Source organism: Rouxiella chamberiensis, assembly GCF_026967475.1.
GTDB classification, from domain to species: domain Bacteria; phylum Pseudomonadota; class Gammaproteobacteria; order Enterobacterales; family Enterobacteriaceae; genus Rouxiella; species Rouxiella chamberiensis.
In genome coordinates this window covers 2,361,099-2,418,769 of record NZ_CP114058.1, presented here as the reverse complement: position 1 = coordinate 2,418,769, position 57,671 = coordinate 2,361,099, and the positions used below count along the sequence as shown (strand labels likewise).

The window sequence follows — 57,671 nt, the reverse complement described above, 5'->3', positions numbered from 1 at the left end:
CCGAAAAAGTGCTGCAATTGCTGAACCTGCCGTATCGCAAAATGTTGCTGTGTACCGGCGACATGGGCGCGGGTTCGTGCAAGACCTATGATCTCGAAGTGTGGCTGCCGGCGCAGAACACGTACCGCGAAATCTCTTCCTGTTCAAACATGTGGGATTTCCAGGCGCGTCGCATGCAGGCGCGTACCCGTGCCAAAAACGAGAAGAAACCGCGTCTGGTGCATACCCTGAACGGTTCCGGTCTGGCAGTAGGTCGTACGCTGGTTGCCGTGCTGGAAAACTACCAGCTGGCCGACGGCCGTATCGAAGTACCTGAGGTGCTGCGCCCTTATATGCGCGGACTTGAAGTTATCGGTTAATACCGATACAAAAGGGAATAATAGATTGAGGCCGATTGTTCACGCAGTCGGCCTTTTTTATGCCTTGTCAGCGAATTTTAGCCTTTTTTGTCCCGCCTTTTTTATCAGCGATATTTTTTAATCGACTGCCGCGTAAAACATTTATTTTTAATGAATTAATCGTCGATTTAAAAACGATAAACTATTGAATATCAATCAGTTGAGAAATGGTCATTTTGAGCCATTGCGACCCTTGATTGACGATTGATTAGTTATTTAAATCATGAGAATACAGTTTGTGCGCATGCCCAATTTTGCCCAATTGACTTTTTTTGGCCGAATGGCATGATGCGCGCAATTTCCTACTCTCTTTGGTCGCTCATTCCCTATGTCCGCTTATTCTCGCCCGGTGCTATTGCTGCTCTGTGGCCTTTTACTGTTGACCGTTTCCATTGCGGTTTTGAGCACCCTGGTTCCCTTGTGGTTGACCCACGAAACGCTGCCAACCTGGAAAGTAGGACTGGTAAGTTCTTCATATTATACGGGTAACCTGCTTGGCACGCTGATTGCCGGTCGCCTTATCAAACGTCTCGGCTTTAATCTCAGCTATCAGCTTTCCTGTATTCTGTTTGCCGTTGCCACCGCCGGTTTAACGTTCTCGATGAACTTCTTCGGCTGGGTCGGCTGGCGCTTTATGGCCGGTATCGGCTGCGCGCTTATCTGGGTCGTGGTCGAAAGCGCGTTGCTGCGCAGCGGCACGGTCAAAAATCGTGGTCAACTGCTCGCCGCCTACATGATGGTGTATTACATCGGCACCGTCGCGGGGCAGCTCCTGCTCGGCAAGGTTTCTACCGAGATTTACAATGTTATTCCGTGGGTTACCGGGTTAATCGTGGTCGCCATGCTGCCGCTGTTGTTTGCGCACATTGCCAATCAGGACAGCGAACTGCCTACGCCTGCCATCTGGCCGATGCTCAAGCGCCGCAATGCGCGGCTTGGCATCAACGGCTGTGTGATTTCGGGTATCGTTCTGGGTTCGCTGTATGGCCTGATGCCGTTGTTCCTGTCACACCGCGGTCTGAGCGATGCCGACGTCGGTTACTGGATGGCGCTGCTGATAAGCTCCGGCATTATCGGTCAGTGGCCGGTCGGACGTCTCGCCGATCGTTACGGTCGTCTGATGGTGCTGCGTGTGCAGGTCTTTGTGGTCATCCTGGGGTGTCTGGCGATGCTCGGTGGTTACGCGATGGCACCGGCCCTGTTTGTGCTCGGCTGTGCAGGCTTTACACTGTATCCGGTGGCCATGTCCTGGGCCTGTGAAAAGGTGAGTGCGGATGAACTGGTCGGCATGAATCAGGCGTTGCTGATGAGTTACACGATTGGCAGTCTTGCGGGTCCGTCGATGACCGCGATGCTGATGCAGAACTACTCTGACGGCGTATTGTTTGTGATGATTGCCGGTGTCGCGCTGGTCTATCTGCTGATGCTGCTGCGCAAGACCGATCAGCAGACCACGCCTTTCGCGGCCGTTTGACGTTACGCCTTCCCGAAGCCGCCGCTGCGTGGGGCGCGCATCAACGCCTGTCACCTTATTGAGTTAAGGGGCAGGCGTGTCGGCTCGCCTTCGGCCTTGTCGCACGCGCCATTCCCGGGATCACGCGCACGCCACAGGTTAGTAAACGACCTGATGCCCGTACTGTTCCAGAATCTTTTTGACCCTCTCCATGATCTCTTTGCTCGGCGGACTCACGCCCTCCAGCCCGTACGCTTCGCCCATCGCCGTCCATTTATGTTTGCCCAGTTCGTGATAGGGCAGCAGTTCTATCTTCTCGATATTTTTCATCTCGCGGGTAAATTCGCCGAGACGCTGAACGGAGTCGTCATCGTCTGACCAGCCGGGCACCACCACATAGCGGATCCAGGTGCGTGTGCCGCGTTCGGCAAGATAATGGGCGAAATCCAGCGTGCGATGATTCGATACGCCCACCAGCTTCTGGTGGATCTCGTCGTTCATCTGTTTCAAATCGAGCATCACGAGATCGGTGACATCAATCAGTTCGTCGATCACCGAATCGTAGCGACGAACGAAACCGTTGGTGTCGAGACAGGTATGGATGCCTTCGGCGTGGCAGGCGCGGAACCAGTCGCGCACAAATTCGGCCTGTAATACGGCCTCACCGCCGGAAGCCGTGACGCCGCCGCCCGATGCGTTCATGAAATGGCGATAGCTCACCACCTCTTTCATCAAGTCTTCTACGTAAATCTCTTTACCGCCGTGGGTGTCCCACGTATCGCGGTTGTGGCAATACATGCAGCGCATCAGGCAACCCTGAAAGAAGGCGATAAAGCGTATGCCGGGACCGTCGACGGTCCCGCAGGATTCGTAGGAGTGAATGCGACCTTGGATTGACATGGCAGGTGTTCTCCACAGTCCAGTGACTTCGTTAATTGAAGTCTTGATTATCAGGGTCAAAAGGCCCCAGCTGAGTGGGGCCTTCACTTTTGATAACGTTTAACGCGGCGACTCTTTACAGCGTTTTGGTAAAGGTTCGGGTGATAACGTCCTGCTGCTGCTCTTTGGTCAGCGAGTTGAATCGCACGGCATAGCCCGAAACACGAATAGTCAGTTGCGGGTATTTCTGCGGATCTTCCATGGCATCCAGCAGCATCTCGCGGTTCATCACGTTCACGTTCAGATGCTGACCGCCTTCAACGGCCGCTTCGTGGTGGAAATAGCCGTCCATCAGCCCCGCCAGATTGGATTTACGCACCTCGTCATCTTTACCCAACGCATTCGGCACGATGGAGAAGGTGTAGGAGATGCCATCTTTCGCATAGGCGAACGGCAGTTTGGCGACGGAGGTCAGAGAGGCAACCGCGCCTTTCTGATCGCGTCCGTGCATCGGGTTGGCGCCCGGACCAAACGGGGCACCGGCGCGACGTCCGTCGGGTGTATTGCCGGTTTTCTTGCCGTAAACCACGTTCGAGGTGATAGTAAGCACTGACTGGGTGGCGACGGCATTGCGGTAGGTCGGCAACTTCTGAATTTTCTTCATAAAGCGCTCGACCAGGTCGCAGGCGATATCATCGACGCGCGGATCGTTGTTCCCAAACTGCGGATATTCGCCCTCGATTTTGAAATCTACCGCCAGCCCATCTTCATCACGAATCGTGCTGACTTTGGCATATTTAATCGCAGAGAGTGAATCGGCGGCGACGGAAAGTCCGGCAATACCGCAGGCCATGGTGCGATAAACGTCGCGGTCGTGCAGCGCCATCAGCGAAGCTTCGTAGCTGTATTTATCGTGCATGTAGTGAATGCAGTTCAGCGCGGTCACATATTGCGTCGCCAGCCAGTCCATAAAGTGGTCCATGCGGGCCAGCACTTTGTCGTAATCCAGCACCTCGTCCATCATCGGTGCCTCTTTCGGCCCGACCTGAATTTTCATTTTTTCATCCACGCCGCCGTTGATGGCATAGAGCATGGTTTTCGCCAGATTGGCGCGCGCGCCGAAGAACTGCATCTGTTTACCAACAATCATCGGGCTGACGCAGCAGGCAATGGCGTAATCGTCATTGTCGAAGTCAGGGCGCATCAGGTCATCGTTTTCATACTGAATCGAGGAGGTGTCGATTGAGACTTTGGCGGCGTATTTCTTGAAGTTGACCGGCAGTTTTTCAGACCACAGGATAGTCATGTTGGGTTCCGGCGAAGGCCCCATAGTGTAGAGCGTATTCAGGAAACGGTAGCTGTTTCGGGTGACCAGCGTGCGGCCATCGACGCCCATACCGGCCAGCGATTCGGTGGCCCAGATAGGGTCGCCGGAGAACAGTTCGTCATACTCGGGCGTGCGCAGGAAACGCACCATGCGCAGCTTCATGACCAGATGGTCGATAAGCTCCTGCGCCTGCTCTTCGCCCAGTTTGCCAGCCTTGATGTCGCGTTCGATAAAGATATCAAGGAAGGTCGAGACGCGACCAAAGGACATGGCGGCCCCGTTTTGCGATTTGACTGCGGCCAGATAGCCGAAGTAGGTCCACTGCACCGCTTCCTGTGCCGTGGTGGCCGGGCCTGCGATGTCGAAGCCGTATTTTGCCGCCATCTCCTTGATTTGACCCAGCGCGCGATACTGTTCGGAAATCTCTTCGCGCAATTGAATCGTCATTGCCAAGTCTTCGCCGTTTTCAAGACGCGATTGCAGCGACTGGAACTGGCTGTATTTGTCGGCCATCAGGAAATCGATGCCATAGAGTGCTACGCGGCGATAGTCGCCGATGATACGGCCACGGCCATAGGCATCGGGTAAACCGGTCAGCACGCCGGATTTACGGCAGTTGAGAATGTCTTTGGTATAAACGTCGAACACACCCTGGTTGTGCGTTTTGCGGTAGTCGGTAAAGACCTTTTTCAGTTGCGGGTCGAGTTCACGGCCATAGACTTTGCAGGAGCCTTCAACCATCTTGATGCCGCCAAACGGGATGATGGCGCGTTTCAGCGGCGCATCGGTTTGCAGGCCGACGATGGTTTCCAGCGATTTGTTGATGTATCCGGCATCATGCGAGGTAATGGTCGAGGCGAGATCGGTATCAAAATCGACAGGGGCCTTGGTGGCGTTCTCCTGCTTGATACCTTCCATCACGCTTTCCCACAAGGTGGTCGTTGCCTGCGTTGCGCCTGCCAGGAAAGACTCGTTGCCCTCGTAAGGGGTGTAGTTTTTCTGGATGAAATCGCGCACGTTGACTTCGGTCTGCCATTCACCCGCGCTGAAACCTTGCCATGCGGTGGTCAATTTCTCATTGAGCTTGGACATGTTACACCTACCTTCTGATGTTGAAATTCTTGGATAAAAGCGTTGTCGGGATAACCCGTAAACTGTTGCGAAGGGCAGCGCCTGTGCTTATGCGGGCTGCTTGTCGCGTAGATAGATGACCCAGTAGGTCAGGCCGACCAGCAGACCGCCGCCGATGATGTTGCCGAGCGTAACGGGGATCAGGTTGTCGGTGATAAAGTGTGTGACGTCGAGCGCGGCGAATTTGTCGGGCGCGCTGCCCACGGCCTGCCAGAATTCGGGCGCGGCAAAATTCCTGATGACAATCCCGAGCGGGATCATGAACATGTTGGCGATACTGTGCTCGAATCCGCAGGCGACAAACATGGCGACCGGCAGGATCATGGCAAACATTTTGTCCATCAGGCTGCGGCCGGAATAACTCATCCATACCGCGAGACAGACCATCAGATTGGCTAAAATGCCAAGACATACCGCCTCGATAAAGGTGTGATGCATTTTATGGTCGGCGGTTTGCAGAACGTTCAGCCCCCATTGGCCGTTGTCGGTCATCGCCATGCCGGAAAACCAGATAAGGCCGACGAAAAACAGCGCGCCAAACAGGTTGCCGACATAAACATTGACCCAGTTGCGGGCCAGTTGCCCCCAGGTGATTCTGCCGCTCGCCTTGGCGATGACGGTTAATACGGTCGAGGTGAAGAGATCGGCGCCACAGACCACGACTAACATTAATCCGAGTGAAAAACAGATCCCGCCTACCAGTTTTGACCAGCCAAACGGAACGCCTGCTGTGCCGGTGGTCGAGGTAATGTAGAAAACAAAGGCAATGGAAATAAATACACCGGCGGTGATCGCCAGGAAAAAGGTTTTTATGGGTTGTTTTGTCGCTTTATACACGCCGGCATCTTCGGCGACTTTTGCCGTAGCAGCGGGTAATAATAAATTGAAGGGGTTGTCAGCGTTCACATTAACTCACTCTTAAGGGTTATGTACTGCATGACAGATACTAACAACCTGATGTTGTCGAGATATTGATGTGGATCATAGCGGGGAGTAATAAGGCGTGAGTTACGGAGTATTGATGGCTATTTTAGCGTTAGTCGTTTGATTAATAAGAGGTAAATTATTTTTATTTATTACGGTTAAATTTTAATTAAAAATTATCAATCGACTGACTCGTTGATATTTATGGAATTAAGATCAGGCTCAGGGCGGCTCGCTATTTATTTTTAGCAATTATTTAACAAATGAAATTTTGAAATCCTGTGGGGCCAGATTTGAGTTGTCATTATTCCCCTCGCGCTTTTGTGAGGATACATTTCTTTTGCTTCACTATTAAATAATCATCCTGTTTCTAAAATATTAAACATTATCCGACACCGGCGCTCGGCAATAAAAAAAGCCGACCTCGAAAGGCCGGCTTTTTATGCATTAATCATTAATAACGCTGATAAAAAAATCCGAGTGATGATTTCTTTTATTTTGCCCAATGACGACGCTTGGCAACCTGCAATTTCTCATACGCCGCCAGCAGGCCCTGATGGGCAGGCAGCGCCTTGAGTTCGGCATCTACCGCAAACAGGCCGTGGAAGCGCTCTTCGCCGCTGATGGCCGCAGAAGCGCGATCGACGGCGTCCTGACCATACATTTTGACGAAGGCGGAATAGTATTGTGACGCCTCGCGCTCTGGCTCCAGCGCCAGTTGCAGCAGAGTTTGCAGACAACGGTAATAGTTGTTGCGCTCGGCGCTGTAAACGGAGGCGTTGAACTCGTGCGCCCATTCGGCCCAGGTCAGCGCCTGATCCATGTCGCCACCGGCCAGCGCCAGCATGGATTTCAGCTCGCCCACGCGCAGCGTATACCAGCCGTTGTCTTTACCGCTCGCGATGCCCAGCAGTTTCGCGCACACGGGTAAAGTCGTCCAGACCTTCGTCATCCAGTTGCGTGATCATCTGCAAATACTCTTCGGGCGCGAAATCGCTGTCCGGCAGGGCCAGAATCTGTTCACGCACGTTCGCGCCCATGCTGTTGTTGGCCAGCAGCAGGTCTTCGGCTGGGTAGATATCGGACATGCCCGGCACGATGATACGGCAGGCGTAAACATCCAGATGTTCGTAGTCGGCGATATACACTTCGGCGTCTTCTTTGTCGAAGATAGCCATCAGGGTCGCGAACTCTTCTTCGGTGCTGCCGCTGAAGCTCCAGTCGGCGAAGTCGTAGTCGGCGTCCTGCTTGAACAGATCCCAGCAGATAAGACCGCTTGAATCGATAAAATGCGTTTCAAGGTTGGCGTGTTCGGCGACTTCTTCGTCGTCGAAGGTCGGCGCGGTAAACACGTCGAGATCCTTCAGGCCACGGCCTTGCAGCAACTCGGTCACGGTACGCTCGAGAGCAACGCCAAAGTCGGGGTGCGCGCCGAAAGAGGCGAAACAGGTGCCGTTGGCCGGGTTGAACAACACCACGCAAATGACTGGATAGTTACCGCCAAGCGAGGCGTCATAGGAAAGGATAGGGAAACCTTCCTCTTCGAGTTTGGCGATGGCTTCGACCACACTCGGATAACGCGCCAGCACGTCGGCCGGGATTTCCGGCAGGCTGATGGATTCCGCAATGATGCGGTTTTTCACGTAACGCTCGAAGACTTCGGAAAGCCCCTGTACGCGCGCTTCGTTGGCGGTATTCCCCGCAGACATGCCGTTGGACACATAGAGATTGCCGATGATGTTCATCGGAATATAGACGGTCTGCTGGTCGGATTGACGAGTGAAAGGCAGGGCGCAGATGCCGCGTTCGGCGTTGCCGGACTGCAAATCGACCAGGTCGCTGCCGGTCAGCTCGTTTTCTTCGTCGTAGAACGCGTGCAGACGCGCGTCCAGAATGCCCGCAGGCAGGCTGTTGTCCGCCGGGATCGGGAACCATTTTTCATTCGGATAATGTACGAAATCGCCGTTGGCGATCTCTTTGCCCAGATAGAAATCGGCGAAGAAATAGTTGGTGGACAGGCGTTCGAAGTATTCGCCCAGCGCCGAAGCCAATGCCGCTTTCTTACTGGCTCCCTTGCCGTTGGTAAAGCACAGCGGGCAATCGCGGTCGCGAATATGGACAGACCAGACATTGGGGACCGGATTCAGCCACGAGGCCTCTTCGATATTGAAGCCGAGGTCGGTGAGTTTCTGCTGAAAACGGGAGATGGAGTCTTCCAGCGCCGCGTCTTTGCCAGGGATAAAAGTTTGCGTCATTGAGTTCACTTTTGTGCGTTCTAAAAACGCGCAATGATACGGGGTTTTTGACCCAACCTCCACGTATTCATGCCGCTAAGAAAAAGAATACTCGCGCGGCCGATATGAATTTTATTACTGATTATTACTCCGGGGCGAATAACAATTGCAGCGGGAGGAGACCAGTGATAAAACCGGTAAACTGGTTGTTGGTGCAGGCAAGCATTCCAATATTGCTATCAATCAATGACTCAACTGGCTTTCAAGTAGCTATCAAAGAGAAGTGGTGAGGGGAAATGACTCAGGTTTATAATTTTAGCTCAGGCCCGGCGATGATTCCGGCTGAAGTCTTACGTCGTGCTGAACAGGAACTCTGCAACTGGCGCGGTCTCGGTACCTCGGTGATGGAAATCAGTCACCGCAGCAAAGAATTCATCGAAGTGGCCGAAGAGTCCGAAAAGGATATTCGCGACCTGATGAATATCCCCTCGAACTATAAAGTCCTGTTCTGCCACGGCGGCGCGCGTGCGCAGTTCGCGGCCATCCCGATGAACCTGCTGGGTGACAAATCCACGGCCGACTATATCGACGGCGGTTACTGGGCGCACAGCGCGGTTAAAGAAGCGCAGAAATACTGCACCCCGAACGTCATCGATATCACCACCACTTTCGGCGACAAGCGCGGCCTGCTGCCAATGAGCGAGTGGAAGCTGAGCGCCGACTCTGCCTATGTTCACTACTGCCCGAACGAAACCATCGACGGTCTGGCAATCGACGAAATGCCTGACTTCGGCGACAAGGTCGTTATCGCCGACTACTCCTCGACGATTCTTTCCCGTCCTATCGATGTCAGCCGCTTTGGCGTGATTTACGCCGGCGCGCAGAAGAATATCGGTCCTGCCGGTCTGACGCTGGTTATCGTGCGCGAAGATCTGCTGGGCAAGGCGCGTACCGAGCTGCCTTCTATCCTTGATTACACTGTGCTTGCCGAAAACGATTCAATGTTCAACACCCCGCCGACCTTTGCCTGGTATCTGTCGGGCATGGTCTTCAAATGGCTGAAAGAGCAGGGCGGCCTGAACGAAATCGAAAAACGCAACAAGGCCAAAGCCGAACTGCTGTACAGCACCATCGATCGCAGCGATTTCTACCGCAATCAGGTAGCCGATGCCAACCGTTCGCGCATGAATGTGCCGTTCCAGCTGGCCGATGCCTCGCTGGACGCCGTATTCCTGAAAGAATCACTGGAAGCGGGTTTGCACGCGCTTAAAGGTCACCGTGTGGTTGGCGGCATGCGTGCTTCCATCTACAATGCAATGCCGCTGGAAGGCGTGCAGGCGCTGACTTCGTTTATGAACGACTTTGAAAAACGTCACGGTTAATCCGGCGTTAAGTTAACTGTTTGATTCCTAGATTTATTATTAGACAAGTTGCTGATTGATCCAGACCCCGGCCACGATCCGGGGTTTGGTTTTTTATTTATTTTGCTATTTTCCGATCCGAGAGAACACTGTGGAAGCGTTAACACTCCAACCTATTGCAAAAGTTGATGGCACCATCAACCTCCCTGGCTCCAAGAGCGTCTCCAACCGCGCGCTGTTGCTGGCCGCGTTTGCCGAAGGCACCACGCAGCTGACCAATCTGCTCGACAGCGACGACGTGCGCCACATGCTCAACGCGCTGACCCAGCTTGGCGTAACGCACCGTCTCTCCGCAGACAGAACGCGCTGCGAAATCGACGGCCTTGGCGGTATCTTCCCGAAAGCCGACGATCTGGAACTGTTTCTCGGCAATGCGGGCACCGCGATGCGCCCCCTGGCTGCCGCGCTGTGTCTGGGCGAGCAGAATGTCGTGCTGACCGGCGAGCCGCGCATGAAGGAACGTCCGATTGGCCATCTGGTCGATGCCCTGAGAATGGGCGGCGCGCACGTCGATTATCTCGAAAATGAACACTATCCGCCTCTGCGTCTGCACGGTGGGTTCAAGGGTGGTGAAATCAGCGTTGACGGCAGCGTCTCCAGCCAGTTCCTCACCGCGCTGCTCATGACCGCGCCGCTGGCCGAAAACGACACGCTTATCCGCATCAAGGGCGATCTGGTGTCCAAGCCTTATATCGACATCACGCTGAACCTGATGAAAACCTTCGGCGTGACCGTGGTGAACGAGAACTACCAGCAGTTCCGCGTTACCGCCAAACAGCGCTATGTTTCTCCGGGCACCTATCTGGTGGAAGGCGATGCCTCTTCGGCCTCCTATTTCCTCGCGGCAGCGGCTATCAAGGGCGGCACCGTGCGCGTAACCGGCATCGGTAAAAACAGCATGCAGGGCGATATCCGCTTTGCCGACGTGCTGGAAAAAATGGGCGCGACGGTTAACTGGTCCGACGATTATATCGAATGTACCCGCGGCGAACTGCGCGGCATCGACATGGACATGAACCACATTCCCGATGCGGCAATGACCATTGCCACGGCGGCGCTGTTTGCCGAAGGGCCGACCACGCTTCGCAATATCTATAACTGGCGTGTCAAAGAGACGGATCGCCTGTTCGCGATGGCGACCGAACTGCGCAAGGTCGGGGCGACCGTGGAAGAAGGTGAAGATTACATCCGCATCGAACCGCCTGCTGCGCTGACCTTTGCCGAAATCGGCACCTATGACGATCACCGCATGGCGATGTGCTTCTCGCTGGTGGCGTTGTCGGATACGCCTGTGACCATTCTCGACCCGAAATGTACGGCGAAAACCTTCCCTGACTATTTCGAGCGTTTGGCGTCACTCAGCACGCCTGCCTAAATTTCCTCTTATTTATCCTCAACGGACGTCTTCGGATGTCCGTTTTTTTTAGCCTCGTCGCCTTCATTTTTTTCTGCCTGTGCTTAACTGTGGGAGGTTTTGCACATTTATTGACTGTTTTGCTGCTTATTTGAATCGTTGCGCACCGTTATCAGGCTTATTTGCTGCAACTTGGCCCTGCGGGGTAACAGTTCGGTCAAAGGCAGCGTATAATGCTGCACCTGAATTAGCCCCATTGGGTTAACGATGAGGGGTTTTCCCCACCGAAAGGAGAGAGAAATGACGGCGATGACCTCGTCTATAACCCCAGTGATTACCGTTGACGGGCCAAGCGGCGCGGGCAAGGGGACGCTTTGCAAGGCGCTTGCCGAAGCCTTTGGCTGGCATCTGCTGGATTCCGGGGCCATTTATCGCGTTCTGGCGCTGGCTGCGCTGCATCATCAGGTCGATATCGTCTCCGAAGAGGCTTTGGTGCCGCTGGCTGCCCACCTCGACGTGCGCTTTGTCGCCAATAACGGTCATTTGAGCGTGATACTTGAAGGTGAGGACGTCACGCACGAGATCCGCACCGAGACTGTCGGCAATACCGCCTCGCAGGCCGCCGCTTTCCCGCGCGTTCGCGAAGCGCTGCTGCGCCGTCAGCGTGCCTTCAAAGAGATGCCGGGCCTGATTGCGGATGGCCGGGACATGGGTACCGTGGTGTTTCCGGAAGCCCAGGTGAAGATATTTCTCGACGCCAGTCCCGAAGAACGTGCAAACAGAAGAATGCTACAGTTGCAGGAAAAGGGCTTTAGTGTTAACTTTGAACGTCTTTTAGCCGAGATAAAAGAGCGGGATGACCGCGATCGTAATCGGTCGATAGCGCCTTTGGTTCCTGCGCAGGATGCGTTAATGCTGGATTCCACCAGCATGTCCATCGAGGCAGTGATTGAAAAGGCGTTGGCTCACGCCACTGAAATTTTAGGATTACCGGTCAGGCAAAGCCGTTAATTCACGCGACTCTCTGGTGCTGCTCCGTTCTTTTTTGTAAAGAACAGGGAGTCAGTGCCAGTTTTTGCTACAGTTTTTTTTAACCTCGCAGCCAGGACGGTAGCGGGGCATTTGAAACAACCCCATCCAGCATGAAGCCAGATGGACGTTAAACTTAAGAAACTAAAGATTATCAATATGACTGAATCTTTTGCTCAACTCTTTGAAGAATCCTTACAAACAATCGAAACTCGTCCGGGTTCAATCGTTCGTGGTGTTGTTGTGTCTATCGACAAAGACGTCGTACTGGTTGACGCCGGTCTGAAGTCTGAGTCTGCTATTCCGGCAGAGCAGTTCAAAAACGCACAGGGCGAACTGGAAATCCAGGTTGGCGACGAAGTTGACGTTGCACTTGACGCTGTTGAAGACGGCTTCGGTGAAACTCTGCTGTCCCGTGAGAAAGCCAAGCGTCATGAAGCATGGCTGATGCTGGAAAAAGCTTACGAAGAAGCTGCAACTGTTACCGGTGTTATCAACGGTAAAGTTAAAGGCGGTTTCACTGTTGAGCTGAACGGTATTCGTGCGTTCCTGCCAGGTTCACTGGTAGACGTGCGTCCTGTTCGCGACACTCTGCACCTCGAAGGCAAAGATCTTGAGTTCAAAGTCATCAAGCTGGACCAGAAGCGCAACAACGTTGTTGTTTCTCGTCGTGCAGTAATTGAGTCCGAGAACAGCGCAGAGCGCGATCAGCTGCTGGAAAACCTGCAGGAAGGCATGGAAGTCAAAGGTATCGTCAAGAACCTCACTGACTACGGCGCCTTCGTTGATCTGGGCGGTGTTGACGGCCTGCTGCACATCACAGACATGGCTTGGAAGCGCGTTAAGCACCCAAGCGAGATCGTGAATGTTGGCGACGAAATCACTGTTAAAGTTCTGAAATTCGACCGTGAGCGTACTCGTGTTTCCCTTGGCTTGAAACAGCTGGGCGAAGATCCATGGGTTGCTATCGCTAAACGTTACCCAGAAAGCACCAAGCTGACTGGTCGTGTAACCAACCTGACTGATTACGGCTGCTTCGTAGAAATCGAAGAAGGCGTTGAAGGCCTGGTACACGTGTCCGAAATGGACTGGACCAACAAAAACATCCACCCATCCAAAGTTGTTAACGTTGGTGACGTAGTGGAAGTTATGGTTCTGGACATCGACGAAGAACGTCGTCGTATCTCCCTGGGTCTGAAGCAGTGTAAAGCTAACCCATGGCAGCAGTTCGCAGAAACTCACAACAAGAACGACCGTGTTGAAGGTAAAATCAAGTCAATCACTGACTTCGGTATCTTCATTGGTCTGGACGGCGGCATCGACGGCCTGGTTCACCTGTCTGACATCTCCTGGAACGTTGCAGGCGAAGAAGCAGTACGTGAATACAAAAAAGGCGACGAAATCGCAGCTGTTGTTCTGCAGGTTGACGCAGAACGTGAGCGTATCTCCCTGGGCGTTAAGCAACTTGCAGAAGACCCGTTCAATAACTACCTGTCTGTAAACAAGAAAGGTACTATTGTTACTGGTAAAGTAACTGCAGTTGACGCTAAAGGTGCTACAGTTGAATTAGCAGGCGGCGTAGAAGGTTACCTGCGTGCTTCTGAAGCTTCTCGCGACCGTATTGAAGACGCAACTCTGGTTCTGAACGTTGGTGATGAAGTAGAAGCTAAATTCACTGGTGTTGACCGTAAGAACCGCGTTGTAAGCCTGTCTGTCCGTGCCAAGGACGAAGCAGACGAGAAAGATGCAATCGCTGTGGTTAACAACAAGCCAGACGAAAGCAACTTCTCCAACGCAATGGCTGAAGCTTTCAAAGCGGCAAAAGGCGAGTAATAAACGGGTAGCGGTGGCCAATTTATTGGTGACCGCGCCTATAACGGTAGTTTAGCTGCAAAGCTTGGAGGTTATATGACCAAGTCTGAACTCATTGAAAGACTTGCTGGCCAGCACTCTCATGTTCCGGCGAAAGCCGTTGAGGATGCCGTGAAAGAGATGCTAGAACATATGGCTGCAACCTTAGCTGATGGAGAACGCATCGAAATCCGCGGGTTTGGCAGTTTTTCTCTTCACTACCGTGCTCCGCGCGTGGGACGTAACCCGAAAACGGGCGACAAAGTTGAGCTGGACGGCAAGTACGTTCCTCACTTCAAGCCAGGTAAAGAGTTACGCGACCGTGCGAACATTTACAGCTAAGGGGTTTCCCCTGGCGTGAATGTCTGCCTAAAGCGAACAAAACGGTGTCCTCACGGGCACCGTTTTTTTGCGCTTTGACATCCCGTCTCGGGCAAATTTGTCGCCGCACTGAAACTCTCTTTTTATTTTGCGTAATGCCTCGCAGCGCCCCGATTTGCAGATTGCCTTGTTTCCGCCTCTCCGCAACACTCCTTTTGCACCAAGATGCTCTTGATACTCACCCTGTCGGCTGAAAATTCCAAGGATAGAAATGATCACGTTGACCTTCACCCAGTTGGCACTGGCGCTGATCGCGGGCATCCTGCCACTGACGGTACTGCCGGATTTGCCTGGCTTCTATCAAAAGATCGGACTTTTTCTGCTGGCCTGTATCGCGGGGGCTTTACCTTTCAGAGTGAGCAAATTGCTGTGCGTGAGTGTGCTGGCCCTGCTTTGGGCCACGAGTCATGCAGGCCAGATTTTGCAGCAAACGGCCCATTTTTCGGGCGCAAGGCAGCAGGTGGTGGCAGAAATAAAAAGCGCCAGCCTTCAGCGCGAGGGCAGTCATAGTCTGGTGATTGCATTAAAGGAGATCAACGGAGAACGGGTTTTTCCGCCGCTTTCTGCCAGAATCTCCAGTGAAGGAATAGGCCCTTACTGTGCCGGCCAGCGCTGGTTGTTGAGCATGAGTTTACGGCCGGTGCACAGTCAGCTTAATCTCGGCGGCTTTGACGGCCAGCGGTGGGCGGTAGCGAATCGGCAGACACTGACCGGACGCGTCAATGCGGCGCAGCGGTTATCCGAAGACTGTTCGCTTCGCCAAAAGCGGCTGACCGAGGTGCAGAGTCAGACCACAACCCTGAGCACCCAGCCCATTCTGCTGGCGCTGGCCTTTGGCGAGAGGGGGCTTATCGACCAGCAGGTTAATCAGTTGTTCAAGGTCACCGGTACGGCTCACCTGATGGCGATTTCCGGTCTGCACATCGGCGTGGCGGCAATGATGGGCTGGCTGATTGCCCGCGCACTGCAATTTTTGCTGCCGATGCGATTCATCGATTATCGCTTTCCGCTATTACTCGGCGGGGCGGCGATGCTCTATTACACCTGGTTGTCAGGAGTTAATCCGCCCGCCATGCGTGCGGCGCTGGCAATCACGCTGTGGCTAATTTTGCGGTTGGGCAGAATGCGCTGTCATCCCTGGCAGGTCTGGAGCTGGGGTGTTGCCTTGTTGATGTTCGGCGATCCTTTAGGGATGCTTTCCGACAGTTTCTGGCTGTCCTGTTTCGCGGTAGCCGGACTTATCTTCTGGTATCAATGGGCACCGCTTCCTGCGCGCTTTTCCCGCCGCTGGCAATGGGCGTGGATGCGCTGGTTACATCTGCAACTGGGCATGACCCTTTTACTGCTGCCGATGCAGATTGGGCTTTTTCACGGCCTGAGCGCCGCCTCGCTGTTTGCCAATCTCTGGGCGGTACCTATCGTGTCGCTGTTTACCGTCCCCTTGGTGTTGACCGCGTTGTTTCTCGACCATTTTCCGACTGATGGGGTGCAACCGCTCAGCCAGCTGCTGTGGTCACTTGCCGACACCAGCCTCAAGGGGGTTATTTACGGGCTGGAACACGCGGAGCGCTTCTGGTTACCGTTGGGGGAGGGCGCAATGGCGTTTTGCCTGGCGGGCTGGTTTGGGGTGATTGTCTGGCGTATGGGATGGTATCGCACACATCTAGCCTCGTTGCTGGCGCTGTGCGGGGCCCTTTTTTCTGGCGGCCCTCGGGCGGTAAAGAGAATTGGCGAGTCGATATGCTCGACGTCGGTCACGGGTTGTCGCTACTGATTGAAAAGAACGGCCGAGGCGTATTGTTTGATACCGGAAACCGCTGGGAGGGTGGGTCAATGGCGCAGAGGCAGATTCTGCCTTACCTTCAATGGCGCAATATTGCCCTTGACCAGATAATTGTCAGTCATAGCCATCTTGACCATCACGGCGGTACCGAGATTATGCGTGCTGCCTTCCCGAACGCCAGCCTGCGTACCTCCTTTGCCGGAAAAAACACGCTACCCTGCATACGCGGGCAGCAATGGCGCTGGCAGGCGCTGGATTTCACCGTACTGTGGCCGCCTGATATCAAAGACTATGCCGACAACAATGCCAGCTGCGTCATAAAGGTCAGCGATGGTAAATTCAGCCTGTTACTGAGCGGAGATATAGAACGCCAGGCCGAAACCGCATTGATTAAACAGAACAGAAAGGCGCTTGAAGCCAACCTTTTGCAGGTGCCGCACCACGGCAGCAGAACCTCGTCAATCGCCCCCTTTCTGCGCGCAGTAAACCCGGAGGTGGCCGTGGCATCGGCCTCGCGATTCAATGTCTGGCGTTTACCGGCCGAAAAAATAAAACAACGCTATCGGTCCAGCGGGATAATTTGGCGCGACACCGCGCATTCAGGCCAGCTTGGCGCTTTCTTTTTCGACAATTATTGGGTAATTAAGGGCCTGCGTGAACAATTAATGCCACGTTGGTACCATCAGTGGTTTGGTGTTGGGGGAGATAATGAGTAGAATAGGCCGCTGTTTATTTCGCTGCTGGTTAATTGCATGATGAATGATAAAGATCTCTCCACCTGGCAGACGTTCCGTCGCCTCTGGCCGATGATCACTCCCTTTAGAGCTGGGCTTATTGCCGCAGCTATCGCGCTGGTGGTCAATGCCGCCGGTGATACCCTCATGCTATCGCTGCTCAAGCCGCTTCTGGATGATGGCTTCGGCAAGACTGACCGCTCCGTTTTGATGTGGATGCCGCTGGTCGTTATCGGCTTGATGCTGGTGCGTGGTGTCAGTGGCTATATCTCGAGTTACTGTATTTCCTGGGTATCCGGCAAAGTGGTGATGCAGATGCGTCGTCGTCTGTTTGGTCACATGATGAGAATGCCGGTGGCCTTCTTCGACCAGCAGTCTACCGGAACATTGCTGTCGCGCATCACCTATGACTCCGAGCAGGTTGCGTCTTCGTCTTCCAGTGCGCTGGTGACCGTTGTGCGTGAAGGGGCCTCGATTATCGGTCTGTTTATCATGATGTTCTACTACAGCTGGCAGCTGTCGGTGATCCTCGTGGTTATCGCGCCTATCGTTTCGACAGTGATCCGCGTTGTGTCCAAGCGTTTTCGCAACATCAGCAAAAACATGCAGAATACAATGGGGCAGGTCACGACCAGCGCCGAACAAATGCTGAAAGGCCATAAAGAAGTGCTGATTTTTGGTGGTCAGTCCATCGAAACCGAGCGCTTCGACAAAGTCAGCAACCATATGCGCCGTCAGGGCATGCGTCTGGTGTCTGCCTCGTCGATTTCCGACCCGATCATTCAGCTGATTGCCTCGCTGGCACTGGCCTTCGTGCTTTACGCGGCGAGCTTCCCGTCCGTGATGGAAACCTTGACCGCCGGGACCATTACCGTCGTGTTCTCGTCAATGATTGCGCTGATGCGTCCGCTGAAATCGCTGACCAACGTCAATGCCCAGTTCCAGCGCGGTATGGCGGCCTGTCAGACCCTGTTCTCCATTCTGGATATGGAACAGGAAAAAGACGAAGGCAAGTTGACCGTTGAACGCGCCAAAGGCGACATCGAATTCAAGAATGTCACCTTTAGCTATGGCAGCAGCGAAAAACCGGCCCTGCGTGATATCTCCTTCGATATTCCGGCGGGTAAAACCGTTGCGCTGGTAGGGCGCTCGGGTTCGGGTAAATCGACCATCGCCAACCTGATGACGCGTTTCTATGATATTCAGCAGGGCGAGATTCTGCTCGACGGTCATGACTTACGTGAATACACGCTGTCATCCCTGCGCGATCAGGTGGCCCTGGTATCGCAGAACGTTCACCTGTTTAACGACACCATCGCCAATAACATCGCCTATGCCCGTACCGAAAAGTACAGCCGTGAAGATGTTGAACGCGCAGCGACAATGGCGCACGCGATGGACTTCATCAACAAGATGGAAAACGGTCTGGATACGGTGATTGGTGAAAACGGCGTGCTGCTCTCCGGTGGTCAACGTCAGCGTATCGCCATCGCCCGTGCCTTGCTGCGAGATTCGCCGGTGCTGATTCTTGACGAAGCGACCTCGGCGCTGGATACCGAATCCGAGCGGGCCATTCAGTCAGCCCTCGACGAGCTTCAGAAAAACCGTACCTCGCTGGTTATTGCACACCGCCTGTCGACTATCGAAAAAGCCGATCAGATTCTGGTGGTGGAAGACGGTCGCGTGGTGGAACGTGGCGCGCACAGCGAATTGCTGGAATTGCGGGGGCTTATGCCCAGCTTCACCGGATGCAGTTCGGCCAATGATTGAGCGCATCTGGTCGGGCCAATCCGCACTGTATCTCCTGCTGCTTCCTTTGAGCTGGCTGTATGGATTGGTGACGCAGGTGCTGCGATTCAGTTATCAGAAAGGCTGGAAGAAAAGCTGGCGTGCTCCTGTGCCTGTTGTGGTGGTCGGCAATCTGACCGCAGGCGGCAACGGTAAAACGCCTGTGGTTATCTGGCTGGTCGAACAGTTGCAGCAGCGCGGTCTGCGCGTGGGTGTGGTGTCGCGAGGTTACGGCGGCAAGGCCGAGCGCTATCCGCTGCTGCTGAATGAAAACACGGCCACGTCGCAGGCCGGTGATGAACCGGTGCTGATTTTTCAACGCACCGGTGCGTCGGTCGCTGTCTCGCCTGTACGGGCCGATGCCGTCAGGGCACTGCTTGCCGCCTCGCCGGTGGACCTTATCGTCACCGATGATGGTTTGCAGCATTACGCCTTGCAGCGCGACTTCGAAATTGTGGTCGTTGACGGCGTGCGTCGTTTTGGCAACGGTCACTGGCTGCCTGCCGGGCCGATGCGCGAGAGAGCTTCACGGCTGCGCACTGTGGATGCGGTGATTGTCAACGGCGAAGGTAAGGCGCAGGGCAGTGAAATCGGCATGCGCTTGCAGCCTGGTTATGCGGTCAATCTGCTGACCGGCGAAAAGCGCCAGGCTGATGCATTGAATGACGTGGTGGCGATGGCGGGCATTGGTCATCCCCCGCGTTTCTTCGCCACGCTTCACCAGTTAGGCCTGACGCCGCAAAAGAAGTCGCCTTTGCCGATCATCAGGCCTTTGATGTCGCACAGCTTGAGGCCTTGACGACGTCAGGACAAACCCTGTTGATGACGGAAAAGGACGCGGTAAAATGCCGCAGCTTTGCCCGCGAAAACTGGTGGTATTTGCCTGTAGACGCCCAGTTTGGCGAGGCCGACCGTGAAAATCTGCTTCAGAGAATCGCCGCACTTGCCGCCGACAGGAAATAATTCTTTGTCGAAAACTTGACCGCGATTGTTAATTATGAGTTAATACGCCTCGGCCTGTGTTTGCAGAGCTATTTATGAGACATTATCGTTAACCACCCTCCAAGAAGCGTTGTTAACCCTAGTAACTAGTTGTTCCTCCCTAAACGTATCTTCCGGTCTTTACCGAAAAGTTTCCGCTAAAAAGACGAACCTCCTGAGTACCTCCCATAAGTAACCTTTCCAAAAAATGGCCGTATTTGCCGCTGGCAAAACTTGATGAATCAAGCTTCGTGAACTAATGTTTAATGGCGTGGTCCTACTAGGTGATGTTTGTGTTTTTCTGGATGAAAGACAGCAAATTATCGTCGGTTAACCCGTAAAACATACGTGATGCGGCGTTTGAATCGAAACACTCTCCACGAAAAAGTGGATTAATATTGCTCATTAGAGGTTCTTATAAGAATAACTTTAGTATGGGCAAGCGCATCCGAACAATAATAAAAAAGCGTTGTCATGGATGCCCGAAAAAAAGGATAGAAATAATATGATGTTAAAAATGGGTTTAGTGAAATGGTTCAATCAGACCAAAGGTTATGGTTTCATTTCTCCACTCGATGGTTCTTCAGAAATCTACGTTAGCCGCAGTTCAATTGCCAATACACGTAATAAATCTCTGAATGCCGGTCAAAGCGTAGAATATACGGTTTACAACAGCTCGACTCACGGTCAGGCAGCAGCCGACGTTATTGCTTTCTAAGTCATTACTTTTGCTGAGTGGCGCAGAAACGAAATGCGCGACATTGTGTTTGTAACAGTTTTACCCTACGTTTTTCTCAAACAGCGGCGGTAAATTTTACCCCCTGATAAAAATGTGTTATCGATATCCGCCTACTGTTTTACGCGCCGGTTTCTTAAAAAAGGATTGGGCGTTAGCTGCTACTGACGGATATCGATATGCCTACTTCCAGTCTTTCCCTCTCTGCCGCTCGTGCGCTTCACCTTACCGCTCAACAACTCGACAAACCTTTGACACGTTCTGCGACTTACGCCGATGTGCTCACCTGCATTCAGAAAATGTCCCTGCTGCAGATAGACACCATCAGCGTCGTGGCGCGCAGCCCCTATCTGGTGCTGTTCAGCCGTCTGGGCCGTTATCCGCAGCAATGGCTTGAGAAGGCCCTGTTTGAGCGCCAACTCTTTGAATACTGGGCGCATGAAGCCTGTTTTATTCCCGTTGAGGATTATCGCCTGCTGCGCCATCGCATGTTGGATCCGCAGGGCATGGGCTGGAAGTTCAACCAAGCCTGGTTTGACGAACATCAGGCCGATATTCAGGCGCTGTTGCAGCATATCGCGGAGAAAGGTCCGGTGCGTTCCGCCGATTTCACCGCCGATAAACGCGGCAGCAGCGGCTGGTGGGACTGGAAACCACACAAGCGACATCTGGAAAGCCTGTTCACCCGCGGCGAGTTGATGGTGTCCGAAAGACGTCATTTTCACCGCGTCTATGATCTGCGTAAAAACATTCTTCCGGATTGGGACGACGCCGCGCAGGCGCTGACGAAAGCCGAGGCCGAATTCCAGATGCTGTGCCGCTCGGCGCAGGCGCTCGGGATCTTCAAAATCGAGTGGCTGGCCGACTACTATCGTCTAAAGCGCATCAATATCAAACAGCTAACGGCTAAGTTGCTGGAACGTCAGTTGATCGTTCCCGTCGAGGTGGCAGGTTTTGCCGCGCCGCTGTATGTGCATTGTGATTATGTCCCTCTTCTCGAACAGGCCGCGATCGGCAGGATCGGATCTTCCGTGACTACGCTATTGTCGCCTTTTGATCCGGTAGTCTGGGATCGAAAAAGGGCGCTGGAGCTGTTTGATTTCGACTATCGGATCGAATGTTACACCCCCGAAGCCAAGCGCAAATACGGCTATTTCACCTTGCCTATCCTCAATAGAGGCGAAATTATCGGGCGCACCGATGCCAAGATGCATCGCAAGCTCGGCGTGCTCGAAATCAAGAGTCTGCATCTTGAAACCGGCGTCAGCGTGGGTAAACGTCGGGCCAAAGACGTGGCCGACGCCATCAGTCGTTTTGCGCAGTGGCAAGGCGCGACACGGGTGAGCGTTAAAAATATTCCCGCCGCCTTGGCGCAACTCTGGGGTGAGGGGTGGGAACTGGCCGAAAAATCGCCGCAGAAAGTCTCTCGCTCCTCCTGAGCCAACTTCTTCCATGCGGAGAGTTAACGGCGTCGGGGCGCTGTGCTATTCTCTGTCACCATAATGACTTGCCTGAAGCCTTCTGGCGCAGCGTGAGTCCTCTCTCTACGCCTCACGGAGGACCTATGGATCATCGTTTACTCGAAATTGTTGCCTGCCCGGTTTGCAACGGCAAACTGTACTTCAATAAAGAATCTCAGGAGCTGGTCTGTAAAGCCGATGGCCTGGCCTACCCTGTGCGTGACGGAATTCCGGTGCTGCTGGAAGTCGAAGCCCGTTCCCTGTCTGCCGACGAGATCCACCCATGAGTTTCGTTGCCATTATTCCTGCACGTTTTGCGTCCAGCCGTCTGCCGGGTAAACCGCTGGCCGACATTAATGGCAAGCCGATGATCGTTCACGTCATGGAGCGCGCCCGCGAATCCGGGGCTAAACGCGTCATCGTCGCGACCGATCATCCCGATGTGAAAACGGCCGTGGAAGCGGCGGGCGGCGAAGTCTGCATGACGCGTCCCGACCACCAGTCCGGTACGGAACGTCTGGCGGAAGTTATCGATCTCTGCGGTTTTGCCGATGACGAAATCATCGTCAATGTGCAGGGCGACGAGCCTATGATCCCGCCGGTTATCGTGCATCAGGTGGCGGATAATCTGGCGAAATGCGGTGCCGGTATGGCGACACTCGCCGTGCCTATCGAAGACGCGGAAGAGGCGTTCAATCCGAACGCGGTGAAAGTGGTCATGGACGCGCAGGGCTTTGCGCTGTACTTCTCGCGCGCCACCATTCCATGGGATCGCGAACGTTTTGCCACCTCGAAAGAAACAGTCGGCGACACTTTCCTGCGCCACATCGGCATTTATGCCTACCGCGCCGGTTTTATTCGCCGCTATGTGACGTGGGAACCCAGCGCGCTTGAAAAAATCGAGTTGCTCGAGCAGCTTCGCGTGCTGTGGTACGGGGAAAAAATCCACGTTGCGGTTGCGAAAGCCATTCCTTCCGTGGGTGTCGATACCCCTGAAGACTTGCAGCGCGTGCGCGAGATTTTCGCCCGCGCGGCCAACTAGTCGCGAGTATCTAGAGCGCTGTACTTCGCACCGTCGACTCTGACGGTGCGATTTTCCCGTCATGGCTAGCCTTTTGCCGCCGTCTCCGCCGACACATCCCTGCTGGTCAGCCGTTGCCACTGCCGACCCAGAAACTCATACCAGAAACGTTCGCTGTGCAGCAGATAGAGCGACTGCGGGATAACCCGTTCCCAGGGATTCAGCGCAGAATCGATAGCCACCTGATTGGCCGGTGCCGGAATCGGCGACAATCCCTGCTGCTGGAAGAAAACCATGGCACGCGGCAGCTGGCTCGCCGCCGTCACCAGAATAAACGGCGCATTACCGATGCGTTTTGCCACCTGTTCGGCTTCCTGATGCGTGTCCTTGGGTTGATCGAGAATAATGATATCGCCTTGCGGAACGCCCAGACTTTCGGCTGCCAGTGCCGCAACTTCCGCAACGCTTTTCGGATTGCCGATGGCTGCCGCGCCGGTAAAGATCATTTTGGCGCCGGGATGCTGATGATAAATGCGGATCCCTTCAGTAACGCGAGCCAGCGTGCCGTCGATAAGATTGGACGTCGGCGCCCATTGCGGATTGTAGGTATAGCTGCTGCCCAGCACCACAATGTAGTCGGCAGGGTCTTGTCCATTGTAGGTCGGATAGGTTTTTTCAATCTGGCGCATCAGCCCGTCGGCGACAGGTTGCAGGCTCAGCAAGCCTAAACACAGCCAACTGAGTAAAAACAGCACTTTCCCGGTTTTCTGGCGACGGGTAAACCACAGCAGGCATAGCGCTACGGCCATCACTATCAATAAAAAGGGCAGCGGCATCAACAGGCCGCCGACAATTTTTTCAGGATGAAAAGCATGGATTCTTGATTCCTTTTGATTGAAAAAACGGCATCCGGGCGAGTTTCTCCGACAGGATGATTTATTCTAGGCCAGCCTGTGCGAAAATAGCAGGATACTGCCTATCGCTAGCCCATGGTAAATTAAAAAATTGAGCAAGAAAAAACGTATTGTGGTGGAGGAGCCTTCTCCCCAGGGCCGTAATTTCGACGATATGGCCGAAAAATTTTCGCGAAATATCTATGGCACCACAAAAGGCCGTATTCGTCAGGCCGTGCTTGGGCAGGACTTGCAGGCGCTTTTGGCCGAACTTCCCCAGCGCCCGTTACGGATTCTCGATGCCGGTGGCGGTGAAGGGCAGATGGCCTGCGAACTCGCGGCTTTAGGACATCAGGTCTTGTTGTGCGATCTCTCCGGTGAGATGATTCGACGGGCGAAGGTCGCCGCCGAAGAAAAAGGTGTGAGCGACAACATGCAATTCGTACAATGTCCCGCTCAGGATGTTGCACAGTATTTGGAACAGCCGGTCGATCTGATATTGTTCCATGCGGTCATCGAATGGCTGGCGGAACCTCGGCAGGCTCTGCAGGCGTTAAACGACTGTCTATTGCCCGGCGGCGCACTCTCCCTGATGTTCTACAACGTCAATGGATTGCTGATGCGCCATATGGTGCTGGGTAATTTTGGTCATGTCGAGGCAGGGTTACCCAAAATAAAAAAAGCTCGTTGCTCCCCGACTACCCGCTGGAACCGAATCAGGTCTATCAGTGGCTGGAAGAGATGGAAATGCAGATTACCGGCAAGACCGGCGTGAGGGTATTTCACGACTATCTGCGCAACAGGCAACAGCATAAGCAGGATTTTGACGAGCTTCTGGCGCTGGAACAGCGTTATTGCCGACAGGAGCCATTTGTTAGTTTGGGGCGTTACATCCACGTGATGGCGCGCAAACCCGATCGGAAGGACGAATTATGAGTGAATTTTCCCAGACTGTCCCTGAACTGGTCGCCTGGGCACGTAAAAATGATTTCTCAATTTCATTGCCGACGGAGCGACTGGCCTTTCTTCTGGCGATTGCCACGCTAAACGGCGAACGTCTCGACGGAGAGATGAGCGAAGGTGAATTAATCGATGCCTTTCGCCATGTAAGCAAGGGATTTGAGCAAACCCACGAGACTATCGCGGTGCGTGCCAACAATGCTATCAATGATCTGGTGCGCCAGCGTCTGGTAAACCGTTTTGTCAGCGAAATCGCCGACGGCAACGCCATTTACCGCCTGACGCCGCTGGGCATCGGCATCACCGATTACTACATTCGCCAGCGCGAGTTTTCCACGCTGCGCCTCTCGATGCAGCTTTCCATCGTGGCCCAGGAGCTTAAACGCGCGGCCGATGCCGCTGACGAAGGCGGCGACGAATTCCACTGGCACCGCAACGTGTTTGCCCCGCTGAAATACTCTGTGGCCGAGATTTTCGACAGCATCGACATGACCCAGCGCATCATGGATGAACAGCAGCAGGGCGTAAAAGATGACATCGCGTCACTGCTCAGCAAAGACTGGCGTGCGGCTATCTCCAGTTGTGAACTGCTGCTGTCCGAAACCTCCGGCACGCTGCGCGAACTTCAGGATACCCTCGAAGCCGCCGGTGATCTGCTCCAGGCGCACCTGCTGCGTATTCAGGATGCCATGCACGACGGGCCGCCGGGTCTCGGCTTTATCGATAAACTGGTGTTTGACCTGCAAAACAAGCTGGACCGAATCACCAGCTGGGGTCAGCAGGCGATTGACCTGTGGATTGGTTACGACCGCCACGTGCACAAGTTTATCCGTACCGCCATCGACATGGACAAAAACCGCGTCTTTGCCCAGCGTCTGCGCCTGTCGGTGCAGAACTATTTCGAACAGCCGTGGACGCTGACCTTCGCCAACGCCGATCGCCTGCTGGACATGCGTGACGAAGAGTTGGCGCTGCGCAGTGAAGAAGTCACCGGCGAACTGCCGGACTCGCTCGAATTCGAAGAGATAAGCGAAATTCGCGAACAGCTGGCGGCGCTGATTGAACAGGCCCTGCTGGTATATCGGCAAGACAAGGTACCGCTCAACCTGGGCCTGGTCATGCGCGACTATCTCGAACAATATCCACGCGTCCGTCACTTCGACGTCGCGCGTATCATGGTCGACCAGGCGGTACGCCTTGGTGTGGCTGAAGCAGATTTTTCAGGGTTGCCCGCGCAGTGGCAGGCAATCAATGATTACGGAGCCAAGGTGCAGGCCCATGTCATCGACAAATATTGATCAAGTGATGCCAGCCAAGCTGGCACAGGCGTTGGCAAATTCTCTGTTCCCGGCATTGGACAGTCAGCTTCGGTTCTGGCCGCCATATCGGAATCGAGGAGTTGGATAATCACGCTTTCCTGATGGATTATCAGGATGAAATCGAACTTTTTTACAGCCGCTACAGCGTAGAATTGATCCGCGCGCCTGAAGGTTTCTTCTATCTTCGTCCGCGCTCCACCACGCTTATCCCGCGCTCCGTCTTGTCCGAATTAGACATGATGGTCGGTAAAATCCTTTGCTATCTGTACCTTAGCCCTGAACGACTGGCTCATGAAGGCATCTTCACGCAGCAGGAGTTATATGATGAATTGCTGAGTCTGGCGGATGAAAACAAACTGCTCAAGTTTGTAAACCAGCGCTCGACGGGTTCAGATCTCGACAGGCAAAAACTTCAGGAAAAAGTCAGAACTTCACTCAATAGATTACGCCGACTTGGCATGGTTTATTTTATGGGACCTGACAGCACCAAATTCAGGATAACCGAAGCCGTGTTTCGCTTTGGCGCGGATGTGCGCAGCGGCGACGACACGCGCGAAGCCCAGCTGCGCATGATCCGCGACGGCGAAGCCATGCCTTTGGAAAGCAGCCTGTCGCTGAACGATGAAAGCGATGAGCACGACCCGCAGGCAGGCAATGGGCCAGAAGCTGTAGAGGATGAACAGGAATGATAGAACGCGGTAAATTTCGCTCACTGACGCTGGTCAACTGGAACGGCTTTTTTGCCCGCACCTTTGACCTCGATGCGCTGGTGACTACGCTTTCCGGCGGCAACGGAGCGGGTAAATCCACCACCATGGCCGCCTTCGTAACGGCCCTGATCCCCGATCTGACGTTGCTGCATTTCCGTAACACCACCGAAGCGGGGGCCACCTCCGGCTCGCGCGACAAAGGTCTGCACGGCAAGCTGCGTGCAGGCGTGTGTTACTCGACCCTCGACGTGGTCAACTCGCGCCACCAGCGCGTGATTGTCGGCGTACGCCTGCAGCAGGTCGCCGGTCGTGACCGCAAGGTCGACATCAAGCCCTTCACCATTCAGGGCCTGCCGACCGCAATGCAGCCGACGGAAATCCTGACCGAAACCGTCGGGGAACGTCAGGCGCGCGTGCTTTCCTTGCAGGAGCTTAAAGATCGCGTCGAAGCGATGGAAGGGGTGCAGTTCAAGCAGTTCAACTCCATCACCGACTATCACTCCCTGATGTTTGATCTTGGCATTATTCCGCGCCGTCTGCGCTCCGCCTCCGATCGCAGCAAGTTCTATCGTTTGATAGAAGCCTCGCTGTACGGCGGTATTTCCAGTGCCATCACCCGCTCGCTGCGCGACTATCTGTTGCCGGAAAACAGCGGCGTGCGCAAGGCGTTTCAGGATATGGAAGCGGCCCTGCGTGAAAACCGCATGACGCTGGAAGCCATTCGCGTGACCCAGTCGGATCGCGACCTGTTCAAGCATCTGATTTCCGAAGCGACCTCCTACGTGGCCGCCGATTACATGCGCCATGCCAACGATCGTCGTATTCATCTCGACGGCGCGCTGGTGCTGCGCAACGAATTGCTCACCAGCCGCAAACAGCTGGCAAGCGAGCAGTATCGCCACGTCGAAATGGCGCGCGAACTCGCCGAGCAGGGCGGTTCGCAGAGTGATCTCGAAACCGATTATCAGGCCGCAAGCGATCACCTGAATCTGGTGCAGACCGCAATGCGCCAGCAGGAAAAATCGAGCGCTACCAGACTGACCTCGAAGAGCTGACCTATCGTCTCGAAGAGCAGAATGAAGTGGTGGCCGAAGCCAGCGAACTGCACGCCGAGCATGAAGCGCGTGCCGAAGCCGCCGAGCTGGAAGTCGATGAACTCAAAAGCCAGCTTGCCGATTACCAGCAGGCGCTGGATGTACAGCAGACCCGCGCCATTCAGTACCAGCAGGCACTACAGGCCATCGAACGCGCGCGCGAGCTGTGCCAGTTGCCGAATCTGGCGCTGGAAAACAGCGAAGAGTGGCTGGAAACCTTCCACGGCCGCGAGCTTGAAGCCACCGATGTGCTGCTGATGCTCGAACAGAAAATGAGTGTCGCGCAGGCGGCGCACAGCCAGTTTGAAACGGCCTATCAGCTGGTGGTGAAAATCGCCGGTGAAGTGAGCCGCAGCGAAGCCTGGCAAACCGCGCGTGACCTGCTGCGCGACTGGTCTTCCCAGCGCCATCAGGCCGAGCGCGTCGAGCCGCTGCGCATGCGTCTTTCCGAGCTGGAAGGCCGTCTGCGCGAACAGCAGGACGCCGAGCGTCAGTTAAACGATTTCTGCAAACGCACCGGCCAAAACGTCAATCCCGAAGAGATTGACGAACTGCAGCGCGAGCTGGATGTGCAAATCGAAGAGCTGTACACCGTCGTCTCGCAGGCCAGCGAACGCCGCATGGAAATGCGCCAGGAGCTTGAGCAGATTCAGGCGCGCATCCGCGAACTGACCGCCCGCGCACCGGTGTGGCTGGCCGCGCAGGACGCCCTGAGCCAGTTGAGCGAGCAGACCAAGGAACCGCTGGAAACCAGCCAGCAGGTGACCGAATACATGCAGCAACTGCTCGAAAGCGAGCGCGAAGCCACCGTCGAGCGCGATGAAGTGGCGGCGCGCAAGCGCAAGGTCGAGAAGCAGATTACCCGTCTGAGCCAGCCGAGCGGCGCAGAAGATTCGCGGATGATAGCGCTGGCCGAACGTTTTGGCGGCGTATTGCTGTCCGAAATCTATGACGACGTCACCCTCGACGACGCGCCTTACTTCTCCGCGCTGTATGGCCCGTCGCGTCATGCCATCGTGGTGCCGGATCTCTCCCGCATCCGCGACCAGCTTGATGGCCTCGACGACTGCCCGGAAGACCTTTATCTGGTCGAAGGGGATCCCCAGTCTTTCGATGACAGCGTCTTTGCCGTCGAAGAGATGCAGAACGCGGTGCTGGTAAAAACCGGCGATCGCCAGTGGCGTTACTCGCATTACCCCGAGGTGCCGCTGTTTGGCCGCGCCGCGCGTGAAAACCGTCTGGAAGTGCTGCACAAAGAGCGCGAAACGCTGTCCGAACGCTACGCAACCCTGTCGTTTGACGTGCAAAAAATTCAGCGTCTGCATCAGGCGTTCAGCCGTTTCATCGGCAGCCACCTTGCCGTCGCCTTCGAAGCGGATCCGGAAGCGGATATCCGCCAGCTGAGCGGGCGTCGCGGCGAGCTTGAGCGCGCGCTGAATGCCCACGAAGGACAGAATCAGCAGCAGCGCCAGCAATACGATCAGGCGAAAGACGCCGCAGCCTTGCTCAACAAGCTGCAGCCGCGCGTCGGTTTGCTGTGTGACGAAACGCTGATTGACCGTGTGGAAGAAATCCGCGAAGAGTTTGAAGAAGCACAGGACGCCGCACGCTTTATCCAGCAGCACGGTTTGTCGCTGGTCAAGCTCGAGCCGCTGGTCTCCGTGCTGCAAAGCGATCCCGAGCAGCACGAGCAGTTGAAGGAAGATTACGCCCAGGCCCAGCACGCGCAGCGTCTGGCAAAACAGCAGGCGTTTGCGCTGACCGAAGTCGTGCAGCGTCGCGCGCACTTCAGCTACACCGATTCTGCGGGCATGCTGAATGAAAATTCCGACCTCAACGACAAGCTGCGTCATCGTCTGGAAAATGCCGAAGCCGAGCGCAGCCGCGCCCGCGAACAGGTGCGCCAGCATCAGACCCAGCTGACCCAGTACAGTCAGGTTCTGGCCTCGCTCAAGAGTTCGTTCGAGGCCAAGCGCGACATGCTAAAAGAGCTGAGTCAGGAGTTGCAGGACATTGGCGTGCAGGCCGATCCCAATGCCGAAGCGCGCGCCCGTACCCGTCGCGACGAACTGCATCAATTGCTGAGCACCAACCGCAGCCGCTGCAACCAGCTCGAGAAGCAGATAACCTTCTGCGAAGCCGAGATGGACAACCTGCAAAAACGTCTGCGCAAACTTGAACGCGACTATCATCAGAGCCGCGAACAGGTTGTGACCGCGAAGGCGGGCTGGTGTGCGGTGATGCGTCTTGTGAAAGACAACGGCGTCGAACGCCGTCTGCATCGTCGCGAAATGGCCTATCTCGGCGGTGACGAACTGCGGTCAATGTCGGACAAGGCACTGGGCGCGCTGCGTCTTGCCGTGGCCGACAACGAACACCTGCGCGATGTGCTGCGTCTTTCAGAAGACGCGAAGCGGCCGGAGCGCAAGATCCAGTTCTATATCGCGGTGTATCAGCATCTGCGCGAACGTATCCGTCAGGATATTATTCGCACCGACGATCCGGTCGAAGCCATCGAACAGATGGAAATTGAGCTGGGCCGTCTGACCGAAGAGCTGACTGCGCGCGAACAACAGCTGGCGATCAGCTCGAAAAGTGCCGCGAACATTATTCGCAAGACCATTCAGCGCGAGCAGAACCGTATTCGCATGCTGAACCAGGGCCTGCAGGCCGTGGCCTTTGGTCAGGTGAAAAGCGTGCGGCTCAACGTCAATGTGCGTGAAGCGCATGCCGGCCTGCTCGACGTGCTGTCCGAACAGCAGGAGCAGCATCAGGACCTGTTTACCAGCAACCGCCTGACCTTCTCCGAGGCGCTGGCGAAGCTGTACCAGCGTCTGAATCCGCAAATCGATATGGGGCAGCGCACGCCGCAAACCATCGGCGAAGAGCTGCTCGACTACCGCAACTATCTCGAGATGGAAGTGGAGGTCAACCGTGGCTCCGACGGCTGGCTGCGTGCCGAGAGTGGCGCGTTGTCGACCGGTGAGGCAATCGGAACCGGGATGTCGATTCTGGTGATGGTGGTGCAGAGCTGGGAAGATGAATCGAGCCGTCTACGCGGCAAGGATATCTCGCCGTGTCGTCTGCTGTTCCTCGATGAAGCGGCACGTCTGGATGCCAAATCCATCGCCACGCTGTTCGAGCTGTGCGATCGTCTGCAAATGCAGCTCATCATCGCGGCACCGGAAAACATCAGTCCCGAGAAAGGCACCACCTACAAACTGGTGCGTAAAGTCTTCCAGAATACCGAGCACGTACACGTAGTCGGTTTGCGAGGATTTGCCTCGGAGCTTCCTGCGGTTGAAAACAAGGAAGCAGACAGCGTCGCCGAAGGCTAGACTTGATTCAAGACGCCAGTGCGCGATGACCTGCCCCTTTTTTGCAACATTTATACGCAAATAAAAGGGGCAGAAAACATTGCTCAATCAAAAGCCTCGACCAAATAATAGTGGTCGGGGCTTTTTTAATGTTGCGCGTTCGGCAATTATGTTGTCGCTCTGAGCAAACTTAAGATTATGTTTATATAATTAATGTATGGGCTATTGGCTTACGTCATTATTCATAAAATTTTTTAGCGATGTCGCTATTTTGGTATTTAAGTGAGGCACGGGATGATGCTTAAGCGTAATGAGTCTCTCAGGGTCTGGATAGCCGGAGGTTTACTGGCGGCCAGTGTTGCGCCCTTTACCCAGAGTTATGCGGCGATGCCAACAATGCCGGTCAAGACGACGACGCTTTCCAGCGTGCAAAGCCTGAACCATCTTCAGGCCGAACTGCCGAGCCGGGTTAAACCGCTGTTTCTTACTACGCTGGCGTCGCTCTATGCCGCCAATCACATGCAGCCCATGTGGCAGGACAGGGATGCCATTCACCAGTTTCAGCAGCAGTTGGCCGAACTGGCGATTTCCGGCGTGCAGCCGCAGTTTACCCAGTGGGTGAAATGGCTGACGGACCCGGGCATCACAGGCATGGCGCGCGACGTGGTGTTATCCGATGCCATGCTGGGATATCTGCAATTTACCAGCGGCGTGGAGAGCAACGGCAGCAACTGGCTATACAGCCCGAAACCCTACAAGATGAGCACGCCTTCGCTGACGGTTATCAACCAGTGGCAGCTTGCACTTCGTCGCGGCACGACCGCGCACTACCTCACGACCCTCGAACCTCAGCATCCGCAGTATAAAAAATGCACGCCGCGCTGAAAACGCTGCTGGCCGATTCGCAGGCGTGGCCGCAAATGACCAGTCTGGTGAGCCTGCGGCCGGGGCAGGTGAGTGACGACGTGCCTGCGCTGCGACAAATACTGGCACGCAGTGCCTCGATGCTCGACAAGGTCGACAACGCGCCGCCTTCTCCAACCGATGAAACCATCGCCCAGAACACGACCAGCAACACCAACGTCGAGGATTTCTCCGTTGACGAGTCGGCCGATAAAGCCCAGAAACCCGCACCGGCGATAAGTCCTTCCGCGACCTCGGTGCAGGACGTCCTGCCGACGCCCACGCCCGACACGGCAGCGCCGCCCGCAACGCAGGCCGAAGGTACGCCGGGCGTCGCCGTCGCCGACAACATCTATACACCGCAGCTTGTGGACGCGGTCAAACGCTTTCAGAAATGGCAGGGACTCGAAGCCGACGGCGTGATAGGGCCGAGCACGCGCCAATGGCTGAACGCCTCGCCACGCCTGCGCGCTACGCTTCTGGCGCTCAATATCCAGCGGCTGCGCATTCTGCCGGGCGATGTGAATACCGGCATTATGGTCAACATTCCCAACTATTCGCTGAAATATTATCTCAACGGTAGCGAAGTGCTGTCGTCGCGCGTCATTGTGGGACGGCCGAGCCGTAAAACGCCGCTGATGAGCAGCGTGTTGAGCAATGTGGTGCTGAATCCGCCGTGGAATGTGCCGACGACGCTGGTACGCCAGGATATTGTGCCGAAGGTCATTCGTGATCCTGGTTATCTGCAAAAGCACGGCTTCACGCTGCTCTCGGGCTGGAGCAACGACGCCGAGGTGATTGACCCGTCGACCATCAACTGGAGCATGGTGTCGCCGGACCACTTCCCGTATCGCGTGCGTCAGCAAGCAGGGGCGATGAGCGCGCTGGGGCGTTACAAATTCAATATGCCAAGCTCGGACGCCATCTATCTGCACGACACGCCGAACCACAATCTGTTCCAGCGCGACGTGCGTGCGCTGAGTTCGGGTTGCGTGCGTGTCAACAAGGCGTCTGAACTGGCCAATATGTTGCTGCAAAACACCGGTTGGAACGATGCGCGTATTTCATCGACCGTGCAGGGCGGCAACACGACCTTCGTGCCCATCCGCCATCGCATACCGGTAAAATTGTTCTATCTAACGGCGTGGGTCTCCGATGAAGGTAAGCCGCAGTTCCGCACAGATATTTACAATTATGATTCTACCGTGAGATCCGGTGCACAAATTCTGTCACAGGCAGAAAAACTGCTCTAATAAATGCAGCAATTTTAATCTGATAAGTGTCTGAAACAGCTAACCGTCAACGATCAATCCGGTGGAAAAGGACGCCTTAAGTCCAATTTCACCGGATTGACTCCCGAATCAAGGCGGTTAAGGTTGCGAGGGGTCAGATTCTGGCCGCTCTCAAGACCTTCTTTTAGATTTCGCTATCGGGTAATTGACTGTTCATGGATCAAATAGATAAACATCGCCGTAAATGGCTGGCACTGGGCAGTGCTGCCATGGGCGTGGCGCTCCTGCCTCATCAGGCGCTCGCGACGCTTTCCACACCAAGGCCCCGGGTGTTGGTTATCAACAACCTCCACACTGGTGAAACCCTCAAAACCGAATTTTTTGACGGCAAGAAATACAACAGGGACGAGTTGGCGCGATTGAATCATTTGTTCCGCGACTACCGTGCCGAACAGGTCAAAAATATCGATCCTCAGCTGTTCGATCATCTCTACCGCCTGCAAATCATGCTGGGTACCAGCAAACCGGTGCAGTTGATTTCCGGGTATCGTACGCTTGCGACCAACAACAGCCTGCGCAAACATGGCAGCGGCGTGGCCAAACACAGTTATCACACTCTGGGTCAGGCCATGGATTTCCACATTCAAGGCGTTGATTTGGCAAATATTCGCAAAGCGGCATTAAAAATGCGGATGGGTGGTGTAGGATATTATCCACGAAGTGACTTTGTTCACATCGATACCGGTCCAGCCAGAAGCTGGTCGTGATCCTGTGCACGATATGAAACAAAAACATCGGCAGCGTCCTTGAGGTTGCCGATGTGTGGAGAATAACACGACATGAAGTATCACATCATTCCGGTGACGGCGTTCGGCCAGAACTGTTCCGTTATCTATTGTGCCAAAACCCGTCAGGCTGCAATCGTCGATCCCGGCGGTGAAGCGGAAAAAATCCAGCGTGAAGTCAGTGCGCTTGGCGTTCAGGTGACGCAGGTACTGCTGACCCACGGCCATCTCGACCATGTTGGTGCCGCCGCCGAAATCGCCGCATTTTATCAGGTGCCGGTTATCGGGCCTCATAAAGAAGACCAATTCCTGCTGGACGGTTTGCCGGAGCAAAGCCGGATGTTCGGCCTGGATTTCTGTGCAGCCTTTACGCCGGATCAATGGCTGGCGGAAGGCGATGTGGTGCAGGTCGGAGAAGAGACGTTTTCCGTGCTTGAATGTCCGGGACACACGCCGGGGCATATTGTTTTCATTAACGATGCCGCGCGCTTTGCCGTCTCGGGTGACGTGATATTCAGGGGCGGTGTAGGGCGCAGCGACTTCCCGCGCGGCAACCATGAAGATTTGATTGCTTCAATCAAGAACAAGCTGCTGCCGCTGGGCGACGATATAGTGTTTCTGCCGGGGCATGGGCCAATGTCGACCCTCGGCGAAGAAAAACACAGCAACCCCTTCCTTCTTCGTTAGTGACGTTGCGGCTGTAGTGGCTTAGCTCGCGCAATGGCCAAACGTTTAACGCCCTGAAGGCAAAAAAGCCAGCGCTGTGTAAAACAGGCTGGCTTTTTTCATAGCTGAATCAGCGGATTACAGCACGGCGACGATGGCTTCGCAGAGCGGGGCCATGTTGTCGAGTGTAATACCCGCAACATTGATTCGGCCCGAGTTCACGGCATAAACCCCGAATTCCGAACGCAGGCGCAGAACCTGATCCTTGCTCAGACCGCTGAACGAGAACATGCCGTTCTGCTCAATGATGAAGGAGAAATCCTGCTTGGCGCCTTTCTCCTGCAGCGTGGTCACAAACAGCTGGCGCATGCGGTGGATACGCTGGCGCATGTCGCTTAGTTCCTGCTCCCACAGTGCGCGCAGCGCCGGGTTGCCCAGAATGGTCGCGACGACGGCTGCGCCGTGAGCTGGTGGGTTCGAGTAGTTGGTGCGAATCACCGATTTGACCTGACTGAAGGCGCGGTCGGCATTTTCGGCATCGGCGGTCACCAGAGTGAAAGCGCCCACGCGTTCATTGTACAGGCCGAAGTTCTTGGAATAGGAACTGGCAACCAGCAGCTCGGCGTGACGGGCGGCAAAGATGCGCAGGCCCTGAGCGTCTTCTTCCAGACCTTTGGCGAAGCCCTGATACGCGAAGTCAAACAGCGGCAACCAGCCATTGGCGACGGAAAGGTCGGCCAGTTGCTGCCACTGGGCAACGGTAGGATCGATACCGGTCGGATTATGGCAGCAGCCATGGAACAGCACGATATCGCCCGCCTGCGCTTCGCTCAGGCTTTGCAGCATGCCGTCGAAATCCAGCGCATGGTTCTCGGCGTCATAGTATTGGTATTCTTTCACTTCCAGACCGGCGGAGGAGAACACGCCGACGTGGTTCGGCCAGCTTGGGTTGCTCACCCACACGCGTTTGGCGGAGGTCTGGGTCGCCACGAAATCGGCAGCAATGCGCAGTGCACCGGTCCCGCCCGGCGTCTGTGCGGTGCGGGCGCGTTTATCGGCGATGATGGCGCTCTCTGCGCCAAACAGCAGCTCTTGCGTGCAGCGCGCGAAATCCGGCAAACCATCAATGCTCAGATAGGTTTTGGTGGTTTCGTTTTCCAGCAGATACTGCTCGGCCTTTTTAACACTGGCCAGAACCGGCGTCTTACCTGTTTCGTCTTTATAAACACCAATTCCGAGGTTGATTTTGTCCTGACGATCGTCAGCGCGGAAAAGATCGGTCAGACCCAGGATAGGATCGGCGGGTGCGGCAGTGATTTTTTCAAACATTGGAAACTTCCATGACCTGTTATGAACAGTAGAGGCACTCAGGTTACCGCCAGAATTCGGCTTTGCCAACCGTTTGCGGTAAAAAGAAAAAGGAGTTGTGAGCGGGGCGGCAGCATTAGCGATTCTGATGGAAACGCCGAAAAAAGGGCGAAAAAAAGCAGAGCCTGCGCTCTGCCTTTTTCATCAACTCGGTATGCTCCCGGAGGCGCAAGACTCAAGCGAGATTAGAACTGGTATACCAGACCCAGTGCAACAACGTCGTCGGTCGCCAGACCCAGTGGGTTGTTGTCGTCCAGACGGTTGATTTTGTAGTCAACATAGGTAGACATGTTTTTGTTGAAGTAGTAAGTAGCGCCAACTTCATAGTATTTGTACAGGTAAGCGTCGCCGATACCTTCGATGTCCTTGCCTTTGGACTGCACGTAGGCAACAGAAGGACGCAGACCGAAGTCGAACTGGTACTGGGCAATGATTTCTTCGGTTACTGCCTTGTTGGCGAAGCCGTTCAGCTCAACACCATCAACTTCACCGGAGATACGTGCTGCATCGCGGGTTTCAGAGTAAAGTGCAGCAACGTAAACGTTGTTTGCATCATACTTGATGGCGGTGCCCCAGCTGCGTGCCTTGTTCTCGCCGTTGCCGAATGCCAGTTCTTTCTGACCGTCGGTACGGTTAGATTCAGCCCATGAACCTACGATACCCAGGCCGATGGAAGAGGTGTAAGAGGTAGACAACGCGTAGCCGTCACCGTTGCCGCGCAGGATTTCGCCGTCATCACGGTCGTTTTTACCCTGGTACTGAACAGCGAAGTCCCAACCGTCAACCAGACCGAAGAAGTTGGTGTTACGGTAAGTTGCCACGCCGGTAGAACGACCTGCCAGGTAACCGTCGGAGTAACCAGAGTCGCCGCCGTACTCAGGCATCATATCGGTCCAGCCGATAGTATCGTACATCAGACCGTAGTTGCGACCGTAGTCGAATGAACCCCACTGACCGAATTTCAGACCGGCAAAGCCCAGACGGGTTTTGTTGCCGTCCTGTGCGTCGGCGCCTTCGGAGTTGTTGGCCTGAACGTTGTATTCCCACTGGCCGTAACCGGTGATGTTGTCATTAATCTTGGTTTCGCCTTTGAAGCCGAAACGAACGTAAGACTGGTCGCCATCGCTACCGTCGTCTTTTGAGAAGTAATGCAGGCCGTCGACTTTACCGTACAGATCCAGCTTGTTGCCGTCTTTGTTATAAATTTCAGCTGCGTTTGCTGCGCCAGCAGCTAACAAGGCTGGGATAACCACTGCAAGAATGTTGCGCTTCATCATTTATTATTACCCTCATTGGTGTTATTTGGACACCTTGCCACTGCCTACAATACTTTACGGAACTATTGTTGAAAGTTTGGTGTCTCCTGTGTCTGAACGCACTATTCCATTGAGGGTGAGCTTAATCTACAGCGAAAATGCTACTAAACACCTAAACTTGTTTCAGCGGGAAAGAATGTGTTACAAGATGTAAAACTTACGGAACTTTGTGACAGGGATCTACGTTTAAAAATAGCTAAGGCCAGCAGAGCTGGCCTTAAGTTGTATCTAATAATGTTAAATTAATAACTTTTAATTAATTAGAAGGTTGCGTTACGTGGTGGTTCTTGGGAATGGAATAACATCGCGCACGTTCTGCACACCGGTAACATAGGCGACCAGACGCTCGAAGCCCAGACCGAAACCGGAATGCGGTACGGTGCCATAACGACGCAGATCGCGATACCACCAGTAATCTTCCTTGTTCAGACCCATCTCTTCCAGACGCGCGTCCAGGTGATCCAGACGCTCTTCACGCTGGGAACCCCCAATGATTTCGCCAATGCCCGGCGCAAGCACATCCATCGCGGCAACGGTTTTTCCGTCATCATTCATACGCATATAGAAAGCTTTGATGTCTTTCGGGTAGTTCTTGACCACGACCGGCGCTTTAAAGTGCTTCTCGGCGAGGTAACGTTCGTGCTCGGAAGAGAGGTCAACGCCCCACGACACGTCGTTTTCAAACTTCTGACCCGATTTGATAAGAATTTCTACTGCATCGGTGTAATCCACCTGCGCGAAATCGGATGTTACAAAACGTTCCAGGCGAGAAACCGCATCTTTGTCTACACGTTCGGCGAAGAACGCCATGTCATCGCCGCGCTCGTCGAGAACCGCCTGGAAAACATACTTAAGCATACGTTCTGCAAGAGACGCGATGTCATCAAGCGTAGCAAAGGCCACTTCCGGCTCCACCATCCAGAATTCCGCAAGATGACGGCTGGTGTTGGAGTTTTCTGCACGGAAGGTAGGGCCGAAAGTGTAAACTTTTGACAACGCACAGGCATAGGTTTCGCCGTTCAACTGACCTGAAACGGTCAGGAAGGCTTCCTTGCCGAAGAAATCTTCGTTGTAGTCGATTTCGCCCTTGTCGGTGCGCGGCAGGTTTTGCATGTCCAGCGTTGAAACGCGGAACATTTCGCCGGCGCCTTCGGTATCGGAGGCAGTGATAAGCGGAGTGGAAACCCAGAAATAGCCGTTTTCATGATAGAAACGGTGAATCGCCTGCGACAGGGTGTTGCGCACGCGCGCAACGGCACCAATCAGGTTGGTACGCGGACGCAGGTGAGCCACCTCGCGCAGATACTCGATGCTGTGACGTTTTGCCGCCATCGGGTAGGTATCGGGATCGTCAACCCAGCCCACGACGTTTACTGCCGTGGCCTGCAGTTCAAAGCTCTGGCCTTCGCCTGGAGAGGCCACCACGGTACCGGTGATTTCAACGGAACAGCCGGTGGTCAGGCGCAGTACGTCTTCCTGATAATTAGGCAGAGAATTATTTACGACGGCCTGTAACGGATTAAAGCAGGAACCGTCATAAACGGCGACGAAGGAGATGCCAGCTTTTGAATCTCTCCGGGTACGTACCCAACCACGCACGGTGACTTCACTGTCAACCGCAGCACGGCCTTGCAGTACGTCGACTACAGGCACAACGCTCATAGATTTCTCTCTTAAATAGTTCTAATGATACCGATGGTTTTAAATTCGTATTAAAAACCTGTTTGAACAGCGACACCCCTTTTAAAAGGGTTTTGCTATGTTACTTAGGCTTTTTCAGGACACAAGTAGAAATCGCCCGCCAACGGCAACATTTATGCCGAACAGGGCAAAACTTTAAACGGCGGAGGAGAAGAGGGGGCGATATGCTGAAAATTTCTGCAATAAATCGGAGAACGAACGTTTCCTCTATAAAGGAAGGGAAAGGATAATCCCTTTCCCTGTTCTGAAGTCATGTCAAAAACGCGGTTACGACGCCTTTTTCACCAGTGGCAGATCAAAGGCCTTGCGCAGCGCCTTGACGAACGCCTTGTCCTGACAAATGGTCTTGCCGGGGCTGTCGGACAGTTTGGCGACCGGCTTGCCGTTGCACTGCACCAGCTTGATGACGATATTCAGCGGTTTGACGTGTGGAATATTACAGGTCAGACGCGTGCCGATGCCGAACACCAGATTGATGCGCGTATGGAAACGACGGTATAAATCCAGCGCCTTGTCGAGGTCGAGATTGTCGGAAAACACCAGCGTTTTGCTCATCGGATCGATATCGAGCTTTTCGTAATGCGCGATGGCCTTTTCGCCCCATTCAAACGGGTCGCCCGAGTCATGACGCAACCCCTGATAGGCGTTGGCAAACTTGCTGCCGAAATCGCGCAGGAAGGCGTCCATCGTAATGCAGTCGGTCAACGCGATGCCGAGCTGATCGGGATATTCATCCAGCCACGATTGCAGCGCCGCGCGTTGGCTGTTGGCCAGCACCGGACTCAACTGCTGGTGTGCCTGGAACCATTCGTGCGCCTGCGTGCCTACCGGATTAAGCTGCAACTGATGCGCCAGCGTGTAGTTGCTGGTGCCGACCAGATACGGGAATTCCGCTTTCAGCGTGCTGACAATCTCCCGCTGCACCGCGCCCGAGAAACGGCGACGGGTGCCGAAATCCATCAGCTTGAAGGCCGAGAGATCGACATCGGCGGCATTCTGGCGGAACTTCTGCAGGTTTTTACGCAGCTGCTCGACTGCCATCTCGGGCGTGACATCGGGAGAGCGATGCTTGTGCACCACTTCGCTAATCACGGCCAGCAGCGGCACTTCCCACATAATCACTTCACGCCACGGACCCGCGATGCGAATGTGCAGATGGCCGTGACGGTCGGAAACCTCCACGTGCGCCGGGTTGTAGCGGAATGCGCGCAACCACTGCAGATAATCCTGACTAAAGAACCGGCAGACCGGAGAGATAGGTAAACTCGTCATCGGTCAGCGCCAGTTCACTCATCAACTGAACCTGGTGTCTAATTTCAGCCGCATATTCGCCCAGCAATTCGTCGCCTCGGCAACGGAACTCGGCAACGACGTGGCTGTTGGCATAACGGTGAAAGACTGCCTGCTGCATGTGAAGCTTGTAGGCATCAGTGTCTAACAACGAACTCAAAATCGGGGAGGCGTATGAAGTCATAGCGCGCGGCATCCTCGTCATATTCTTCGTCCTTGAAATCAAAGCGCATTGGCTGTGTTTGCTGTGATTCAAATGACTTTGAATAGTATTTTTATGGTCTTGATAAAGCGCAAAGTTCGAGAAGTATATCGCATTATCCGACCAATGAACCCACATCTGAGCACAATTGCGCGTAGGGGGTCGAGGGCCAAATGTGCCTTACCGGCACAAAGTCTCCCGTGTTTCCGATAATTCTTAACATTGGAATAACCCGTTAAATATTAATGTCTTTCCTATTATTTGCATGGAATACAGGAAGTTGATCACATTTTGCGGGCATCTGACCCTGCAAAATCGCCGCGACGGGGAATAGATGACAGGCGAAACTATTGAATTTCCGTGTTAACACGGATCGCACAAAATAGTTAAAAAAAGGTGAAATTCAGGGCGGGATTTTTTTGGCTTTATACAGGCATGCCCGGCATGTTGCACAAAAGCTCGCCTGTCAGGACCACAAACCGGTAACAATCTGGGAATTTCCCCCTTCTGTGATAGAGTTTATTTATTCCCGTCACGCGTATCCATGAACACGCCAAAAGGTTCTTCTATGACTGATCAGTTGCAAACCGAACAACAAGCCGATGCCCTCGCGCAGCCGCAGATTAAATATCGCCACGATTACCGTGCACCCGATTATACCATCACCGATATCGACCTGGATTTCGACCTTGACGCGCAGACCACAACGGTAACCGCTATCAGTCAGGTAAAGCGTCTGGGTGCCGAAGGCGCTGCGCTGGTGTTGAACGGGGAAGACCTGACGCTGCTCAGCATCGCGGTCAACGGACAGGATTGGCCGAATTATCAGGTTGGTGAAAATACCCTGGTGCTCAACGGCCTGCCCGAAGCCTTCGAGTTAAAGATAGTCAACGAGATTCATCCGGCCAAAAACACCGCGCTGGAAGGCCTGTATCTTTCCGGTGACGCGCTTTGCACCCAGTGTGAAGCCGAAGGTTTCCGCCACATCACCTATTATCTGGATCGTCCCGACGTGCTGGCGCGCTTCACGACCCGCATCGTGGCCGACAAGGCGCTGTATCCCTATCTGCTGTCCAACGGCAACCGCATCGATCAGGGCGAGCTGGAAGGCGGACGTCACTGGATCAAATGGCAAGACCCGTTCCCGAAACCTTGCTACCTGTTTGCGGTGGTTGCCGGTGATTTCGACGTGCTGCGCGATAACTTCATCACCCGTTCCGGTCGCGACATCGCGCTGGAAATCTTTGTCGATCGCGGCAATCTCGACCGCGCCGACTGGGCGATGGAATCCTTGAAGCAGTCGATGAAGTGGGATGAAAGCCGCTTCAATCTGGAATATGACCTCGACATCTTCATGATTGTTGCCGTCGATTTCTTCAACATGGGCGCGATGGAGAACAAGGGCCTCAACGTCTTTAACTCCAAATACGTGCTCGCCAAGGCGGAAACCGCCACCGACAAAGACTATCTCGGTATCGAAGCGGTTATCGGCCACGAATATTTCCACAACTGGACCGGCAACCGCGTGACCTGCCGCGACTGGTTCCAGCTCAGCCTGAAAGAGGGGCTTACCGTCTTCCGCGATCAGGAGTTCAGCTCCGATCTGGGTTCGCGCTCGGTGAATCGCATCGATAACGTGCGCATCATGCGCGGCGCGCAGTTTGCCGAAGATGCCAGCCCGATGGCGCACCCGATTCGCCCTGAAAAAGTGATCGAGATGAACAACTTCTACACGCTGACCGTGTATGAAAAGGGTTCAGAAGTGATTCGCATGCTGCACACGCTGCTGGGCGAAGCGCAGTTCCAGGCCGGAATTAAGCTCTATTTCGAACGCCACGACGGCAGCGCAGCCACCTGCGACGACTTTGTGCAGGCGATGGAAGATGCCTCCAATGTCGATCTTTCCCTGTTCCGCCGCTGGTACAGCCAGTCCGGCACGCCGATTCTGACCGTGCGTGACGACTATGACGTCGAAAAGCAGACCTATACGCTGACCGTGAGCCAGAAAACGCCGCCTACGCCGGACCAGACTGAAAAGCTGCCGCTGCACATTCCGCTGGATATCGAACTTTACGACCCGCAGGGTGGCATCATCGAGCTTAAGCAAAACGGCGAAAAAGTCAGCAACGTGCTCAACGTGGTGGAGGCCGAGCAGACGTTCGTGTTTGAAGAGGTGGCCTATCAGCCGACGCCGTCCCTGCTGCGCGAGTTTTCGGCACCGGTGAAGCTGGATTACACCTACGGCGACCATCAGCTGACCTTCCTGATGAAACACGCAACCAACGACTTCTCGCGCTGGGATGCCGCGCAGAGTCTGCTGGCGATTTACATCAAACTCAACGTGGCGCGTCATCAGCAGAAACAGCCGCTGTCCCTGCCGCTGCATGTGGCCGATGCCTTCCGCGCCGTGTTGCTGGATGACAGCATCGATCCGGCACTGGCGGCGCAGATCCTGACCTTGCCTTCCGAAAACGAGATTGCCGAACTGTTCGACGTTATCGATCCGCAGGCGATCAGTGCGGTGCATGACTCTATCACCCGTTGTCTGGCGGTTGAAATGGCCGATGAATTCCTGGCGGTCTACCACGCCAACCGTCTGCCGTCTTACCGCGTCGAACATGCCGATATCGGCAAACGATCGCTGCGCAACGTCTGTCTGCGTTATCTGGCCTTTGCCGACGCAACGCAGGCGAACAAGCTGGTCGGCTCGCAGTTCGAGCAGGCCGACAACATGACCGATTCACTGGCCGCGATGTCTGCGGCGGTGGCGGCAAACCTGCCGGTCCGCGACGCTCTGCTGAGCGCCTTCGACGAGCGCTGGCATCAGGACGGATTGGTCATGGACAAATGGTTCATGCTGCAATCCACCAGTCCGGCGGCCGACGTGCTGTCGCAGGTGCGCACCTTGCTGTCGCATCGCTCTTTCAGCATGGGCAACCCGAACCGCATTCGCTCGCTGATTGGCGCGTTTGCGCAGGGCAATCCTTCTGCCTTCCACGCCGCCGACGGAAGCGGTTACGCGTTCCTGGTCGAGATGCTGACCGACCTCAACACCCGCAATCCGCAGGTGGCCGCGCGCATGATAGAGCCGCTGATTCGTCTGAAACGCTATGACGAAAACCGTCAGGGCCTGATGCGTCAGGCGCTGCTCAAGCTGAAAGGGCTGGAGAATCTGTCGGGTGACCTGTATGAGAAAATCACCAGAGCGCTGGATGCCTGAGTAAAAGGCTGAAACGCAAAAAGGGCGACAGTGATGTCGCCCTTTTTTATTGCCGCGAAAACGGCACTATACCTGTGCGCGTTTCGCTTCTGCGCGGGTCGCCTGCGGGCGAAGTACGCGATCCAGAACCTGTTCCTCAAGTTCGGCAAGCCGCACGGAACCGCGACGGCGCGGGCGGGGCAGATCCACGGTGAGATCCAGCCCGATTTCACCCTGTTCAATCAGGATAACCCGATCGGCCACGGTGACCGCTTCGCTGACATCGTGCGTGACCAGCAATACCGTAAAGCCGTGCTGCTGCCACAGGCGCTCGATAAGGCTCTGCATCTCGATACGGGTCAGCGCATCCAGTGCGCCCAGCGGTTCATCGAGCAACAGAAGGCGAGGGCGGTGAATCAGGGCGCGAGCCAGCGCCACACGCTGTTTTTGTCCGCCGGACAGCGCGGCAGGCCACTCGTTGGCGCGATCCGCAAGTCCGACCTCTTCCAGTGCCGCCAGCGCCGCGTCGCGCCATTTGCCCTTTAATCCCAGTCCGACGTTATCAATCACCTTTTTCCACGGCAACAGACGGTCGTCCTGAAACATCAGTCGCGTATCCTCTCTCACCTGACTCAGCGGGGCATTGCCGCTCAGCAAGTCTCCCTGCGTGCTTTGTTCCAGACCCGCCAGCAGGCGCAGCAAGGTGCTTTTGCCACATCCGCTGCGACCCACTACCGCGACAAACTGTCCCGGCGAGATGCGTAGGTTGATGTCTTTCAGGACGGTGCGCTCACCGTATTTCTTGACGATGCCCGCGAGCGACACCGGCGTGCCCTGCGGAATTCGAGTCGGTTCGCTCATGCGGTTTCTCCGTGTTTTTTCTGATAGGCCGGATGCCAGCGCAGCCAGACGCTCTCAAGCCCGCGGGCCAGCATGTCCGCCAGCTTGCCGAGAATGGCGTAGAGCACAATCGCGACGACCACGATATCGGTTTGCAGGAATTCACGGGCATTCATCGCCAGATAACCAATGCCAGAGTTGGCGGAGATGGTTTCCGCCACAATCAGCGTCAGCCACATAAAGCCCAGCGCAAAGCGCACGCCGACCATAATCGACGGCAGTGCGCCGGGTAATACCACCTGCGCGAACAGCGGGAAACCCGACAGCCCGTAACTGCGCGACATCTCCAGCAGGCCGCGGTCGATATTGCGAATGCCGTGATAGGTATTGAGATAGATAGGGAACAGCGTGCCCAGCGCCACCAGGAAAATCTTGGCGGACTCGTCGATGCCGAACCACAGAATAACCAGCGGGATAAGCGCCAGATGCGGAATGTTGCGCAGCATCTGCATCGAGCTGTCCAGCAGGCGGTTCGCCCCAGCGCGACAGGCCGGTGATGAAGCCCAGCAGCAAACCGATGCTGCCGCCAATCACAAAGCCTGTCAGCGCCCTGAAGGTACTGATTTTCAGGTTTGCCCATAGGTCGCCGGATTTCGCCAGCGTCCAGAAGGCTTCCACGACCGCGCTTGGCGCAGGCAGAATGCGGTTGGAAAGCAGACCGGCCTCGACCGCCAACTGCCAGCCGCCAATCAACACCACCGGCAGCACCCAGGGGCTGAGTCGATTTAGCCAACGTTCAGATTGTTTGCTCATGCGAATTCCTTAACTTTCGGCCACGCGCTGCGGCGCAAAACCGTGCGCAACCAGCTCGCCACGCGCTTCGATGGCACGGTGCGTGGAAGGCATAGGCTGCTCGTCTTTTGCCAGATCCAGATGCGGGAACAGCAGTTCGCCGACGCGGTAAGCTTCTTCCAGATGCGGATAACCCGACAGCACAAAGGTGTCGATGCCCAAATCGGCATATTCCTGCATTCTGGCGGCCACCGTGGGGCCATCGCCTACCAGCGCCGTACCGGCACCGCCGCGCACCAGACCCACGCCTGCCCACAGGTTCGGGGCGATTTCCAGCTTGTCGCGGTTGCCGCCGTGAAGCGCCGCCATGCGGTGCTGGCCGACAGAGTCGGTTTTGGCAAATTTTGCCTGCGCCTTGGCGATGGTTTCATCGTCGAGATTGGCGATTAAACGGTCCGCTGCCTTCCACGCTTCTTCGGTGGTTTCACGCACAATCACGTGCAGACGAATACCAAAACGCACGCTACGACCATGTTTGGCGGCCTTGGCGCGTACCTGTTCAATCTTCTCTTTAACCTGCGCCAGCGGTTCACCCCACGTTAAATAAAGCTCAACCTGTTCGCCGGCCAGCTCCTGTGCGGCTTCGGAGGAACCGCCAAAATAGAGCGGCGGGCGCGGGGTTTGCACCGGCGGATGCAGCAGGCTGGCGTTTTTCACGCTGATATGTTTGCCCTCGAAGGTCACCGTTTCGCCTTCCAGCACTTTTCGCCAGATGTGGGTAAACTCGGCGGAGGCTTCGTAGCGCTCTTCGTGATTCAAAAACAGGCCTTCGGCGGCCAGCTCATCCGGATCGCCACCGGTCACCAGATTAAACAGCGCACGGCCGTTGGACAGGCGGTCCAGCGTCGCGGCCTGACGGGCGGCAAGCGTCGGCGAGATAATGCCGGGACGCAGCGCCACCAGAAATTTCAGTCGCTGGGTGGCCGGGATCAGAGAGGCCGCCACCAGCCAGGAATCTTCACATGAACGCCCGGTCGGAATAAGCACGCCGCCAAAACCCAGACGGTCCACCGCCTGCGCAATCTGCGTCAGATAACCGTGATCAACGGCCCGCGCACCTTCGTCAGTGCCCAGATAATGACCGTCGCCGTGAGTAGGTAAAAACCAAAATACGTTCAGACTCATGTGATATTCCTTGTTATGTCGTCGCACTGGGCGAGCTGGCAATTCGGGTGAATAAACGGTTATTCAAACGGGTTCAGAGAGCAGGCGCGCGCCAGATGCGGTCCTTGATCTCGACAGGTTTCGGCAGCAGACGATTGGCGTAGAACAGGTCTGCTGTGGCCTGCTGCAATTTTTCGGTACGGGCATCGACCGGCGTAATCGGCTCATCGGGCAGATGCGAGAAGTAAGTGGCTATCACTTTTTCCGGCAGACCGGTCGAGGCCGACAGCGCCTGAATGCTCTGTTGCGGTTCGGATTTGATAAGGCTGTTGGCTTTGGAAAGCACCTGCAACACGGCAGAAATAAACGCCGGATTGGCCTCGGTAAATTTCTTCGGCGCAAGATAGAAGGAGCCGGTCTGGTTGAGCGTGGTGCCGTCAATCAGGACACGGGTTCCGCCGTGGCTGGCGGCTGCGGAATAGTAGGGATCCCAAATCGCCCAGGCATCGACATCATGCTGCTGGAAGGCGGCCAGCGCGTCCGAAGGCGCGAGGTTGACCGGCTTGATGTCGGTAAACTTCAGGTTCGCCTGCTGAAGGGCGCGCAGCAGTAAATTGTTGGAGCTGGAGCCTTTCTGGAACGCCACCGTATGGCCCTTCAAGTCCGCCACGGTTTTAATCGGGCTGTTTTCCGGCACCAGAATGACTTCGGCTTTAGGCTGCGGCGGCTGGTAGCCGACATACAGCAGATCGGCACCGGCGGCCTGGGCAAACAGCGGCGGCAAGTCACCGGTTCCGCCAAAGTCGATGCTGCCGACGTTCAGGGCTTCAAGAATCTGCGGACCCGCAGGGAATTCGACCCAGCTGATTTTGGTGTGCGGAAAACGCTGCTCCAGCAGATGATGATTTTTAGCCAGAATCAGGCCAATGGAGCCTTTCTGAATGGCGACGCGAAATTCGGCGGGATCCTTCTCCTGCGCCTGAACGCTCAGTGCGGAGGACAATCCCAGGGTCAACGCCAGCAGCGGCAGCCATTTTCTGAAACGGGAAACTGGAGTGTTCATGACAGGCATCCTCAATCAGGCGTGGGCGTGTTGACGTTTGGCGCGCGCCAGAGCCAGCGAATGGCGATGGCCGAGCGCGGCGAGGAAGGTTTCCAGCGAATCATCAAGACGCGCCTGCAATCCTTCTTCGAGTTCGGCCGGGAAGTGCTGATACTGGCCGACGAGTTTGTCGTCGGCGAAAACGCCGTACAGCACTTCCTGAGCTTTCAGCGCGTTGAGAACCGGTTTCAGCGCATAATCGATAGCCAGCATATGGCCCGTGGAACCGGCGGTTACGATAGGCAATACCACTTTGTGTTCAAGCGCGCGCTCGGGCAGCAGATCCAGCAGCGTCTTCAATGCACCTGAAAACGAGGCCTTATACACCGGCGTGGCAATCAGCAGTCCATCGGCGGTTTCGAGCTGGGCAATCAGTTCTTTCAACTGCGGGCTGTTAAAGTTGGCAAACAGTAAATCTTCAGCGGCGAAATCTTGCAGGCTATAGGAAACGACTTCCACACCGCGCGCGTTGAGCCACGCGTGGCCGAGGGCGAGAAGGGCGGAAGAACGTGATGGCTGGCGCGGACTGCCTGCGAGTGATATGACTTTCATTGCGATCCCTTATAACTGTAAGTTATATAACTAACAAATTTGTGTAGAATTTGATTTAAACTACCAGTCGAAGCCTTATGTCAGGAAATCTAAATTTTAGGATTTGATAGTTCAAAAGTTGATAAAGCGGGGCAATGCGCCGAAATTTGGCGATTTTCTGTGGAGACGATGTTTTAAAGAGGAAAATAAAAAGTAAACGTTTGCGTCCGAAACGGATTTTTAGCGCTCATCCATTCCAATTGCCGGTCGCTTAGCCGATAATACCGCCCCGACTGGCCACCAGCCATTAGCCACCGGGACTTCAGGAGAATCCATGTATTATCCCTTCGTTAAGAAAGCACTCTTTCAGCTCGATGCAGAACGCGCGCACGAATTAACCTTCCGCCAACTCGGCCGCCTTTCAGGTTCCCCCTTCGAGTTTCTGATTCGCCAATCTGTGCCTTCACGACCTGTAACCTGCATGGGACTGACCTTTAAAAATCCGCTGGGCCTGGCAGCCGGACTGGATAAAAACGGGGAGTGCATCGACGCGTTTGGCGCAATGGGATTTGGGTTCGTCGAAGTCGGTACGGTGACACCGCGCGCGCAGGACGGCAATCCGAAGCCGAGAATGTTCCGTGTAGTCGAAGCCGAGGGCATCATCAACCGGATGGGCTTTAACAATCACGGCGTCGACAACCTCGTCAATAATGTCAAAAAGTCACATTTCGGCGGCGTGCTGGGTATTAATATCGGCAAGAATAAAGATACCTCGGTCGAAAATGGCAAGGACGACTATTTAATTTGCATGGAGAAAGTGTATGCCTATGCGGGCTATATCACCATTAATATCTCCTCGCCAAACACCCCCGGTCTGCGCAGTTTGCAATACGGCGAAGCGCTCGATGATTTACTCGGCTCGATCAAAAATAAACAGCTCGAACTTCAGCAGCGCCATCAGAAATATGTGCCGGTTGCGGTGAAAATTGCGCCCGATCTTTCGCCTGAAGAGTTGATTCAAATAGCCGACAGTCTGGTCAGACATAATATGGATGGCGTGATTGCGACCAATACCACTCTGGACCGCACACTGGTGGCCGGATTGAATCATGGCGACGAAGCAGGCGGGTTGAGCGGGCGTCCTGTGCAGATGCAAAGCACGCAGATTGTCCGCATGCTGGCGGAAGAATTGAAAGGCAAAATGCCGATTATTGGGGTGGGCGGGATTGATTCATTAACGTCAGCGCGGGAAAAAATGGCGGCAGGTGCCTCATTAATACAAATCTATTCCGGCTTTATCTACCGTGGTCCGCAATTAATTAAAGATATTCTGATGCATATCTAGAGTGCATGGCGAACTCTTTTGTAAACAACCCCCTTATGGGGGTTTATTTTTACATTAGGGTCGTTTATATTTTGTTCGGTGAGTGTAAAGTGTACGACGTCACACTTATTTCTTTTACCGATGTCGACAACCTGCGACTTGTCCTATTTTAATTACGTCGATAAAAGTGATAACGTTGCGTGATAAGTTTTGTGCACCCGATTATAATTGGTGCCGTTTATCGAATAAGCGGGCGAAGAAATAGGACACCCAAATGAAAATCAAACCAGATGATAATTGGCGTTGGTACTTCGATGCCGAACACGACCGACTGATGTTGGACCTCGCCAATGGCATGATTTTCCGTTCCCGCTTTCCTGCCAAAATGCTGACCCCTGACGCCTTTTGCGAAAATGGCTTCTGCGTAGATGACGCAGCGCTCTATTTCGATTTCGAAGAACAGTGCAAAAAAACCAGTTTAACGGCTGAACAACGCGCCGAACTGGTGTTGAATGCATTGGTGGCCGAACGTTTTCTCAAGCCGCTGATGCCGAAAAGCTGGCACTTTGCCCAGCAGCATCGGCCTTTCCATCCGGAAAACGGGCAGCTGGCAAGTGTCAGGGTCATGGATTCCGGCGAGCAGGCCACGCTGCTGGTGGTCGAGTCCGGCGACAACGCCAGCCTGTGTCTGCTGGCACAGGAGCGGCTGTGCGTTGCCGGTCGCGGTATGGTGCTCGGCGATGCCATCAAGGTGATGCACGATCGCCTGATGCCGGTTTCCCTGTCACTCGAAGCCATGTACGACCAGGCCATGTAAAGGGTGTTGCCTGGCCGTTGCCCGCGTAGTAATCAATTAGCGGCGCTGGCGTAATGCTTTTCGTTATTCCAGTATCAAATCAGACGCCGGTACACAACTGCAGGTGAGGATTTTACCTTCCTTGCCGATGGCGCTGGCCTTGAGCGCGTTGACTTCTCCCTCTTTCATGGTCAGCTTGCAGCTGCCACAAATTCCCGCGCGGCATGAATACGGAACGCGAAAACCCTGCTGCTCCAACTGCTCCAGTAAAATCTGCTGATTGTTACCCGTGAAGGATTTCCCCTGATAGGTGATGGCGACTTGCTGCTCGCGGCTTTCAGGCAGGTCGACGTTTTCAACCACGATACCGGATGAGTAGGCACGTGCCGATTTGGTCGCCAGAATCTCGACGCTGTCACCGGCGCGAATGATCCCGGTATTGCGGGCAATCATGTTCTGACCAAAGTCCACGTCGCCGTCATCGGCGGTGCGGTAGCCTTGCAGGGTTTTCAGTGGCTCGCCGGAAGGATGCTTTCTGCCGCGTTCGGGGCTGACGGTTGTCAACACGCAGCGGCTACAGGGTTTGACCAGGTCGAAAATCACGTTGCCGACGCGGATCGTCTGCCAGGTATCTTCGGCATAGGCCTGCGCACCGGTTACCACCAGATTGGGCCGGAACTGTTCCAGCCGCACACTCGCAGGGCAGCGCTGCTTCAGGTCAAACATCGAGGCTTCGTTCAGCAGTAAATAAGGAAAGCCGTCGGCGAAAGACAGCGGAATGTCGGGCTGATTCTTGACGCGGCGGGTCATTTCAGGCCCGACCCAGCGCAGTTGCACCTCGCGCTTGAGGAATGCGCTCAACCAGTCGTTGACCGCAGCTGGAGCAATGAGCGCGGTGAACTGATTTCCCCACACTTCGGTGGGCGCAGCCTGTCGGCTGAAATCACCGAATTTCAGCGAAACGCTTTCGCGACCGTCGGGAGAAGTTAAAATGAGTCCGTCAGGTAATAAAGAAGGCGTAAACTGAACTAACTGCGGATACTGTCGCGCAGTGAGGAACATGCCTTGCGGGTCGGTCAGCATGAACAGGCGGTCAAACGCCAGGCCGCTCGGCGTAGCCTGGGCATGCGACACCTGGAGACCGCGCATGGATTTAACGGGATGAACATATAATCTCGACAGAGTAACCAAGGTGTATTGCCTCCAATACCAGCTTTCAGGCCGCAACGCCGTGCATTCGGGTCAGGCTCTTTTTGAATTTGACCAGAGACTTTATGACAAAGTCCCCAACTTAGCTATAATGCGCGACTGATTTGCTCGGCGTCCTTGAAACTGTCACTGCGTTGGCTGCACGCGTCCTCTTTGGTCACTGACTTGTGACGCGCCCGGAACCCGCGTGTCTGCCGCCTTGCCGCAGTCTCGCGACGCAGAGCAAAATTTACTTTTTGGAAAAGTAAGATGTTTTTTAATGCAGGAAATAACTTTTAGGTGATGACGTCAATATGAACTCTTTGTTTGCCAGCACGGCGCGTGGATTGGAAGAACTATTAAAAAGCGAACTTGAAACGCTGGGTGCACAGGGCTGCAAAGTGGTGCAGGGAGGAGTGCATTTCGAAGGCGACGACCGCCTGATGTATAAGAGTCTGCTCTGGAGCCGACTTGCATCTCGCATCCTTCTTCCCCTGAATGAATTCAAGGTTCATAGCGATCTCGACCTGTATCTGGGCGTGATGGCCATCGACTGGCCTTCCATTTTCGGCGTGGATAAAACCTTTGCCGTGCACTTTAGCGGGCTGAATGACGAAATCCGCAACAGCCAGTACGGCGCGCTGAAAGTCAAAGACGCCATCGTCGACAGCTTTACCCGCAAAATGGACGAACGTCCGAACGTGGCCAAGCAGCAGCCCGATATTCGCGTTAACGTATTTCTGCAACGCGATACCGCAAGCGTCGCCCTCGACCTGAGCGGCGAAGGCCTGCATCAGCGCGGCTATCGTGACCTTGCCGGTCAGGCGCCGCTGAAAGAGAATCTGGCGGCCGCCATCGTGATGCGTTCCGGCTGGCAGGCAGGCACGCCGATGGTGGATCCGATGTGTGGTTCCGGCACCTTGCTTATCGAAGCGGCGATGATCGCAGGCGATCGTGCGCCCGGTCTGCACCGTCAGCACTGGGGCTTCACCGCGTGGGAGAAATTCGACGAAGCCCTGTGGCGCGAACTGACCACCGAAGCACAGGTGCGTACCCGTCGTGCCGTGCAGGAAACCTCTTCGCGCTTCTTTGGTTCGGATATCGACCGTCGTGTTATCGAGATGGCGAAATCCAACGCCCGCCGCGCAGGTGTGGCCGAGCTGATTAGCTTTGAAGCCGCCGAAGTCGGCAAGCTGAAAAATCCGCTGCCGGAAGGCCCGGTCGGAACGATTCTCAGCAACCCGCCGTACGGTGAACGTCTTGAAAGCGAACCGGCGCTGATTGCCTTGCACAACCTGCTGGGCCGCATCGCCAAAACCCAGTTCGGTGGCTGGCAGCTTTCTCTGTTCAGCGCCTCGCCGGAACTGCTGAGCTGCCTGCAACTGCGCGCCGAGCGCCAGTTCAAGGCTAAAAACGGTCCGCTGGAGTGTGTGCAGAAGAACTATCAGCTGGCTGAAAATCCACAGGGGGCGAGCGGCGCACAAATTGCCGAAGATTTCGCCAACCGCCTGCGGAAAAATGTCAAGAAACTGGAAAAGTGGGCGAAACAGCAGGGCATTGAATGCTACCGTCTGTATGACGCCGACTTGCCGGAATATAACGTCGCGGTTGACCGCTACGGCAGCAAGATTGTGGTGCAGGAATATGCGCCGCCGAAAACCATCGATGCGCAGAAGGCGCGTCAGCGCCTGTTCGATGTGATTAACGCCACGCTGTCGGTGCTGGATATCTCCTCGAGCCAGCTGGTGCTGAAAACCCGCGAACGTCAGAAAGGCACCAGTCAGTACGAGAAACTGGCGCAGAAGGGCGAGTTCCTGATGGTCGAAGAGTTTAACGCCAAATTCTGGGTTAACCTGACCGATTACCTCGATACCGGCCTGTTCCTCGACCACCGTATCGCACGCAGAATGCTCGGCGAAATGAGCCAGGGCAAAGATTTCCTGAACCTGTTTGCCTACACCGGCACGGCGAGCGTTCATGCAGGGCTTGGCGGTGCGCGCAGCACCACGACGGTGGATATGTCGCGTACCTACCTGGAGTGGGCAGAGAAAAACCTGCGCGTCAACGGCCTGACCGGTCGCCAGCATCGCCTGATTCAGGCCGACTGCCTGTCGTGGCTTGCCCACGCCGACGAGCAGTTCGACGTGATCTTCATCGATCCGCCGACCTTCTCCAACTCGAAGCGTATGGCCGAAAGCTTTGACGTACAGCGCGATCATCTGGCGCTGATGAAAGATTTGAAACGCATTTTGCGCCGTAACGGCACCATTATGTTCTCGAACAACAAACGCGGTTTCCAGATGGACGCCGAAGGCCTGAGCAAACTCGGTCTTGCCGCCAAAGAGATTACCAGCCAAACCCTGTCGCAGGATTTTGCCCGTAACCGCCAAATTCACAACTGCTGGCTGATAACTCACGCTAGCGAGGAAAAATAAAGTCTATGTCGTTAATTAGCATGTCGGGTGCCTGGCTGTCGTTCAGCGATGCACCGATTTTAGACAACACCGAACTCCATATCGAACCTAACGAGCGCGTCTGTCTGGTTGGGCGTAACGGCGCGGGCAAATCGACCCTGATGAAGATTATCAACCGCGAAGTGCCGCTGGACGATGGTCGTATCATCTATGAACAAGACCTGATTGTGGCGCGTCTGCAACAGGATCCCCCGCGCAACGTGGCGGGTACCGTGTTCGATTTCGTTTCCGAAGGCGTTTCCGAACAGGCCGAGCACCTCAAGGCCTATCACGCCATTTCGCATCTGGTCGAAACCGATCCTAGCGAAAAGAACATGAACAAGCTGGCGCAGATTATGGAGATCCTCGACCACCAGGGTCTGTGGCAGCTCGATAGCCGTATCAGCGAAGTGCTGCTGCAACTGGGTCTGGACGGCGATACCGAGCTTTCTGCTCTCTCCGGCGGCTGGCTGCGCAAAGCGGCGCTGGGCCGTGCGCTGGTCAGCTCGCCGCAGGTTCTGCTGCTTGACGAACCGACCAACCACCTGGATATCGAAAGCATCGCCTGGCTGGAAGAGTTTCTGAAAGAGTTCCAGGGCAGCATTATCTTTATCTCGCACGACCGTTCGTTTATCCGCAACATGGCAACCCGCATCGTCGACCTCGATCGCGGCAAGCTGGTGTCTTATCCGGGCAATTACGAGCTGTATCTGACCAGTAAAGAAGAAGCGCTGCGCGTTGAAGAGTTGCAAAACGCCGAATTCGACAAAAAACTGGCGCAGGAAGAAGTGTGGATCCGTCAGGGCATCAAGGCACGACGCACGCGTAACGAAGGCCGTGTTCGCGCTCTGAAAGCGTTGCGTAAAGAGCGCTCCGATCGCCGCGAAGTCATGGGCACGGCGAAGATGCAGGTTGTAGAAGCGGTAAGCTCCGGCAAAATCGTCTTCGAGATGGAAGATGTCAGCTACAGCGTGGGCGGCAAGCAGCTGGTCAGCCACTTCACCGCACAGGTGATGCGCGGCGACAAGATTGCTCTGGTCGGGCCTAACGGCTGCGGCAAAACCACCTTGCTGAAACTGATGCTGAGCCAGATTGCCGCCGACAGCGGTCGCGTACACTGCGGCACCAAACTGGAAGTGGCCTACTTCGACCAGCACCGCGCCGAGCTTGATCCTGAGCGCACCGTGATGGATAACCTGGCCGAAGGCAAGCAGGAAGTCATGGTCAATGGCCGTTCACGTCACGTGCTGGGCTATCTGCAAGACTTCCTGTTCCACCCGAAACGCGCCATGACCCCGGTCAAGGCGCTGTCGGGCGGGGAACGTAACCGTCTGCTGCTGGCCAAACTGTTCCTGCGTCCAAGTAACCTGCTGATTCTCGATGAACCGACCAATGACCTGGATGTTGAAACGCTGGAACTGCTGGAAGAGCTGATCGACAGCTATCAGGGCACCGTGATGCTGGTAAGTCACGACCGTGAATTCGTCGACAACTCTGCCACCGAATGCTGGATCTACGAAGGCAACGGCGTGATCAACAGCTACGTAGGCGGTTATCACGACGCGCACCACCAGCGCAGCTCGCAGCGTATCCTGCGCAGCGCGCCGCCGGTCGAGACCAAGGCGCCTGCGGCACCCAAGTCCGAGCCGGTAAAACGCGCAGCGGGTAAAATGAGCTACAATCAACAACGCGAGCTGGAGCAGTTGCCTCAGAAAATCAGCGAGTTGGAAGTGCTGATTGAAGATCTGGGCAAACAGATGAGCGACGCCAGCTTCTTTACGCGTCCTCACGATGAAACCCAGCAGGTATTGAACGCCCTCGCCAGCGCCGAGCTCGAACTCGAGCAGGCGTTTGAGCGCTGGGAAGCGCTTGAAGCCCAGAAAAACGGCTAATATGGCGTCTTGTCCCCCCGTTTCTCCCTGCCGGAGAAGCGGTGGGGACCTGGTTTCTCCCCGTGTTCCGCCATTGAGGAGTTGAATGTGTGTTCACACTCTCATGACCCGCACATCCTGTGTCCCCAATGCGATTTGTTGGTGACGCTGCCCGACCTGCAATATGGCCAGAAGGCCAACTGCCCCCGTTGTAAAACCACCTTGACCATGCGCTGGCGGGAGCCGCACAGACGTCCGGTCGGTTACGCGCTTTCTGCGCTGTTTATGCTGCTGCTCGCCAACCTGTTTCCCTTCGTCAACATGAATGTCAAAGGGCTGAGCAGTGAAGTCATGCTGATTCAGATCCCGCAGGTGCTGGTGGATGAAAACTACGCCAGCCTCGCCTCGCTGTTCATGATTGTGGTGCAGATGATCCCGGCGCTGTGCATGCTGTCGATTATTCTGCTGTGCAAACCGGTGAAAATGCCGCGTCGCTGGAGTGTTCGCCTCGGCTGGCTGCTGTTCCATCTCAAGTCCTGGTGCATGGTGGAGATTTTCCTCGCCGGTGTGCTGGTCAGCTTCGTCAAGCTGATTGCCTATGGCGACGTCGGCGTGGGCACCAGTTTTGTTCCGTATGTGCTGTTCTGTCTGCTTCAGGTTCGCGCCTTTCAGTGCACGGATCGCCTGTGGTTATGGCGTCAGCTTTCGCCGGCACCGGCCATCGCTCAGCCGCTGAAAATCGGCAGGAGCGGGTTGTCGCAGGGGCTGCGTTCCTGTCAGTGCTGCATGGCTATCTTGCCGGTGCAGCAGACACAGTGTCCGCGCTGCGGCAGTACGGGTCATGCCCGCAAAAAACACAGTCTGCAATGGACGATGGCGCTGCTGGTGACGTCAATCATGCTGTATATCCCGGCCAATATGCTGCCTATCATGATTACGCAGGTATTAGGCTCCAAGATGCCGTCGACGATTATGGCCGGGGTTGTGCTGCTGTGGGGCGAAGGCTCCTACCCGATTGCAGGCGTCATTTTTATTGCCAGTATCATGGTGCCGTCGCTGAAAATGCTGGCTATCGGCCGCCTGTGCTGGGATGCCAACAGTCACAAGAAAATAGACCGTGAACGGCTGCACGTGATTTACGAGGTCGTGGAATTCGTTGGCCGCTGGTCGATGATTGACGTGGTTCGTGATTGCGGTGCTCTCGGCGCTGGTCAGAATGGGGCAATTAATGAGTATTTATCCGGATATCGGCGCATTGCTCTTTGCTGCGGTGGTTATCCTCACCATGTTCGCCGCCAATACATTCGATCCCCGACTGATTTGGGATCGTTCAGGAACCACTGAAAACAAGGAACAACTCGATGTCGGAAAATAAGTCTGCCCACGAGGAGAACACCTCGGGCGTGGCGGAGGTCGGCAAAATCAAGCGCTGGTCTCCGGTGTGGATTATTCCGGTGCTGACCGCCTTAATCGGTGCCTGGATCCTGTTTTATCACTTTAGCCATCAGGGGCCGGAAGTGACCCTGATTACCTCTTCCGCCGAAGGTATCGAAGCCGGTAAAACCACCATCAAAAGCCGCAACGTCAACGTCGGGCAGGTGGAAACCGTGAGCCTGAGCGAAGACTTGCAGCAGGTTATCATCAAGGCACGCCTTGATTCGGGCATGGAAAAAATGCTCAGGGACGATTCCGTATTCTGGGTCGTCAAGCCGCAGGTCGGACGCGAAGGCATTTCCGGACTCGGCACCTTGCTGTCGGGCGCCTACATTC

At 55.1% G+C, this 57,671-nt stretch carries 32 protein-coding genes and 12 pseudogenes (2 of these 44 cut by a window edge); 29 read left to right on the top strand and 15 right to left on the bottom strand.

Going from position 1 to position 57,671, the window contains the following annotated elements:
* Both serS and O1V66_RS11240 read left to right on the top strand, forming a co-directional pair.
* On the top strand, positions 1-359 hold the final stretch of the coding sequence (gene serS / locus O1V66_RS11245; RefSeq protein ID WP_045046352.1) for a serine--tRNA ligase. Its footprint begins 934 nt before the window's first position; 359 of the gene's 1,293 nt are visible here — the last part of the coding sequence; the start codon falls outside the window, past its left edge; the stop codon is at positions 357-359.
* 367 nt (positions 360-726) lie between these two features.
* Entirely contained in the window at positions 727-1,872 is a 1,146-nt protein-coding gene (locus O1V66_RS11240; RefSeq protein WP_045046353.1) for an MFS transporter, read from the top strand.
* 138 nt (positions 1,873-2,010) lie between these two features.
* Here the strand turns inward: O1V66_RS11240 and pflA are convergent, their stop codons facing one another.
* From pflA to ycaO, 4 genes and pseudogenes are all read right to left on the bottom strand, one after another.
* On the bottom strand, positions 2,011-2,751 hold the full coding sequence (gene pflA, locus O1V66_RS11235) for a pyruvate formate lyase 1-activating protein (protein ID WP_045046354.1): 741 nt from the start codon (positions 2,749-2,751) through the stop codon (positions 2,011-2,013).
* Between the two features lie 115 nt (positions 2,752-2,866).
* Positions 2,867-5,149, bottom strand: coding sequence for a formate C-acetyltransferase (gene pflB / locus O1V66_RS11230; protein WP_045046355.1), 2,283 nt, complete (start codon positions 5,147-5,149; stop codon positions 2,867-2,869).
* 87 nt (positions 5,150-5,236) lie between these two features.
* Positions 5,237-6,094, bottom strand: coding sequence for a formate transporter FocA (focA, locus tag O1V66_RS11225; RefSeq protein WP_045046356.1), 858 nt, complete (start codon positions 6,092-6,094; stop codon positions 5,237-5,239).
* Positions 6,095-6,605: 511 nt separating this feature from the next.
* Positions 6,606-8,367: pseudogene (gene ycaO / locus O1V66_RS11220) on the bottom strand (30S ribosomal protein S12 methylthiotransferase accessory factor YcaO).
* Between the two features lie 275 nt (positions 8,368-8,642).
* Here ycaO and serC point away from each other — a divergent pair.
* The 13 genes and pseudogenes from serC (at position 8,643) to kdsB (ending at position 22,906) form a co-directional block, all read left to right on the top strand.
* The gene (serC, locus tag O1V66_RS11215) at positions 8,643-9,728 is read left to right on the top strand and encodes a 3-phosphoserine/phosphohydroxythreonine transaminase (protein WP_045046358.1); all 1,086 of its coding nucleotides are present in this window, start codon (positions 8,643-8,645) and stop codon (positions 9,726-9,728) included.
* Between the two features lie 130 nt (positions 9,729-9,858).
* Positions 9,859-11,142 (top strand): 3-phosphoshikimate 1-carboxyvinyltransferase, encoded by a 1,284-nt coding sequence (aroA, locus tag O1V66_RS11210; protein WP_045046359.1) that lies wholly within the window; start codon positions 9,859-9,861, stop codon positions 11,140-11,142.
* A 288-nt stretch (positions 11,143-11,430) separates the two neighbouring features.
* Positions 11,431-12,132, top strand: coding sequence for a (d)CMP kinase (gene cmk, locus O1V66_RS11205; RefSeq protein WP_045046863.1), 702 nt, complete (start codon positions 11,431-11,433; stop codon positions 12,130-12,132).
* A gap of 177 nt (positions 12,133-12,309) precedes the next feature.
* A complete protein-coding gene (rpsA, locus tag O1V66_RS11200; protein WP_026110510.1) occupies positions 12,310-13,983 on the top strand; it encodes a 30S ribosomal protein S1 in 1,674 nt (557 codons plus the stop codon).
* 75 nt (positions 13,984-14,058) lie between these two features.
* Positions 14,059-14,343 carry an integration host factor subunit beta gene (gene ihfB, locus O1V66_RS11195; protein ID WP_045046360.1) on the top strand — a complete coding sequence of 95 codons (285 nt, stop codon included), beginning with the start codon at positions 14,059-14,061 and terminating at the stop codon, positions 14,341-14,343.
* Between the two features lie 250 nt (positions 14,344-14,593).
* Positions 14,594-16,156 (top strand): DNA internalization-related competence protein ComEC/Rec2, encoded by a 1,563-nt coding sequence (locus O1V66_RS11190; protein WP_269127443.1) that lies wholly within the window; start codon positions 14,594-14,596, stop codon positions 16,154-16,156.
* The gene (locus O1V66_RS11185) at positions 16,123-16,881 is read left to right on the top strand and encodes a DNA internalization-related competence protein ComEC/Rec2 (protein ID WP_269127441.1); all 759 of its coding nucleotides are present in this window, start codon (positions 16,123-16,125) and stop codon (positions 16,879-16,881) included. Before O1V66_RS11190 ends, O1V66_RS11185 begins: the two co-directional genes overlap by 34 nt.
* Positions 16,882-16,917: 36 nt before the next feature.
* Positions 16,918-18,665: pseudogene (msbA, locus tag O1V66_RS11180) on the top strand (lipid A ABC transporter ATP-binding protein/permease MsbA).
* Positions 18,662-19,650, top strand: a pseudogene (gene lpxK / locus O1V66_RS11175) (tetraacyldisaccharide 4'-kinase). Before msbA ends, lpxK begins: the two co-directional pseudogenes overlap by 4 nt.
* A 523-nt stretch (positions 19,651-20,173) precedes the next feature.
* Complete coding sequence (locus tag O1V66_RS11170; protein ID WP_045046364.1) at positions 20,174-20,386, top strand: cold-shock protein; 213 nt, start codon at positions 20,174-20,176, stop codon at positions 20,384-20,386.
* 197 nt (positions 20,387-20,583) lie between these two features.
* Positions 20,584-21,843: a winged helix-turn-helix domain-containing protein gene (locus tag O1V66_RS11165; protein ID WP_045046365.1), complete on the top strand. Its 1,260-nt coding sequence runs from the start codon at positions 20,584-20,586 to the stop codon at positions 21,841-21,843.
* A 125-nt stretch (positions 21,844-21,968) separates the two neighbouring features.
* The gene (locus tag O1V66_RS11160) at positions 21,969-22,151 is read left to right on the top strand and encodes a Trm112 family protein (RefSeq protein WP_009636632.1); all 183 of its coding nucleotides are present in this window, start codon (positions 21,969-21,971) and stop codon (positions 22,149-22,151) included.
* Positions 22,148-22,906: a 3-deoxy-manno-octulosonate cytidylyltransferase gene (gene kdsB / locus O1V66_RS11155; RefSeq protein WP_045046366.1), complete on the top strand. Its 759-nt coding sequence runs from the start codon at positions 22,148-22,150 to the stop codon at positions 22,904-22,906. The genes O1V66_RS11160 and kdsB overlap by 4 nt, the downstream gene beginning before the upstream one ends.
* Before the next feature lie 65 nt (positions 22,907-22,971).
* Here the strand turns inward: kdsB and elyC are convergent.
* Positions 22,972-23,759, bottom strand: a pseudogene (elyC, locus tag O1V66_RS11150) (envelope biogenesis factor ElyC).
* Between the two features lie 194 nt (positions 23,760-23,953).
* On the opposite strand from elyC, the pseudogene cmoM reads away from it, so the two are divergent.
* From cmoM to O1V66_RS11115, 7 genes and pseudogenes are all read left to right on the top strand, one after another.
* A pseudogene (cmoM, locus tag O1V66_RS11145) lies at positions 23,954-24,714 on the top strand (tRNA uridine 5-oxyacetic acid(34) methyltransferase CmoM).
* Positions 24,711-26,036 (top strand): chromosome partition protein MukF, encoded by a 1,326-nt coding sequence (gene mukF, locus O1V66_RS11140; protein WP_045046368.1) that lies wholly within the window; start codon positions 24,711-24,713, stop codon positions 26,034-26,036. Before cmoM ends, mukF begins: the two are co-directional and overlap by 4 nt.
* A pseudogene (gene mukE, locus O1V66_RS11135) lies at positions 26,017-26,746 on the top strand (chromosome partition protein MukE). The gene mukF and the pseudogene mukE overlap by 20 nt, the downstream one beginning before the upstream one ends.
* A pseudogene (gene mukB / locus O1V66_RS11130) lies at positions 26,743-31,199 on the top strand (chromosome partition protein MukB). The pseudogenes mukE and mukB overlap by 4 nt, the downstream one beginning before the upstream one ends.
* 273 nt (positions 31,200-31,472) lie before the next feature.
* Positions 31,473-33,334, top strand: a pseudogene (ldtD, locus tag O1V66_RS11125) (L,D-transpeptidase).
* A gap of 194 nt (positions 33,335-33,528) precedes the next feature.
* On the top strand, positions 33,529-34,080 hold the full coding sequence (locus O1V66_RS11120; protein ID WP_045046371.1) for a YcbK family protein: 552 nt from the start codon (positions 33,529-33,531) through the stop codon (positions 34,078-34,080).
* A 72-nt stretch (positions 34,081-34,152) separates the two neighbouring features.
* On the top strand, positions 34,153-34,785 hold the full coding sequence (locus tag O1V66_RS11115; RefSeq protein WP_045046372.1) for an MBL fold metallo-hydrolase: 633 nt from the start codon (positions 34,153-34,155) through the stop codon (positions 34,783-34,785).
* A gap of 117 nt (positions 34,786-34,902) precedes the next feature.
* Here the strand turns inward: O1V66_RS11115 and O1V66_RS11110 are convergent, their stop codons facing one another.
* From O1V66_RS11110 to pncB, 4 genes and pseudogenes are all read right to left on the bottom strand, one after another.
* Complete coding sequence (locus O1V66_RS11110) at positions 34,903-36,093, bottom strand: amino acid aminotransferase (protein WP_045046373.1); 1,191 nt, start codon at positions 36,091-36,093, stop codon at positions 34,903-34,905.
* Between the two features lie 224 nt (positions 36,094-36,317).
* Entirely contained in the window at positions 36,318-37,409 is a 1,092-nt protein-coding gene (locus tag O1V66_RS11105) for a porin (protein ID WP_045046374.1), read from the bottom strand.
* Between the two features lie 299 nt (positions 37,410-37,708).
* A pseudogene (gene asnS, locus O1V66_RS11100) lies at positions 37,709-39,110 on the bottom strand (asparagine--tRNA ligase).
* Positions 39,111-39,416: 306 nt separating this feature from the next.
* Positions 39,417-40,623, bottom strand: a pseudogene (gene pncB / locus O1V66_RS11095) (nicotinate phosphoribosyltransferase).
* A gap of 586 nt (positions 40,624-41,209) precedes the next feature.
* On the opposite strand from pncB, the gene pepN reads away from it, so the two are divergent.
* Positions 41,210-43,861, top strand: a complete 2,652-nt coding sequence (gene pepN, locus O1V66_RS11090) for an aminopeptidase N (protein ID WP_045046377.1) — start codon at positions 41,210-41,212, stop codon at positions 43,859-43,861.
* 66 nt (positions 43,862-43,927) lie between these two features.
* On the opposite strand, the gene ssuB is transcribed toward pepN, so the two are convergent.
* The 5 genes and pseudogenes from ssuB to ssuE all read right to left on the bottom strand — a co-directional run bounded on the left by ssuB (position 43,928) and on the right by ssuE (position 48,290).
* Positions 43,928-44,701 carry an aliphatic sulfonates ABC transporter ATP-binding protein gene (gene ssuB / locus O1V66_RS11085; RefSeq protein WP_045046378.1) on the bottom strand — a complete coding sequence of 258 codons (774 nt, stop codon included), beginning with the start codon at positions 44,699-44,701 and terminating at the stop codon, positions 43,928-43,930.
* A pseudogene (gene ssuC / locus O1V66_RS11080) lies at positions 44,698-45,493 on the bottom strand (aliphatic sulfonate ABC transporter permease SsuC). The gene ssuB and the pseudogene ssuC overlap by 4 nt, the downstream one beginning before the upstream one ends.
* Before the next feature lie 9 nt (positions 45,494-45,502).
* Positions 45,503-46,657 (bottom strand): FMNH2-dependent alkanesulfonate monooxygenase, encoded by a 1,155-nt coding sequence (ssuD, locus tag O1V66_RS11075; protein WP_045046380.1) that lies wholly within the window; start codon positions 46,655-46,657, stop codon positions 45,503-45,505.
* 73 nt (positions 46,658-46,730) lie between these two features.
* Entirely contained in the window at positions 46,731-47,699 is a 969-nt protein-coding gene (locus O1V66_RS11070; RefSeq protein WP_045046381.1) for an aliphatic sulfonate ABC transporter substrate-binding protein, read from the bottom strand.
* 15 nt (positions 47,700-47,714) lie between these two features.
* Positions 47,715-48,290: an NADPH-dependent FMN reductase gene (ssuE, locus tag O1V66_RS11065; protein WP_045046382.1), complete on the bottom strand. Its 576-nt coding sequence runs from the start codon at positions 48,288-48,290 to the stop codon at positions 47,715-47,717.
* Positions 48,291-48,603: 313 nt separating this feature from the next.
* Here ssuE and pyrD point away from each other — a divergent pair, with 313 nt between their 5' ends.
* Positions 48,604-49,614, top strand: a complete 1,011-nt coding sequence (pyrD, locus tag O1V66_RS11060; protein WP_045046383.1) for a quinone-dependent dihydroorotate dehydrogenase — start codon at positions 48,604-48,606, stop codon at positions 49,612-49,614.
* A gap of 253 nt (positions 49,615-49,867) precedes the next feature.
* Positions 49,868-50,410 carry a cell division protein ZapC gene (locus tag O1V66_RS11055; protein WP_045046384.1) on the top strand — a complete coding sequence of 181 codons (543 nt, stop codon included), beginning with the start codon at positions 49,868-49,870 and terminating at the stop codon, positions 50,408-50,410.
* Positions 50,411-50,473: 63 nt separating this feature from the next.
* On the opposite strand, the gene O1V66_RS11050 is transcribed toward O1V66_RS11055, so the two are convergent.
* Complete coding sequence (locus O1V66_RS11050; RefSeq protein WP_045046385.1) at positions 50,474-51,580, bottom strand: YcbX family protein; 1,107 nt, start codon at positions 51,578-51,580, stop codon at positions 50,474-50,476.
* Positions 51,581-51,891: 311 nt separating this feature from the next.
* Between O1V66_RS11050 and rlmKL the strand changes: the two genes are divergently transcribed.
* The 4 genes and pseudogenes from rlmKL to pqiB all read left to right on the top strand — a co-directional run.
* On the top strand, positions 51,892-54,012 hold the full coding sequence (gene rlmKL, locus O1V66_RS11045) for a bifunctional 23S rRNA (guanine(2069)-N(7))-methyltransferase RlmK/23S rRNA (guanine(2445)-N(2))-methyltransferase RlmL (protein WP_045046386.1): 2,121 nt from the start codon (positions 51,892-51,894) through the stop codon (positions 54,010-54,012).
* 5 nt (positions 54,013-54,017) lie between these two features.
* Entirely contained in the window at positions 54,018-55,922 is a 1,905-nt protein-coding gene (locus tag O1V66_RS11040) for an ABC transporter ATP-binding protein (RefSeq protein WP_045046387.1), read from the top strand.
* Between the two features lie 87 nt (positions 55,923-56,009).
* Positions 56,010-57,276: pseudogene (gene pqiA / locus O1V66_RS11035) on the top strand (membrane integrity-associated transporter subunit PqiA).
* Positions 57,263-57,671: the 5' portion of an intermembrane transport protein PqiB gene (gene pqiB, locus O1V66_RS11030; protein ID WP_045046389.1), read on the top strand. Its footprint extends 1,253 nt past the window's final position; the window shows 409 of its 1,662 coding nt (coding positions 1-409); the start codon lies at positions 57,263-57,265; its stop codon lies off the right edge, out of view. The pseudogene pqiA and the gene pqiB overlap by 14 nt, the downstream one beginning before the upstream one ends.

Excerpts from the sequence above, each read along its gene's own strand:
- O1V66_RS11240 (WP_045046353.1), top strand. The coding sequence starts at position 727 with ATGTCCGCTTATTCTCGCCCGGTGCTATTGCTGCTCTGTGGCCTTTTA.
- pflA (WP_045046354.1), bottom strand. The coding sequence starts at position 2,751 with ATGTCAATCCAAGGTCGCATTCACTCCTACGAATCCTGCGGGACCGTC.
- pflB (WP_045046355.1), bottom strand. The coding sequence starts at position 5,149 with ATGTCCAAGCTCAATGAGAAATTGACCACCGCATGGCAAGGTTTCAGC.
- serC (WP_045046358.1), top strand. The coding sequence starts at position 8,643 with ATGACTCAGGTTTATAATTTTAGCTCAGGCCCGGCGATGATTCCGGCT.
- cmk (WP_045046863.1), top strand. The coding sequence starts at position 11,431 with ATGACCTCGTCTATAACCCCAGTGATTACCGTTGACGGGCCAAGCGGC.
- rpsA (WP_026110510.1), top strand. The coding sequence starts at position 12,310 with ATGACTGAATCTTTTGCTCAACTCTTTGAAGAATCCTTACAAACAATC.
- ihfB (WP_045046360.1), top strand. The coding sequence starts at position 14,059 with ATGACCAAGTCTGAACTCATTGAAAGACTTGCTGGCCAGCACTCTCAT.
- O1V66_RS11190 (WP_269127443.1), top strand. The coding sequence starts at position 14,594 with ATGATCACGTTGACCTTCACCCAGTTGGCACTGGCGCTGATCGCGGGC.
- O1V66_RS11185 (WP_269127441.1), top strand. The coding sequence starts at position 16,123 with ATGCTCGACGTCGGTCACGGGTTGTCGCTACTGATTGAAAAGAACGGC.
- O1V66_RS11170 (WP_045046364.1), top strand. The coding sequence starts at position 20,174 with ATGATGTTAAAAATGGGTTTAGTGAAATGGTTCAATCAGACCAAAGGT.
- O1V66_RS11165 (WP_045046365.1), top strand. The coding sequence starts at position 20,584 with ATGCCTACTTCCAGTCTTTCCCTCTCTGCCGCTCGTGCGCTTCACCTT.
- O1V66_RS11160 (WP_009636632.1), top strand. The coding sequence starts at position 21,969 with ATGGATCATCGTTTACTCGAAATTGTTGCCTGCCCGGTTTGCAACGGC.
- kdsB (WP_045046366.1), top strand. The coding sequence starts at position 22,148 with ATGAGTTTCGTTGCCATTATTCCTGCACGTTTTGCGTCCAGCCGTCTG.
- mukF (WP_045046368.1), top strand. The coding sequence starts at position 24,711 with ATGAGTGAATTTTCCCAGACTGTCCCTGAACTGGTCGCCTGGGCACGT.
- O1V66_RS11120 (WP_045046371.1), top strand. The coding sequence starts at position 33,529 with ATGGATCAAATAGATAAACATCGCCGTAAATGGCTGGCACTGGGCAGT.
- O1V66_RS11115 (WP_045046372.1), top strand. The coding sequence starts at position 34,153 with ATGAAGTATCACATCATTCCGGTGACGGCGTTCGGCCAGAACTGTTCC.
- O1V66_RS11110 (WP_045046373.1), bottom strand. The coding sequence starts at position 36,093 with ATGTTTGAAAAAATCACTGCCGCACCCGCCGATCCTATCCTGGGTCTG.
- O1V66_RS11105 (WP_045046374.1), bottom strand. The coding sequence starts at position 37,409 with ATGATGAAGCGCAACATTCTTGCAGTGGTTATCCCAGCCTTGTTAGCT.
- pepN (WP_045046377.1), top strand. The coding sequence starts at position 41,210 with ATGACTGATCAGTTGCAAACCGAACAACAAGCCGATGCCCTCGCGCAG.
- ssuB (WP_045046378.1), bottom strand. The coding sequence starts at position 44,701 with ATGAGCGAACCGACTCGAATTCCGCAGGGCACGCCGGTGTCGCTCGCG.
- ssuD (WP_045046380.1), bottom strand. The coding sequence starts at position 46,657 with ATGAGTCTGAACGTATTTTGGTTTTTACCTACTCACGGCGACGGTCAT.
- O1V66_RS11070 (WP_045046381.1), bottom strand. The coding sequence starts at position 47,699 with ATGAACACTCCAGTTTCCCGTTTCAGAAAATGGCTGCCGCTGCTGGCG.
- ssuE (WP_045046382.1), bottom strand. The coding sequence starts at position 48,290 with ATGAAAGTCATATCACTCGCAGGCAGTCCGCGCCAGCCATCACGTTCT.
- pyrD (WP_045046383.1), top strand. The coding sequence starts at position 48,604 with ATGTATTATCCCTTCGTTAAGAAAGCACTCTTTCAGCTCGATGCAGAA.
- O1V66_RS11055 (WP_045046384.1), top strand. The coding sequence starts at position 49,868 with ATGAAAATCAAACCAGATGATAATTGGCGTTGGTACTTCGATGCCGAA.
- rlmKL (WP_045046386.1), top strand. The coding sequence starts at position 51,892 with ATGAACTCTTTGTTTGCCAGCACGGCGCGTGGATTGGAAGAACTATTA.
- O1V66_RS11040 (WP_045046387.1), top strand. The coding sequence starts at position 54,018 with ATGTCGTTAATTAGCATGTCGGGTGCCTGGCTGTCGTTCAGCGATGCA.